Genomic DNA, 56,322 nt, shown 5'->3' with positions numbered 1-56,322 from the left:
GGCGACCCGCTCCGGCTCCGGCGGAACGTACGTCGGAACCGGCCGCGCGCAGACGGTCCCCGGCCGCGCCGGGCGGGCCGGTGCGGCCGGCGAGCGAGAGGATTGCCTGACGTGCGACGGTCATGCGGCGATGGTACGCAACCGGTTCATCGTCACGTACAGCCGACCGGCTAGCAGACCGCCGACCAGCTGGGCCACGAGGTACACCGGCAGCTGGGACCAGTCCACCGGCCCCCCGGCCGGGCCGGACACCAGCAGGGGACCCAGGGTCCGTGCGGGGTTGAGCGCCGCTCCGGTGACCGGGCCTACGGCGACCGCGATGGCGAAGACCGCGAAGCCGATGGGCAGGCCGGCGAAGCCGCCCGGGGCCCGCTGGTCGACGACGCCGAAGACGACGAAGACCAGGATGAACGTGCCCAGCGCCTCCGCGAGGAACGCCTGGGACGCGGACGTCGGAGGGGCGTAGGACGCCACCCCCAGACCCAGGTGCACCGCGCGGGTGCCGAGCACGGCGACGACGGCACCGGCACCGGCAACCGCCCCGGCGCACTGGGCCAGGACGTATCCCGGCACCTCACGCCCGGGAATCCGGCCCGTGGCCGCCAGGGCCAGCGTGACGACCGGATTGATATGGCAGCCCGATATATGACCTATCGCGAACACCGCTGCCACCACCGCCATAGCGAAGGTGAACGCGATGACACCGAGGTCGGCCATGGTGAAACTGGTCTTCCCGGTTTCCTGCAGCATGAGGGTGGCGGGAATCGACCCCACCCCGAGAAAGACAAGGAATGCGGTGCCCAGGAACTCGGCGAGCAACCGCTGGATATATGTGTTCTCCGTGTTGTCTGTCATGGCTTTTCGCCGGAGGCCGCGGCCCCCAACTCCTTTTCGGTGTCCGACGGTGGGAGTTTCCCCGCCCGGCAGGCGGAATTCCCGGCCTGCGGGCGGGTGCGGGGCGTCCGCGAGGCCGCGCCGGAGCGGTGCCCGCCACGCGGCGCCTTGCGGGTGAGCGGTGCGGATGTCACCGCGTTCCGGGCACGAGGATGGCGCGGCCCTGCAGCCGGCCCCGCTCGAGATCGTCCATGGCGTCGTTCACCGCATCGAGCGGATACGTCGTGGTGTGCAGGCGCACCTTTCCCCGGGCGGCGAGCGTCATCAGCTCGTCGAGGTCGTTGTAGCTGCCGACGAGGTTGCCGATGACGTTGATCTCGTTCGAGATGATGTCGATGGTCGGAACGTGGACGTGCCCTCCGTATCCGACGACGAAGTAGGAGCCGGCCCTGCGCAGCATGGCGACGCCCTGGGCCTCGGTGCCGCGCTCGCCCACGAAGTCGATGACGACATGGGCGCCCTGACCTGCCGTGATCTCCCGCACCGCGGCCACCGGGTCACCGTCGGCGCGCACGGTGTGGTGGGCGCCCAGGCTCCTGGCGAGCTCCAGGGCCGCTTCGGAGGTGTCCACCACGACGATCTCGGCGGCGGTCAGGGCCACCAGGGCCTGAATGCCGATGTGGCCGAGGCCGCCGGCGCCGATGGCGACGACATGGGCGCCGGGGTACAGCAGCGGCACCGCCTTGCGTACGGCGTGGTAGGCGGTCAGGCCGGCGTCGGCCAGTGCCGCCACGTCGGCGGGGAGGAGACCGGGGGCGAGCTTCACGCACGAGCGTGCGCTGGTGAGCATCAGCTCGGCCATGCCGCCGTCGCAGTCGATGCCCGGGAAGGCACTGTTCACGCAGTGCACGTCGTCGCCCGACCGGCATGCGCGGCACAGGCCGCACGTCATCAGCGGATGGATGATCACCGGGTCGCCGACCGCCACATGGGTCACGCCGGAACCGATCTCCCGCACCCATCCGGCATTCTCATGGCCCAATGTGTACGGCAGCGACACCTGTGACTTTTCCTGCCACTGACCCTCGATGACATGGAGGTCGGTTCGGCACAGCCCGGCACCGCCGATTTCCACGATGACGTCCTGCGGCGAGGTGATCCTGGGCTCCGGAACTTCTTCCACAACGGGCCGCTGGTGATACCGGTGCACACGCACTGCCTTCATTTTGAACACTCCTTGTGACGGAATCCCGAATTCGGGGTGGGGAGATCGTCATGTGCCCGTAACCGCACGGTCAACGGGACGGCACGGTGCAAGATTCCACCTGGCGAGAAAACAGACAGCTGTAATGAGCAACGAGGTTTCACCCCAAAGCGGGCGCCACCGGGGCCCGGATGGACTGCCGGGCACCGGCTGACGCCATACGATCTGGTCGCTGCCGGTTCCTGGTCGCCGCGCACGAGCCGGCCGGGAGCCGACCACTGCACCGGGCCACCGGCCCGGGCGGCTCGGCCGCCACGGCCGGCCCGCTGCCGCTCGGCGCGGCGCGGGCAGGACACCGGAAAACGACAAGCGTCCATCATCCATGGAGAGGAAGACCGATGATCTTCATCACCGCCAAGTTCCGAGTCCGCCCCGAACACGCCGACCAGTGGCCGGAGATCACCGCCGACTTCACCGAGGCCACGCGGCGGGAGCCCGGCTGCCTCTGGTTCGACTGGTCACGCAGCGTGACGGACCCGACGGAGTACGTCCTTGTCGAGGCCTTCCGCGATGACGAGGCAGGGGCCGTCCACGTGCAGTCGGCGCACTTCAAGGCAGCGCAGCAGAAGCTGCCGCCGCATCTCGTCGACACGCCCCGCATCGTGAACGCGAGCATCCCGCAGGACGATTGGTCGCTCCTGGGCGAGATGGCGGTTCCCGAGCAGCCGTAACGGGTCATCTTCAGCCCGCCGAGGTCACGGGGGCCACCGTGCCCGGGACCTGCTCGGTGCGAGAAGGGCAGCGGTGCCGGTGAGGACCCGCCGGCTGCGTGCCGAGGGTTGATCATCCGTGGTGTGCCGGAATCGGCGAGGTGCGGGCCGCCGCCCGGCACGAGTTCGGCGGTTCGACGTCGCGGTGCGCGATGCCGACAGCGCGCGCCTGGACGAGAGCGTGTGCAGGGGGCGAGCCGAGCCTGATCACGTGCGGCGGTCGCAGGACCGGGCAGCCGCAGTCCTGCCGCCCCGTCCACGCGGCCGCGAGGCTCGGATGCCGAAGTCCCGCCGGCATGACGGCCTCGTCGGCGAAGTGCTTTCCCGTCGCCGGGTCACCGCCGGGCCGGGAGACCTCTGACAGCGCTCCGCGGGGCGTGCCCGGCGCGGCCCTGCCCCTTCGCCCAGGTCCGGCCCGCGCGGGCGGGATGTGTCAAACGCTGAGCGGCTTGGGGAATGGCGGAGGGGGAGCGCTCCCTCAGTGCGCGGAGGTGGGGGCGTCCGGCCTGTCGAGGACCGTCTGGACGACGTCGTGGTGGAAGCCGCGCACATGCGCCTCGACGAGGGCCCCGGCCGCCTCGGCGTCCCCTGCCTTGATCGCGTCGTAGATCCTGTGGTGCTCCGCGCGGAGTCTCGCGGCGATCTTCTCCCAGTCCTCGATCCTGTTGAACGCCGTCAGGAGGGTGTGCCGCACCGCGTTGCGCACCGCGACCGTCATGTCCGTCATGAGCCGGTTGCCCCCGGCCTCGGCGATCGCGACGTGGAACGCGGTGTCGTAGTCGTTGAAGACCTCGCGCGGCAGGCCCGCCTCGTCCATGCGCGTCAGCGGCTCACGCATCCGCTCCAGATCGACTTCGGCGACCCGCCCGGCGGCAAGGCGGGCACTCGCGCGCTCGAGGGTGGCGCGGGCCTCGATGACGTCGTCCAGGGGCAGGTTCGCCAGGGCGATGTGCAGGCGGAGCAGCTGGGTGAGGCCCTCGTCCGGCATGGCGGCGATCACGCTGCCCGACGACGGTCCGGTGCCCACGCGAGAGCGCAGCACACCCTGGGCCTCCAGGACGCGCAACGCCTCGCGCACCGCGGCCCGGCTCACCCCGAGCATCTCCACCAGCTCCCGCTCCGGCGGCAGCCGGTCACCGACGCGCAGGTTGCCCGCGAGGATCTGTTCCTCGATCCGGGCGAGGACCAGCTCGAAGGTGCGCGAACGGGGCACCGGCTCCCAGCCCGACGACTCAGCCACGGACAGCCCCTTCTGTGTACGACCCGGCGATGTGCGGACATCTGATCATAGCTTGGCAGGTCAGCAGATTGGTCCGACCAAGCAGAAAACTTTTGCTCCGACCGTGGACAGGCGCTGTGTGGGTGCCTAGCGTGGAAAGTCCAACGCATGGTCTGACCATAGCCACATAGCAAGGGTCTCTCATGTACCAGCCCGATCTCTCCCCTCTCGGCGACAGCCTCGCGCTCTCCTCCCTGGTCGCCGCCCTCCCTCTGCTGACGATCTTCGTGCTCCTCGGCGGCCTGCGGATGAAGGCCCACTGGGCCGGCCTCGCCTCGCTCGCCGTCGCGGTCGTCGTCGCCGTGACCGCCTACGGCATGCCCGCGGACCTCGCCCTGCTGTCGGCGAGCGAAGGAGCGGCCTTCGGGCTGTTCCCGATCATGTGGATCGTCCTCACGGCCATCTGGGTCTACCAGCTGACCGTGGTCAGCGGCCGGTTCGAGGACCTGCGCGGTGCCTTCGGACTGATCAGCGCCGACCCGCGCGTGCAAGCCATCATCATCGCGTTCTGCTTCGGCGGCCTGCTGGAGGCGCTGGCCGGATTCGGAGCCCCGGTGGCGATCACCGGCGTCATGCTCATGGGCCTCGGTTTCGCCCCGGTACGGGCGGCCCTGACCGTACTGGTCGCCAACACGGCCCCAGTCGCGTTCGGCGCGATCGCCATCCCGATCATCACCGCGGGCAACCTCACCAAGATCCCGTACACGGAGATCGGCGCCTACGTCGGCCGGCAGACGCCCCTGATCGCCCTCTTCGTGCCCCTGATGCTCGTGGCCCTGGTCGACGGCCGCCGGGGGCTGCGCCAGACCTGGCCGGTCGCCCTGATGTGCGGTGCGGTGTTCGGCCTCGCGCAGTTCGTCAGCGCGAACTACCTGTCGGTGGAGCTCACCGACATCGTCGCCTCCCTGGCCGGACTCGTCTCCGTCGTCCTCTTCCTGCGGGTGTGGCAGCCCCGGGGTGGCGAGCGGGCCCTCGCGGACCTCCGGGAGCCGACGGAAGGCGGGACGGCCGCAGCAGCGGGAGAGGACGGGCCGGCCGACGCCGCCTCGCCGCGGCCGCGCTCGCACGACACCGCCGGCCGGGAGGACCGGCCCGCCGCCACGCGCACCCGTCCGGCGCCGGAGGGCACCCGGCCGAGCCTGGGGGGCTCCCGGATCCTGATGGCCTTCCTGCCCTACCTGGTGGTCATCGCCGTGTTCTCGCTCGCCAAGCTGTGGACGCCCGCCAAGGAGTTCCTCGCCGCAACCGACATGAAGATCAGCTGGCCGGGGCTGGACGGGCAGGTCCTGACCGCGGCCGGGAAGGTCTCGACCACCACCGTCTACACCTTCCCGTGGCTCTCCTCTCCCGGCACCCTGCTGCTCCTCTCGGGCATCGTGGTCGCCGCCGTCTACCGGGTGGCCCCCGCATCGGCGGCACGGGAGTTCGTGGCCACGGTGGTCAAGCTGCGCTGGGCCCTGCTCACCGTGGCCGCCGTCCTCGCCCTCGCCTACGTGATGAACCTGTCCGGACAGACCATCACCATCGGCACGTGGATCGCCGGAGCCGGCGCGGCCTTCGCGTTCCTCTCACCCGTCCTCGGCTGGCTGGGTACCGCCGTCACCGGATCCGACACCTCCGCCAACGCGCTGTTCGCGACCCTGCAGCAGGCCGCCGCGCACGAGGCGGACCTCGACCCCACCCTGCTCGTCGCGGCCAACACCTCCGGCGGTGTCGTCGGAAAGATGATCAGCCCGCAGAACCTCACCATCGCCGCCACCGCCGTCGGCCTGGCCGGCCAGGAATCCGTGCTCTTCCGGGCAGCGATCAAGTGGAGCCTGCTGCTCCTGCTGGCCCTGTGCGTGCTGGTGTTCCTGCAGTCCAACGTCCTCGCCTGGATGCTGCCCTAGCAGCGCCGCACACCGTCCGAGCACCGGAGGAACCCATGCGGATCGCGCTCTTCATCACCTGCCTGACCGACACCCTGTTCCCGGCGACGGGCCGAGCCGTGGTGACGCTGCTGGAACGGCTCGGCTGCGAGGTCGACTTCCCGAGGGAGCAGACCTGCTGCGGGCAGATGCACTTCAACACCGGGTACCAGCGCGAGTGCGTCCCCCTCGTACGGCGCTTCGGCGAGGTGTTCGCCGGCTACGACGCCGTCGTCACCCCGTCCGGCTCCTGTGCCGCCATGGTCCGCGACCACCACGGACGGGTGGCCGAGGCGTCGGGCGAGCCCCGGCTGTCCGCGGCGGTCCGGAAGACCCCGCACGTGTACGAGCTGTCGGAATTCCTCGTCGACGTGCTCGGCGTCACCGACGTCGGGGCGTACTTCCCGCACCGGGTCACCTACCACCCGACGTGCCATTCGCTGCGCATGCTCGGCGTCGGCGACCGGCCGCTGGCCCTGCTGCGTGCGGTACGCGGCATGGAACTGGTCGAACTGCCCGCGGCCGACCAGTGCTGCGGCTTCGGCGGCACCTTCGCGCTGAAGAACGCCGACACCTCGGTGGCCATGGCCACGGACAAGGTGAGGCATGTGCTGGACACCGGCGCGCAGGTGCTGTGCGCCGGCGACAACTCCTGCCTGATGCACATCGGCGGCATGCTGTCCCGGCTGCGCGCCGGGGTCCGCACCCTGCACCTCGCCGAGATCCTCGCGTCCACCGAGGCCCCTCCCGGCCTCTCGGCGACCGAGGGCTGCCCGACACCGGAGGGCGTCCGCCCGCCCGCCGCCGCGCCCGCTCCCGTCCCCCGGCACCGCACCGCCGACCGGCTCCGCATCGAAAGGACGAGGACCCCGTGAAGGACACGACGTTCCTGGGCATGCCGGCGTTCCCGAACGCCGCGCGAAGCGCCCTGGCCGACACCCAGCTGCGCCGCAACCTCGCACACGCCACCGGCACCATCCGCGCCCGGCGGGCCACCGCCGTGGCCGAAGTGGACGACTGGGAGCGGCTGCGGGAGGCGGGCCGCGCCGTCAAGGAGCGCACCCTGCGCCATCTCGACGGCTACCTGGTGCAGTTGGAGGAGAAGGTGACCGCGGCGGGCGGGCAGGTGCACTGGGCGCGTGACGCCGAGGAGGCGAACCGCATCGTCGTGGACCTCGTACGGGCCACCGGCGAGCGGGAGGTCGTCAAGGTCAAGTCGATGGTCACCCAGGAGATCGGGCTGAACGACGCACTGGCCGACGCCGGTATCGCCGCGTACGAGACGGACCTGGCCGAACTGATCGTGCAGCTCGGCGAGGACCGCCCCTCCCACATCCTGGTGCCCGCCATCCACCGCAACCGGGCGGAAATCAGGGAGATCTTCCTGCGGTCGATGGGTGCGTACGGCGCTCCCGCGCCCGCCGACCTCGACGACGACCCCCGACGGCTGGCGGAGGCCGCGCGGCGGCACCTGCGGGAGAAGTTCCTGCGCGCGAAGGTGGCCGTCTCGGGCGTCAACTTCCTGGTGGCCGAGACGGGAACGGCGGTCGTGGTCGAGTCGGAGGGCAACGGGCGGATGTGTCTGACGCTGCCCGAGACGCTCATCTCGGTCGCCGGGATCGAGAAGGTCGTACCGTCATGGCAGGACCTGGAGATCTTCCTCCAGCTGCTGCCCCGCTCCTCCACCGGGGAGCGGATGAACCCCTACACCTCCACCTGGACCGGCACCCAGGCCGCCGACGGCCCCCGCGCCTTCCATCTGGTCCTCCTCGACGGCGGGCGGACCGAGACACTCGCCGACCCGGTCGGCCGGCAGGCGCTGCACTGCATCCGCTGCTCGGCCTGTCTGAACGTCTGCCCCGTCTACGAGCGGGTCGGCGGACACGCCTACGGCTCGGTCTACCCCGGCCCGATCGGCGCCGTCCTCAGCCCCCAGCTGCGGGGCACGGCCTCGAAGGTGGACCGCTCCCTGCCGTATGCCTCCTCGCTGTGCGGAGCGTGCTACGAGGCCTGCCCCGTCAAGATCGACATTCCGGGCCTGCTGGTCCATCTGCGCGCCCGGGTCGTCGACGCCGAGCGCGGACGGCTCGTCCCCGGTCCGGAACGCCTGGGGATGGCGGCCGCGAAGTGGGTGCTTGCCGCCCCGTCGCGGCTCGCCGCCGCCCAGCGCGCCGGGGCCGTGCTCGCACGTCTCCTGACGCGCCGGGAACGCCTGGGCCGGCTTCCCGGCCCGCTGTCCCGCTGGACCGACGCCCGCGACGCCCCGGTCCCGGCCACCGAGAGTTTCCGCGCCTGGTGGAGGAGGTCTCACCGATGACCGTACGTCGTGGACAGGCGCGGCCGGACGCGCGGACGGAGGTACTGCACCGGATCAGGCACGCTCTGCGGGACGTGCCCGGGAGCGAGCGCGCCGAGGACGTCCCGGTCCCCCGGGACTACTCGCACGGCGGGACCCCGCCGCCGGGGTCGCCCACGACCGTGGACCTTTTGGCCGAACGGCTGGCGCACTACGGGGCGTCGGTGCGGCTGGTCTCCGAGGAGGAGGTGGCCGCCCTGATCGCGCGGTCCGCCGGCGGCCGGGGCTCCGTGGTGGTGCCCGAGGGCTTCCCGCCCGCCTGGCGGTCGGCGCTGCGCTCCGAGCGGGTCCTGACGGACGTCCCCCGCCTGCCCGTCGCCGACCTCGACCGGGTCGGCGCGGTGGTGACGACCGTGGCCGTGGCCATCGCCGCCACCGGAACGCTCGTGCTGGACGGAGGACCGGGACAGGGCCGCCGTGCGCTGACCCTCGTACCCGACGTCCACGTGTGCGTCGTACGGGCCGACCAGGTGGTGGCCTCGGTTCCGGAGGCCCTGGCCCGCCTGGATCCGGCACGGCCGCTGACGTTCGTGTCCGGGCCGTCGGCCACCAGCGACATCGAACTCGACCGAGTGGAAGGGGTGCACGGGCCCCGGAGGCTGGACGCGCTCATCGTGTCCGACGCCTCCTCGAGTCCCGTCCCTCAAACTCCGAACCGACAAGCAGGGAGTTGACACATCATGCCGGCCCTCCGGCGAGGATCGAACCAGCGCGGGGACCCGACGACACGGGACGCCGTGTCCCAACCCCGGGACGCCACGGCGTACGCCTGCTGCACGCTGCCCACCGAGATGCGGGCGGCCGCACGCGCCAGGGCGTTCACCCGGGCCCGGCTGGCCGAATGGGAGATGAGCGGCGAGGTGGAGGAGACGGCGGGCGTGGTGGTCTCCGAGCTCGTCACCAACGCCGTCCGGCACAGCGGCTCACCCCAGGCGACCTTGCGGCTCGCCCGCTGCCCGTCACACCTGTGGATCGAGGTCCGCGACACCGGCATGTGGCGAGCACCGGCCGACCCCGCGTACGACGACGCCGCCGAGGGCGGCCGTGGCCTGTGGCTGGTGGAGGCGCTGACCGAGCGCTACGGGGTCCGCCGCGCGCCTGACGGTACGTGCGTCTGGGCCCTGATAGGCCGGGCCTCGTCGCCCGGTATGTGAACCGGGCCTGATGTCTTACCCGCGATCCGAGGTCGCCGTGGCAGTGCCGGGTGTCGGCGCGCCGAGGATGCGGATGCCCTGTTGCGCGGTCTCGGGCGAGCTGGGCGCCGGGGCGGGCGCCGGCGATCACCGACTGGTACGAGACGTCGTCGACGACGTGGCCCTCGCGGCGGCGTTCGCCGCGTTCCCGGCTCATGAGGCCCTGGCCTTCGAGAAACCTGACCGCTCCGGGCCCGCTCCGCCGGCACCGTCGGCTGGAACTCCCGTAGCGCCCCCAGCCGTTCGGCCGGCCCGAGCAGCCGCACAGCACAGTGGACGGGCACCGTCAGGTCGCTCCGGCGAGCATGCCGTGCGAACTCACAGGGTGGCATCACCGAACTGTTCGAGGAGAGCGTCGACCGGTGCGTGGGCCATGGCGGCGGACGGGCCGTCGCTCAGGGTCTGCTCCGCCCAGATGACCTTGCCGCGGGTGGTGTAGCGCGTGCCCCATCGCTGCGCGAACTGCGCCACGAGGAACAGGCCCCGTCCGCCTTCGTCCGTGGTCGTCGCCCGCCGCAGACGAGGCGATGTACTGCTGGCGTCCGACACCTCGCAGATCAGACAGCGCCCGTACAGCAGCCGCACGTTCACCGGCGGCAACCCGTAGCGGATCGCGTTCGTGGCCAACTCGCTGAGGATCAGTTCCGTGGTGAATCCGATCTCCTCCAGCCCCCAGCTCCGCAACGTCTCCCTGCACCGCGCCCGCACCGAGGGCACCTCCGCGGGGTCGGACGGCACGCTCCACTCGGCCACGCGCGAGGGCGGGAACCTCCGGGTCCGCGCCACCAGCAGCGCGATGTCGTCGGTGGGGTGCGCCGGCTTCAGCGCTTCGATCACCGCCTGGCACGCCTCCTCCGGAGTGCGCGTCCCGGCCTCGCTCAGTGTCCGGCGCAGCCGGTCCAGGCCGACGTCGATGTCATGGGCTCGCTGCTCCACCAGGCCGTCGGTGTAGAGCACCAGTCGAGAGCCCTCGCTCAGGTGCAGCTCGGCGGTTTCGAAGGGGTAGCAGCCGAGGCCCAGCGGGGCCGATACCGGCACACCGGGACAGGTGACGGTTCCGTCCGGGCGCACCAGCACCGGCTCGGGGTGCCCCGCGCGGGCCATCGTGCAGATCCCCGTCACCGGGTCGTAGATCGCGTACAGACATGTCGCTCCCGTCACCCCCTCTCCTTCGTGGCCTTCGCCATCCCCCCCGGTCCTCTCCTCGTTGTCCATGCGTACGACGAGGTCGTCCAGGTTGGCGAGCACCTCGTCCACGGGGAGGTCGAGCGTGGAGAAGTTGTGCACCGCGGTGCGCAGCCGGCCCATGGTCGCCGCGGCGTGCAGCCCATGGCCGACGACGTCACCCATCGCCAGCGCCACGCGCGCGCCCGGCAGTGGGATGACGTCGAACCAGTCACCGCCCACCCCCGCCTCCGCGGGCAGATACCGCCAGGCCACCTCCAGTGCGTCCTGCTGCGGCTGCCCGCGCGGCAGCAGACTGCGCTGCAGTGTGACCGCCATCGCGTGTTCCCGGGCGAACCTCCGGGCGTTGTCGATGGCCACCGCGGCACGTGCGGCCAGTTCCTCGGCGAAGGACAGATCCTCTGGTTCGAACGCCGGGGAGGGGGCCGACCGGTAGAAGTTCGCCACGCCCAGCACCACGTTCCGTGCCCGCAGCGGCATGGTCACCAGCGAATGCAGCCCCATCTCCATGGCCCTGCGGGCTCGGTCCGGGTCCTGCTCCCGCCAGCCGTGCGCCTGCCACAGGTCCGCCTCCAGAACGCCCCTGCCCTGCTGCAGCGCTTTCATCTGCGGCGTCCCCGGCGAGAACGTGATCACTTCGCCCATCGGATACATCGGCATCGCCTGCTGATGCCCGCTGACAGCCGCACGCCGCAGATGCCGCCATCCCTCCGCCGTGGGCTCTCGTCCCAGCAGCACCGCGTCCAGCAGATCGACCGTGACGATGTCGGCGAACCGCGGTACCGCCACGTCGGCCAGCTCCTGGGCCGTATGCCTCACGTCGAGCGTCGTTCCCATCCGCGCCCCGGCCTCGTACAGCAGCGTCAGCCGCTCCCGCGCCACCTCCGCCCGCCCCGAGACGGCGGCCAGCTCCGTGGAGTCCCGCAACGTCACGACGCTGCCGCCCCGGTCCCCGCGCGGGAACGTCGCGCGCTTGTTCACGGCCAGCAACCGGTCCTCGGCGAGATACACCTCGTCGGTGGCCGCCTCCGGGGAGACGAGCAGGTGAGTCATCTGCTCCGGCAGTCCCAGCTCCCGCACGTGGCGCCCCGGTGCGTCCGCCGGCAGGCCGAGCAACCGCTTCGCCTCGTCGTTGGCCAGCAGCAGCCGCCCGTCGGCGGCGGTGATCAGCACCCCTTCCCGCACCGCGTGCAGGACCGCGTCGTGGTGCTCGTACAGCCGCGCGAGCTCCAGCGGAGCCAGGCCGTGCGTATGCCGCAGCAGCCGCCGGGACACGAGGGTGGTCCCCGTGGCCGCCAGGGCCAGACCGGCCGCCCCGGCTCCGAGGATGATCGGCAGCTGCGGCACCCACAGCCTTCCCACGTTCTCGACCGTGATCCCGGCCGAGACCAGACCGACGACGGTGCCGCGCGCGTCGGTCACCGGGACCACCGCCTGCACGGCCGTCCCCCCACCCGCGGGCACGGGCGGCCCGCCTGCCTGCTCGATGACGGTTCGGCCTTCCAGCGCCGGTTGGATGGTGCCAACGAACTTCTTCCCGATCTCATGCGGGAAGGGGTACGTAAGGCGAATCCCCTTGGTGTCCGTGACCACCACGAAATCCACGCCCGTCTTCCTGCGCGCCTCTTCGGCTCGCGGCTGCAGCACCGCAGTCGGGTCGCGGCTGCGCAGCGCCTCGACCATGCCAGGAGAACTCGCGAACGACTGGGCGGCGACGAGCGAGTCCCGACGCCCTTGCTGGACAGCGTCATGCGCCGCTTGGAGCATGACGCTCACCATCCCGGCCACGACCAGCAGGACCACGATCACGATCTGGACGAGGAATACCTGCCCGGCCGCGCTGTGCGGGTCCAGCAGAGAGCCGCGCCGACCACGTGCGCGCCGGGTGGGCGGGGCGCGAGACACCGTCCGGGGCCGGGTCCGGAATTGTCCGGAAAATACCCTCATGTACCCTTCATAGCACCGATGGGCGAACCATGACCGACTCAGCCGGAGCCGCCTGCGGGCCACGCCCAGCCCCCGGCCGGATGAGCGAGGGCTCGCGGGCTCCCGCGCACGGTCGCACCATCTGCCGGAAGCGGCGAACCCTGCGCTCTTCGAGGCCGTCGGATGCGACCGGGCGCAACTCGGCGAACCCATCGCAGAGCTGCTTCCGGAACGGGCCGCGCAGGGTGTCCTCGACCGGCTCGACGCGGTCCACGCACCGGCGTCGCCCACTGGGCCCGAGGCGGACGGCTGCTGCCGGCGCACCGGACAGCCGGCGCGAGGGGTTCTTCGACTCACCTACGGACCCCGACACGACGAGATCGGCCGGATCGACGGGACCGTGGTGACAGCGGTGGAGACCACCGCCCACCACGTCGCCGTCGGGACCACGCAGACCGCCGCCGCGCCCCTCGGCGAGGCCGTGACCGCCGCGGTCACCGCGTCCGCGGGCAATGCCACCCCCCGACGACCGGCCGCGATCCTGGCCGCCACCTGAGGGACAGGGCACTGGGACCGCACCACCAAGGCGGCACGCTCGGCGAGGCGAACCCCTACCCCGGCACCGACCGGTACGTGACGAACAAGTACTTCGTCCTCGCCCAGTACACCGGCCACATCCGCCCCGGCATGCACATCATCGACAGGGGAAGCAAGTCGACCGTGGCCGCCTACGAAACGCTCCGCCGCCTGGTCCTGGTCACCGTCCGCGGCAACACCCGCAGAAGGTCACCCACGACCTTTCCCGGTTCCGCACCGTGGGGGGTGTCATCCGCCGCCGGGTATCGAGAACGCCCCGCAGCGTCCTCAGGTCCTGTGATCAGACGGTGAGGACTGCGGACTCTCATACGGCGTGCCGGTTCAGGGCGCGGTCCCGGAGGGGCGAGAAGAGCTGGTCCGAGACCGCTTCCCTGCGGATGCATTCCTCTGCCGGCGGCACAGCGTGAACCGCCGCGCCGTGCTCGTCGACTGGTTGGACCAGATTCCTCACGCAGTTGTCGAGGCGGTCCGGGGGCGGCACCGGTCAGAGGCCCAGGGGGCTCGCCTCGGTGATGCTCGCCCAGTCGTTCTCCGGGTTCGCCCAGAAGGAGATCTTGAGATAGCGGACGTCCACGGGTCCATTGGTGAAGAGGACGGTCTCGGGCGCGGTGGTCGTCCCCGAGCTGCGGCCTTCCCACACCTTGGTGTAGGAGACACCGTCCTGCGAGGCGTGGATGGTGTAGTCGTTCCACCGCAGGTCGCCGCGGTGCCAGGCCACCGCCGCGCCGCACAGGTGGCGTGGCGCGCCGGTGTCGAGAATCAGCGCGGCGCCGAAGCCCTGGCCGGACCAGCGGGTCGTCAGATCGCCGTCGACGGCGTTGGCGGGCGGATTCGCCGGTTCGTGGGTGGTGGCGGTCGCGGAGGTCACCGGTGCGGCCCGCGCGCAGGTCCGCTGCGGTGCGACGTCCTTGTGGACGGCGCGCTCATCGCCCAGGCGCAGGGCGTCGTAGTACATCACGCGCTGGGTCGTGCTGGAGGGGGCGCCGGTGTTCCAGTCCCACTTGTAGATGCCGAACTTGAAGTAGGGTGAGCGCGGGCCGCCGTCGTGGGTGGCGCCGGTGCGGTTCACGACGCGTTCGCCGTTCTTCCAGACCTGCAGCACGCCGCTGCTGTCGGTGCGCCAGGTTACGTGGAAGACCCAGTCCACCCAGACACCGGTGGTGTACGCGCCCAGATCGAGGAACTGACCGCGGAAGTCGATCTTCCAGCGCCCTTCGTCGGTCATGAGCGCCAGGGGCGGTGAGCCGCCCGGGCAGCCGACGTCGCACTGGTGCCACTGGCTCACGATCTCGGCCGAGGTGTCATAGGCCCAGCCCGACGCCAGATTGATGCTGAAGCCGTACCACCGCTCGGCGTTCGCCGGCTGCTCGTCGCGCTGCGATATCTCCGCCCGTTTGCTGCTGGAGACGACCGGATCGGTCTTGCGCAGCTCGAAACGGGCCGCGTGGGAGCCGTCGCGCGTGGGGCCGGTGACGTTGGTGGCACCGTAGGAAGTGCCCCACTGCTTGAGGAAGTTGGCGGGCGCGGTGGCCGGGAGCGTGCGGTCGGCCGCCTGTTCCCAGTCGAGGGTGCGCAGGACACCGGCTGGGTCGGCCGCCGCCGGCTGTGCGGGCGACAACGCCAGTGCTGCGGTCAGCACGGACATGACGACCGCCAGGAGCCAGGCTCTGGGGCGCGATCGTTTCATGGTGCGACTCCTCCCGGGAACGCTGAGCGGACGGTCGCCGATGCGCGACGTCCGATTGCGGGCCCCGACTCTTCCCCCGGGAGGAGGTGCGGGCAAGGGCCGGCAGCACGGCGCGCGGGAGCATCCGGGCCCCGGCCTGCACCACCGACCGATGGCCTACGCCGCCGCCGACGATGGTCGTACGCGTTGCGCCACGCCGTGTAGACGACGGGGGCGCACCGCTGGTCGCGGCGCCGCTACCTGCTGGTCACCCGAGCGGTTCACGCCGGTGGCGCGGATGGCGGCGCCGAGCCGGTCGGACACCAGCCAGGCGCAGCGGGTACCGCTGCGGATCTGCCGGGCAAGGCTCGCCACCTTTATCCCTGTGCGGTTCGCACAGCATGAAAGTGGCGCACGGCGCGACGCACCTCGTCGCGCAGCGATCTTCTCGCCTTCAAGCCTGGCGATCGTTGCGCCCTCGAACGTGGCGGCCTTTCCTTGTCAGGTGCAGGAGAAGATCCACTCGCCAGGCGCTTGGAGTGTAGGACAAGCTGAAGAGCGCACCACCCTGGTGCGGGTCTTCTCCGTCACGCCTCCTCGGCAGTCAGCCGGGCTCGCCATTTCGCCGCGATCTCGGTTTCGCTGGTGCCGTCCTCGTACGCAGGAGAGACCAGCCGCTCGGTTTCCAGCACACGGACCACCACTGCCGATTTGACCCGAGCCGGGTCCGTGCCGCGGCTGCGCTGGAAGCGACGTACGATCCGGTCGTACAGCTCGCCCTCAGTGTGCACCTCGCCGACTCCGCGGAAGCGGTACCCCTTCCGGCGGACCGGGTCGACAACGTTAATCTCCACTGCCGGGTTCGCGACGAGGTTGGCGACCGTGCCGGGCGAGTGCAGGTCGAGGAAGACGAGGTGATCGTCATCCCATACCTCGGTCGTGCCCTTGGGGGACAAGCTCGGAGTACCGTCTGGCCGTACCGTGGCAACGAATCCCAGTCCCTGGGCAGTCACCAGGCTACGCGCATCATCATCGAGCCTCACTATCACGTACCTCCGAGCAGAGACAATTGTGGATGTCAATCGTGCCAGGTGCCCATGCAGTTGTAGAGCGGCACCGAGGTTGCGTACTTCCGAAGGTGGGCGATCTTCCCCTGGCGATCGTTGTGACGCCGCCCCTGCATTCGCGGGGGTCGTGCGCTCGATGACCCCCGAGTTGCCCGACAACCCGGAGGCAGAGCAGGTCCAAGCGTAGGTGGAATTGGCCGAAATGTCTCTGGACCCGGGTTTCCGCAGCATGGTGCGGAGGGTGGCCGAGGACCAGGCAGCCGAGCAGACCCGAAGCGACATGATGGGCCCGCGCCGCGACATTGCCGCAGTCGTCCGTGACCAGGTCGGCCCGGCCCTGGCCGCCGGCATCGACCCGGCCTCGCCCCAGGCCGATCCGATCGTCGCGGCGTTCACGGCGCACTGCGCGCACCTTCTCGGCCGCCCCGACGACGTTGAGCTTCGCCGCCGGCTGGCGACTCTGCTGGAGAGCGTGAGTGACCCCCGCAGGGAGGGGTACCTCCAGCTGCTCGCAGTGGTCAACGGCTGGCCGGCCCCGGAGAGTCTGGCTCCAGTGTTCGATTGGTCCGTCCAGGCTCTGCGCGTCCGGACACAGCAATGACGGGGCGGTCGCAAGGCAGCATGGGGCGGACGCGGCTGGCGTCGGGTGAAAACGCCGCCACGTATGATCGGTTGATGAGTGCCCCGGTCGTACTTCAGGTGGCCGCGTCGCCGGTCTCTCCCGCTCTCGTTCTTCGCCCCTGGCGCATGGAGGATGTTGCCGCATTGGTCGAGGTGAGCCGGGATCCCGCACTGCGCCAGTGGACGAGCTCTGTCGTGGACAACGATGCCGACGGGGCACGCTGGGTGCAGGCTCAGCAGCAGGGCTGGGCAGCGGGGGACCGGTTCGGCTTCGCCGTCCTTGAGACACCACCCGGTTCAGTTCGCGAACAGTTGGTGGGCAACGTGGTCCTCAAGGAAGTCACCTCCGGCAAACCGGCAGCCGAAGTGGGCTACTGGACCGCCGCGCACGCTCGCGGGCGGGGAGTGGCCTCCCGCGCTCTGGAGGCACTCACCAACTGGGCCTTCGACACCTTCGAACCCGACGGGCTGAAGCGTCTCGAACTCCTGCACCAGGTGGACAACCTGGCATCGTGCCGGGTTGCACAGAAGAGCCGCTACGACTTCGACACCATCCTGCCCGCGGCACCGCCCTCCTTCCCCCGCGATGGCCACCTGCACATACGGCGCCCGAGTCGCCCGAGTGCCTGAGATCCTCCCGGCTTCTGCGGATTCGGCTGAGGCTGCTCACGCCGAGAGGATCTCGGAGCGTTCGACGAGGTGGCCGCGTTCGAAGCGGGCCCCGGCACGGACCAGAGCGACGAGGTGGGGAGCATTCACAGCCCGCCAGCGGGCCTGGGCTGACTCGACCAGCTTGAAAACCATCGCCAGCCCGGCGGCCCGGCTGCCGGCACCTTCGTCACCTTGGTCCGCAGCCGCACGGTGGCGGACGTCGACTCGATGGGATTCGTGGTCCGCAGATGGATCCAGTGCTCGGCGGGGAAGTCGTAGAACGCCAGCAGCTCGTCCTCATCGTCCACGATCTTCTCGACCGCCTTGGGGTACTTCGCGTTGTACTGCTTGGTGAATAAGGCGACGGCTTTGCGGGCCTGCTCCTTGTTCTCGGCGTTGTAGATGTCCTGGATGGCGCGCTTGGCCGCAGGCTGGGCCGACTTCGGAATCGAGAACATTTGCGGTTTTGTGAACCCAGCATCTTTGTTCGCGGGTGTCGGGGAACACCTCGGCCAGGGCCTTCCAGAATCCGAGCGCGCCGTCCCCGACGGCCGGCACCGGGGCGCGCATGCCCCGGCGGCACAGTCGCGTAGCAGGCTCGCCCACGCCTCCGTCGACTCGCGATAACCGTCGGCCAGCGCGATCAGCTCCTTGGTGCCATCCGCCCGCACGCCCATCACCACCAGCACGGCAGCCTTGGCCTCCTCCAGGCGTATGCGCAGGCGAATGCCGTCGGCCCACACGTACACGTAGTCCGTGGCCGACAGATCGCGGTCCATGAAGGCAGCGTGGTCGGCCTGCCACTGGGCCGTCAGCCGCGTGACCGTGGCCGGCGACAGCCCGGCCGAACTGCCGAGGAACTGCCCCAGCGCGGGCACGAAGTCCCCAGACGACAACCCATGCAGGTAGAGCAGCGGGAGCACCTCGCTGATCTTCGGGGACTTCCGGGCCCAAGGCGCCAGGATCGCCGAGGAGAACCGCCTGCGTTCGCCCGTATCGAGGTCGGCGCGCTTGTCGTTCACCCGCGGGGCCTTCACCTCCACGGTCCCGGCCGCGGTGGTGACCTTCCTTGGCTGGTGATAGCCGTTGCGCACTACCAGCCGCCGCCCGTTCTCGTCCCGCTGGTCGGCCAACTCGGCGATGTATGCGTTGACCTCGGCTTCCAGCGCGGCGGCCAGCATCCTGCGGGCGCCCTCCCGGACGATCTCGTCCAGCAGCGACGACCCATCTCGCGTGGCGCCGTCTTCGTTGACTTCGGTGAGCATGAAGGTGCCTTACCGACCGACGCCGCGAACGTCGGTCTTGCTCGGTGACCTATCGATCAATCACCCGGGAAGGTACGTCCTCCCGGGGCCGATCCACAGGATCTGAGCATTGCTCGGGCACCCGCCCCGTCTACGAAGGTACGCCGCCTGAGACACCCTGAGGCTGGGACACCCGTACAGGTCACATAACTCCGTCGAGGCCGGTGTCCGCCGGCAGCTGCGCGAGCGCCGCCGCCCGGATCTCGGGAACACCGGCGTCACGCCGTACCGCGCCGGGAGCGCAGCAGCACCCGCCGGTTACCGTACACGGCGAGCTGGGCCCGGTAGCCGTCCTTCTCCAGACTGCGCGGTGTCTCCTGAGACACCTGCTGCTGTCCTGGTCACTCGATGCCGTGACGCTCCTGAGCGGTATGAGCGCGGTGTGTGCTTTTACTCCAGCAGCTTTTCTTCGGTGCAGTAGCTTGCCGACGTCCCTGTGACCAGTCGTCACGTATGAGCGATACGGAAGGAACGTCAATGCCTCGACAGGCGCCATACCTCGCCCTGGCCGGTGTTCTGCGCGCCCGGGTGCTGGCGGGGGAGTGGCAGGTCGGGGAGCGCCTGCCGTCTCGGATGCGGCTCGCCGAGGAGTACGGGGTGGGCCGCAACGTCGTGCAGAGGGCCATGGACCGTTTGATTGTCGATGGTCTCCTTGAGGGACGTGTCGGCTCGGGTACCTACGTCCGGGAACCGCGGGAGCGCTTGCGCCTGGTGCGCTCCCGGCACCGCGAGCGCAGAGACGGCTCTCCCCTCGATACCGGAATGAGGGAGCGGGGTCGGGCCAGCGCGTGGGACGCCCACAGCCAGCCACGGGTTCCTGCCCCGGACGCGATCGCCGAGCGGCTTGCCCTCACCCCGGGGGAACTGTGCGTCACCACGCACTACGAGTTCCTTGCCGATGGACAGCCCGTCCAGCTCTCTGCGTCCTGGGAGCCGATGGCCATCACGGAGGGGACGCCCGTCATGCTGCCCGAGAACGGCCCCCTGGCAGGGAGAGGGGTGGTGGAGCGGATGCGCTCCATCGGCATCACCGTCGACACGGTGGTCGAGGTGCCGCGCCCTGCCCGTGCCACTCAGGTGCAGGCCCATCTCCTTGGCATCGGCGTGGGGGACCTGGTGCTGCTCATCGAGCGGACCATCTACGACACCGACGGCCGGCCGGTGGAGACAGCCGACATCGTCATCCCGGACATGCGCCGGGAAGTGGTCTACGAGTTCGGGGTCGACCGGCCCTAGCCGTTTGAAAGCCATGGGAGCGACCCTCTGCCGCATCGACCGCAGGAGACTCGATGTCTGCATCGGCACGGCCCGGACTCTTACGGGACCGGGACTTCGGCCGCCTGTTCGCCGCCACCGCACTCGGCCAGTTCGGCGATCGCGTTGTGTTTCTAGTGCTCCCCGTCGTCGCCATCGCAGCACTGGACACTGACGAGTTCCAGGTCGGTCTCCTGGCTGCAATGACCTCGGCAGGCTCGCTCTTGGTAGGGCTGCCGGCAGGCGCGTGGGTGGACCGGATGCGCAAGAGATGGGTGATGATCGTTACGGACCTTGCTCGCGCGCTGGTCCTCGCGACCGTTCCCGTGGCCTGGTGGGCGGACGGGCTCACCTTCTGGTGGCTTTGCACGGTCGCTCTCCTGCACGGGACGCTGACCGTCCTCTTTGACGTCGCGTACCTGAGCTATCTCCCGCACCTGGTGGGACGCGACAACGTGGTGGAGGGAAACGCGAAACTGTCGGCCGTGCGCTCGGTGACCAGCATCAGCGGTCCCGCAGCAGCGGGACCTCTGATCGGCATTGTCGGAGCTCCTGCAACTCTCCTGACAAGCTCCGTCGGCATGGCCCTGTCAGGGATCCTCGCGACCACGATCCGCAAAGACGAACCCAAGCCACCACCCAGCCGAAAGCCCGATCTGCAGCAAGAGATGAGGGAAGGATTGAAGTTCGTACTCCGGCACCCCATCCTGCGTGCTATCGCGCTCGGGGACACGGTGTTCAACCTCTTCTTGGCGATGTACCAGGCCATGCTGCTTGTCTTCCTGGAGCGGGAGACCGGTCTCCAGCCCTTTGGCGTCGGCCTGATTTTCTCGGGGATGGGCTGCGGTGCCTTGCTGGGCGCGCTGCTGGCCACCACCGTTGTGAAGCGGTTCGGACAGGGGCAGGTCATCTGGCTGGCATCCCTGGTCACCTGCCCGCTGACTGCCCTGATGCCGCTGGCCCGGCCAGGGTGGAGCGTGTGGGCGGCTGCGACCGGGCTTGTGGCTCTCTCAATGGGTGGAGTCATCCGCGTCGTAGCTCAAGCCGGCTGCCAACAAGCGCTCACACCGGACGGTTTCCTCGGCCGCATGAACGCCACAACCCGCTTCATCTCCTGGATCGGCATTCCTCTCGGTGGACTCCTCGGTGGAACCCTGGGCTCCGCACTCGGGGCAACAGCCACTCTGTGGGCCGCCGCAGCCGGAATGACGTTGAGTGCCCTCCCCACCCTCCTGTCACCCCTGCGCACAGCAGACAGACGGCGCCTTGCCGCACTTGACCCGCCCGACCTGGAAGCCCACGTCCCAGACGCCAAGCCGTAGGGCCCCGAAACCCGGATTGCCCCGCGGTGGAGAGCGCTTCAGGTGAGACACGTTGCGGGTGTCTGGAGAACCGTCCCACTTCGGCTCGGCCGCCGACCCGGTGGGAGGTCGGGGCTGTTCACGGCGGTGGTGAGCATCGGCTCGGGCAGCGTTCCAGGCGCCCCCATACCTTCCACGCCGCCGGGCCACCGTTCGGGTGCGTGCGTGATGTGCCCGGCGCGCGAGCGCGGGGGAGCGGTACGAGCGTGGAGGCAAGCGAGAGCACAGCACCGTGTGTAGGGTCTCGCCGCTCGTGGCAGCGGCGCTGATGCACCGGCAGGTTGGTGACCGGCCACTGCATCGGGTGGTGTCAGGAGTTGGTGTCGTCGTGGCCGAGGTTGCCGCCCAGTTCGCGGGAGGCTTCGGCCTGGGCGAGGAGTTCCCTGGCCTTGGCCGTGACGCCTTCGATGGCGTCGGCGCCGGCGACGAAGCGCAGGGGCGGCTGGTCCTGGTCGGCGAGGGTCAGCAGGGCGTGGGCGAGCTTGGCGGGGTCGCCGGGCTGCTGTCCGTTGATGCTCTTCCAGGCTTCGATTGTGGCGGTGGTGCGCTCGGCGTAGTCGTCGATGGTCGGCTGGGGCCAGGTGGTGGAGGCGTCCACGAGCAGCTCGGTGCGGAAGTAGCCGGGCTCAACGATCGTGGTGCGGATGTTGTACGGCTTGATGTCGTGGTGCAGGGCTTCCATCCAGCCCTCGACGCCGAACTTGGAGGCGGCGTAGGCGGAGGTGAACTCCGTGCCGACCTGACCGGCGAGCGAGGAGATCGTGATGACGTGACCGTCGCGCTGAGCGCGCATGACGGGCAGGACGGCGCGGGTGACGTTCATCGGGCCGAAGAGGTTGGTCTCGATCTGCTGGCGCATGTGCTCCGGGGAGATTTCCTCGAAGTAGCCGGCGAAGAAGTTGCCAGCGTTGTTGATCAGGACGTCGATGCGGCCGAACCGGTCGACGGCGGCCTGTGCGGCCGCGTGCGCGTCGTCCAGGCTGGTGACGTCCAGCTTGGCGACGAGCAGGTTGTCCTGCGGGCCGCCCAGGGTCTTCTCGACCTCCTCGGGGCGGCGGCCGGTGGCGACGACCTGGTGGCCGGCGGCGAGGGCCTGGCGGGCGATGTCCGTGCCGAGACCGCGTCCGGCACCGGTGACGAAAATGACCTTGCTCATGAGGGGTTCCTTTTTCAGGTGCCGTGTACGGCACCCGGTGGGCTGGGGAGAGTTGACGAGTTACGTGGGCAGGGAGAGGTCAGACGGTGGCGGCCGGGTGGCGGAGTGCTCACGCCTGTTCGGTGGGCATGATCCACAGCTCGCCGATGGCGGCGTGGCGGGGACGGGTGACCATGTAGGCGACGCCGTCGGCGATGTCCTCGGCGGCCAGGACCTCGGTCCCCTCGAAGTACGGGTCGATCAGTTCATCGCGGACCTCGGGCTTGTTGTGCGTGCCCAGTTCGCTCTCCACGGCGCCCGGCTCCAGGACACCGACGCGCACATGGCGCTGGGTGACTTCCTGGCGCAGGGACTCGGTGAAGGCGTGCACGCCGAACTTGGTGGCGTTGTAGACGCCGAAGCCCTTGCTCGCCACGCGGCCGGCGTAGGAGCCGATGTTGACGATGTCGGCGACCTGGCGCGGGCCCTGTTCAGCGGCCGTGAGCAGGTGCGGCAGGGCGGCGCGGGTGGTGTAGAGCAGGCCCTGGACGTTGATGGCGATCATGCGGTCCCACTCCTCGGGGTCCGCGCCGACGACGGGGCCCAGGAGCATCAGACCGGCGTTGTTGACCAGGGTGTCCAGCCGTCCGTACCGCTCGATGACCTGCTGTACGGCGTCCTCAGCCTGGAGGCGGTCGGTGATGTCCGCGGCCACCACCATCGCGGTGCCACCGGCCTGCTCGATCTCGGCGGCAAGAGCTTCCAGGCGGTCCTTGCGGCGAGCGGCGAGCGCCACCGAGGCGCCCTGCTCGGCAAGCCGGCGGGCGGTGGCGGCGCCGATACCGCTGCTCGCTCCCGTGACGAGCGCGACGGTGCCGGTCAGGTTCGAAGCCATTGGGGGTGTCCCTTTCTTCAGGCAGGTACGGCGTACGGGCGGACGGCGGACAGCGACGAGACGATCTCCTACGTACTTCTAGTGCTGCGCAGTAGGCCCGCTATCCAGGCAACCACCCGCCGACCCGGCCTGGGCCCCCGTACGGGGTACGGCTCTTCCGGGGGTCTGCCAGTACCCCTTCCAAGGCCCGGCGAGCAGGGGCCGGTGGGCCCGACCCGCCGCCCTGCTGGAGCACTGGCCGAGGTTCTCCTTGAAGAACGGGGTGGCCTCGGCGAGGGTGCGGTCGACGTACTGGGCACGTCGTAGAAGTCCATGTGCGTGCCGCCGTCGACGATCACGCGCTTCTTGGGGCTGCGGGCCCGGCTGTACAGCTCGGTGGAGTGTCACAGCGATCCCGCCTCGCTGCCCGCCACGATGAGAACCGGCTGGGTGAGCAGGAGCCGGCGCAGAAGGCGAGGTGGGTGATTGCCTCAGACAGCTCCTCGACGCTCAGGCCGTTGTCCAGAGCGACACCGTCGAGCAGGTTGCGGACGGTGGAGCGCGGTGGGGTGCCGCCGTCACGGAGGTCGTCCAGGCACAGGCCAGGGTCATCACCTCCCGCACAGCGGGGCAGCCTCAGACCTACATGCTTGCTGCGGCACAACCATGGTCAAGAAGTCCGAGTGGTCGACCGGCACGCGGGCATTGTTGCCCTTCGCTGAGTGGAGCCGTCCCGGTGGTGTTCTCCCGCGCCACCGGGACGGCTTTCGTGCAGTTCACGGAACACATCGACGGAACACCATGACCACGACCGGAATCGTGTCGCCATGGTGTTCCGTTGGCTAGGTTACTTTGCAGAGGGGTGGAGCTGCTTGCCGAAGAACTCAAGCAGCTTGGGCATCGCCTTGTTCACGTCCTTGTCGTACATGCTCATGTGCGTACCGCCCGGGACGACGAAGAGTTCCTTTTCGCTCTTCGCCTCCTTGTACGCCCGATCGCTGTGCCACTTTGAGCCAGCCTCGCTGCCAGCGATCAAGAGAAGCGGCTGAGTCAGCAAGGTATCGATACCGTCGAAGGCGTCGAAGGCGTAGATCTTGTCCATGCTGCTCTTCAGGAAACGGTTCGGCGAGTTTTCATGCTGCCACCGGTCCGCCTGCCGGTAGTACTCGCTGGCTTCCACCATATCGGGCTCGGTGACACCCTCAACCGAGTCGGGTACGTACGGAAGCATCGTAGGCTGAGCGCCGTTGGCCACCGCTGTGCGCTCCTGAGCGATATCCTCAAGAGCGACACGCTGTTCCTCTGCAGTTCCCGTTGCCCTCCAGCCCTGACGGACACCGTCGCCGTAATTGAATGTGGCCACGCCGGCGACGGCCTTGATGCGATGGTCAGTCATTGTGGCGTTGATCGCGTATCCGCCGCCGGCGCAAATACCGAGAGCCGCAATCCGCTCACGGTCAACAGCGGGAAGTGTGGTGAGGTAGTCGACCGCGCTGCGTACGTCTTCCACCCGGTTCGCGGGGTCTTCGAGCAGGCGTGGCTGCCCCTTGCTCTGCCCCTGATGGGACGCATCGTAGGCCAGTGCAATGTAACCCTGCTGCGCGAGTCGATAAGCGTAAAGACTGGCGGTCTGTTCCTTGACCCCGCCGGCAGGATGCACGATGACGACCGCCGGGTACTTCTTGCCAGGCTTCATCTTGGCGGTGCGAACCGCACGCCAGCCATGTCGAGCTCCCCGTTCTTGAACGTGACTTCCTTGCGCGTGACGGTGCGGTCCTCGCGGACCTCCCTTTCGAAGTCCGCCAAGCTGGTGATCGTCGCCTGGTTTGCGGCAGTGGCTGCATTGGCATTCGCGTTAGCGCCCACGTTGGCAACCGTAACGCCCGAATTGGTACCCTCGCTGCCGGCGAACGCCAAGGGGGTTGCAAGGCTCGTCAGGGCGACACTAAGGACCAATACCCTCCTGGCCGACAATGTCCGTGTGCTGCGGTTCATCCTGTTTGCCATCGGTGTAACTCCTGAATCGCTGGTTTGGTTGCCTTGGCCACTTCCAAGCCGCAGGCAGACGATGGGTGACCTGGTAAAGGGACTGCCTTCACGGGGCTCTGCATTTCTCCTCGGATGCCGTCCCGACACCCTGATCGTTTTCTAGCCAAGCATCCGCAGACCCGGCGTGGGCCGCTCGAAGGGGTTCCCTTCGTCCGGGGGTCTGCCAGTACCCCTTTCAAGGACCCCGGCGGCGGGAGGCCGCCGTACGGTGGATCCATGGACCGCAGCAGTGAGATCCGTGAGTTCCTGCGCACCCGCCGGGCCCGGATCACCCCCGAACAGGCCGGCCTCGCCCCACAAGGCGGCCCCCGCCGCGTACCGGGGCTGCGCCGGGAGGAAGTCGCCCAGCTCGCCGGGGTCAGCGTCGACTACTACATCCGTCTGGAGCGCGGCCGTACCCAGGGCGTGTCCGAGACCGTCCTGGAGGCCGTCGCACGCGCCCTGCAGCTGGACGACGCCGAACGCGCCCACCTCTTCGACCTCACCCAGCCCACCACCGCCCGGACCCGCCGCAAGCGCCCCCTCGCCCCGCAGAGGGTCCATCCGGTCCTGTACCGGGCCCTGGACTCTCTCAGCGTTCCCGCGGTGGTCCAGGGGCGACGTACAGACGTGCTGGCCGCCAACCGGCTCGCCTACGCCCTCTACACCGACTTCGAAGCCCGGCCACGCCGGGAGCGCAACTTCGCCCGCTTCGTCTTCCTCGACGAGGCAGCCCGCACGCTGTACGCCGACTGGGACCAGGTCGCCGGCGACTGCTTGGCCGCACTGCGCCTGTACGCGGGACGCCACCCCGACGACCCGCAGCTCACTGAGCTGATCGGCGAGCTGTCCCTGCACAGTGACACCTTCCGCCGTCTGTGGGCCGACCACGATGTCCGGGCCCACGCCTCGGGCGTCAAACGCCTTCACCACCCGCTCGTCGGCGACCTCACTCTCGACGCGGAGCGAACCGAGAGAGTCAATCGCGATCTACCCAGAGCTGACCAGCAACCTCGAAGGCATTGCTCGGGTACGGAGTCCCAGCGACCGGTACAGACGCCGGTAGAGGGCGTCGGCCGCGCTCTTCTCGTCAGAGTCCGGCTGGTGATTCTTTGCCCACCAGACGACCAGTTGCCGCCAGATCAGCCCGTGCGGCGGCAGGGGATCGGTGAACACCAGACAGCTGTCGGCATTGCGGACGATCTCCACGTCGTTGTTCACCGCATCCCGCAGCACGATCTCCGGCTTGGCCCCGTCGGCTGCGAAGATCAAATTCTTGAAGCTGCCCGACGGCCCGTTGGCGAACTGCCACTCCTACTCCAGCTCCTGCAGCTCCTCCAGCGCGTCCCTCGTGGGGCCGAGGACCTGCTCGATGCACTCCCGCCGGGCCTGCCAGCTGCCCCTCATGCCATTGGCACACCAGTAGGTGCCGAACCCGCGCGGCCCCTCGAACGTCCGAAACGGCCAAACGGGCGGCTCCAGGGCGAGACGCTCCAGGACAGCGCGGTGCGCCTTGATGACGATCGGCACGTTCTCGTCGTCCAGGTGCCGGCCCTTGCCGTCGGTCCCGTGCGAGACGAAGTCGCCGTGCAGCAGCCGGGTCAGCGCGGACCGCCACCTCCAGGTCGGTGCGACCGACCGGAGGGCCGAACCGAAGCGACTCGACCAGCTCGACATCGACGGCGAAGCACCCGCTGTCATGGATGAGCTTGTCGGCCTCCATCAGCCAATACGCCGGTCCCGGAATTCAGTTGGCGTCCGAGGACGTCAACCGTCGACGCCAGCTCACGCAGGCCCTGAAGACGCTGGAGTCGATGGCGCTCGTTCGGGCCAGCACCGGACCGGGCCGTTTCAGCACCGGTTTGCAGCTCCTTTGCGAGAACGGGACCAGCACCGTCAGCTCGGCGATCCCGTACACCGCCGCCGACGACACTGAGCCATACGTGGAGATCCCGGTCGAGTTCTTCACCCGCGGTTGGGTGCACGTGTTCACCAACAGCGAGATCGCCGCCCTGCTCATGTGGTTCGACCGCCTGAGGTACACCGGCGTCGAGGTCGGTGCCGAGGAGGGCGACACGCTCACCATCACCTACGTCACCGGCGATGTTAGGCAGGGCCTGTACGGGTTGGGACGGAAGGCCTACGAGACACACCAAGCCCTCGATGCCTACCAGTTCCTCGACGTCATCAGGCCTGAGTAGCGCTACGACTCCGGCAAGTGGGAGGGATATTCGCAGGGCGAGTCGGACCTGCTGTGCCACCGCGTCTCTCTCGCCCCCGCCGGCTTCGACCGCGATGCCGGAGAGGTTGTGGAGGACGTACTGAAGCGCCGAGACACCGGCGGCTACTGGGGACGCCCCATGTTCAGTGCGCCGAAGCGCTTCGACCGCTTCCGCATGGTCTCCACCGACGAGTAGAGCGGGTGCCGAACCGCGTTCGACCCCCCAGACCGGCGCCAGCTAAGACCGTGTCCTACGTGGTGAGGCGGACGTATCGCTGGTAGCAGCACATGGCTGCGGCGAGTCCGAGAAAGGCGAGGACCGGATCCCGGTCGTGGCCTGCAGCGCATCGGCCGTCTCCTCGTCCGTGCCACCGAGCCTCGGGTCACAGGCTGGTTGTCTCCTCTTGCGCGGTGTTCCCGTCTTCGGCGGCATCGGGGGCGTCCTCGGTGCTTTCCGCGGTGCGGCGGTAGTAGGGGTGGGTGGTGTCCATTCTGCGGGCGAGGTGGAGGGGGGTGGGGGTGCTTTGGCGGACGTCGGAGGTGATGCCCTGGTTGGTCAGGACGGCGGCGACGGCTCCGATGAGGTCGCAGTCGGCGTCGGGGCTCTGGGCGATGACGGTGAACCGGGTGGCGGTGTGGGCGTAACCGTTCTTGCTCTGGCTGGCGCTGTCGAAGCGTGTCTCGTCCTTGCCGAAGCGGCCGGCGGGGCCGGCGGCCCAGGTGCGGGGGACGTTGACGAGCAGGAGGTCGGGGTAGGTGACGGCGCCGTCGTCGGTGGCGAGTTGGAAAAGGCTGTTGGTGGTGTCGGTGGCGCGCCAGGTGCCGTCGCTGGTGCGCATGTGAGCCCCGGTGGGGCGGCCGATGCGTTCCAGGTCGCCGATGACGCGGACGGTGGCCAGGGGGCGTTGGACGCGGGGGAGGCTGTGGCCGGGCAGCCAGGACGCCGGCCGGGGCATGCCGGGCGGCGGGTCCTGGCCCAGAGCTTCGTCGGTGAGGCCCACCCAGATGTACTCGACAGCGTCGCCGTCGACGTAGAGCACCGCGGGGGCTGGTGCGGGGAGTTGGGTGCGGGTGGCGATGAGGGCCTGCTCGACGATGTCCGCGGCGGCGCGGGCCTGGAGTGTCTCGTCCGCAGCAGGGCGGTATCCGCTGACGTCCCAGGCGAGGTCGGTGGCGTGCAGCGCGGTGGTGGCCGGGCTGTGGGGCTGCCACCGCCCGGCCTGCGGGCTGTAGGCCCAGATCTGCCAGGGGTCGTCCTTTCCGCCGGTAGGGCGCATGGCGGTGAGGGTTGCGGTGATCGGTGCCGGTTCGGTGGTGCGGCGTTTGCCGGGTGTGCGGCGCTGGGCGTGGCGGCGGACGTGGATGCCGATGTGCCACCAGTTCTCGAGCGGCAGTTTGCCGAACGCGGCACCGAGGCGGTGGTCGGTGGCGCCGACGCCGCTGAGAATCTCGCGCAGCACGTTCGCGGTCGAGCTGTCGAGGCCGCTCTGGCGGGAGGCGACCTTCTTCGCGCGGTACTTCTCGTTGTAGGGCTTGCCCTCCCGGGTGTGGGTGGGGACCGGCGGCGGGGCCTGCTTGATGTACTGGGAGGTCGCTGCGAGGCGCGCGAGAGCCTGCTTGGAGGGCCACTTGCCGTCCTCGGCCTCTGCCTTCTCGCGGGCTTCGACGCTCGGGTACCAGCGCTCGGGGTCCCAGTCGGTCTCGCAGATCGCCGCGACGAGCGTGTCCTCGCGGATGTAGGGGGCGAGTATCTGCGCCAGATCCCGCTCGCGTTCCGCGCTGGTGCGCGGTCCGTGGCCGAGGGCACCGACCTTGTCGTGGAGGAAAACGACCTCGATACGCCCCCCGACGGCTGATTCGGCGACGCCCTCGACGGCCTTCCAGTCCTCGCCGGGGCCCCACTGGGCGGCGATCGCGGCCTTCACCCGGGCGCGGACCTCGTCGGTGCTCCACAGGACGGGGACGAGGAGTGTGCCCACGCCGGCGGCGTCCAGGGCGGTGGGGATCCGTTCGAGGGGGATCGGTCCGCTGACGCGTGAGCCGCTCTCGGTGGGCGGCACCTTTATGCCGGGGACCTCGATGAACACGGGGCTGCGGTGGCTGTACTTCTCGCACCGGGTGTCGATGGCCTCTTCGAGGCGGCGGAAGAACTCCATGCCGTGTCCGCGGCCCAGGCCCGGGGTGCGGACGCTGGCCGGGGCGACGGCCCAGACCGGCCCCGGAGCGGTGTCGGCCAGGGCGCCGTCGGCGAGATGCTCGGGGAACGGCGGCACGTTCGCGCTCAGGCGGGGCAGGGCGGCCAGGCGGCGGCTGGCGGCGACCGCAGGGACGTTCAGTCGGCGCTTCCATGGCGGGCCGTCGGTGGCCGCGGCGACGACGAGCGGCTGGTCGGGGTTGGCCAGCAGGACGGTGGCGACACCCTTCCAGGAGGTGGCGAGGAGGGTGGTGGTGGCGTTCACGGTCAGCGCGTGGCGCCGGGAGTGCCCGCTGGCGGCGGTGCCGATGGTGATACGGGGCAGCAGGTGGCGCACGGTGCCCTTGCGGTCGGGTTCGGCGGGCAGTTCGTGGCCGATCGCGGCCAGGCGGCCGTCGGTGCACAGGGCGAAACGGACGGGGGCCCCGTCGTTGCGGGGCCACTCGAGGGCGGCGAGTTCCTCGGCCAGGCGCCAGCGGGCGAGTTCGCCCGGCCACCAGCCGCGCGAGCGCTTGCCGGCGCTCGGCGGCGGGGGCCGGACGGCGGAGCGGGGCTCGGCCCGGGCGAGGAGTTCGGCCAGCTGTTCGCCGATGCGTCGGCCGTCGGGGCCGGGGACCACGGCTTCGGCCCAGTAGCGGAACACGTCGCGCCGGTCCTCGGCGCTGATCGGCGCCGCGCACAGGAGTTCGTAGCAGCCGTCGTTCCACTGCCAGCGCGCCCAGGTGCCCGCCGCCGCGCGCAGGACACTCTCCAGCGCCCGGTAGGGCGGCTGCACGTCCAGACCGGTGCCGACGTTGCGCTTGTACTCGCGCGAGAGCTCCATGGCCAGGTCCATGACGGGGGCGTCGGGCCGGTAGGCGATCACCTCGCCCAGGTCGGCGGGAGCGGTGCGGAACTGCAGCAAGCGGGCCTGCTTGCGGGCGACGCTGTCGAGCGGGCGGCTCATGCGTACTCTTTCAGGTAGGCGTCAAAGCCCGCGCGCAGCGCGGGGAGCAGGTGCTGGGCGTGGGCGTACTCGGCGATTTCCTCGATGGTGTGGCCGTAAGAAGCGCCGAGCTGGGCGAGGTCGTCCTGCGGGGACTGCTCGAGCAGCCCGCGGATCAGGGTGGGTAGGTCGGATCCCCAGGTGGGGTCGTGGAAGGCGCCGTCGATGAAGTGGAGCTCGACGTGGGTCTGCCCGCGGCGTCCGCGGCCTGCCAGCTGGACGCTCTGCCCGAGGAGGGTGGCGACGAGTTCGTACTTCAGCTCGTCGGGCAGGGCGGAGAAGCGCTTGGGCGCGTTAAGGTTCAGGCGCAGGTGCGCGTCGGCCGTCGCGCGGGCCTGGGCCAGGACGGCGGCGGGGTCATCGCCGGGCACGGTGTCGCGCCAAGCCCGGGCGGCGACACTGGCCGCCAGCACCGCCGGGTCGTCCGCCGGCATGACCGGCCGGACACCCATGGCGATCAGGGTGATGGCTGACACGGCGACGCCCTCGAACACGGTCAGCACGTTCAAGCCCCGCTCGGTGCGCGGCAGCGGCGAGATGAGCACCTCGCCGTCGAGGTCCGCCAGTTCCGCGAAACGGTCGCGGGTGAGCTGGCCGATCGCGTCGCAGACCGGCGGCAGAGAGGGGTCGGGGGTGTCCGCGACGGCGACGTAGATCCGCAGCCGCCGCCCGAGGGCGAGTGCGGTGTCGTACAGGGTCTGGGCAAACAGGCGGGCCTGCCGGTAGGAGTTGACGGTGATCAGGGCCCGCGCGCGATGCCGGGTGCGCGCATCCGCGGCAAGCCGGTCCAGGTCGCGCACCAGGCCCGGTGCATAGCTGGCGGCCAGTGAGATGACCCGCTGGTCGCGTTCGCGGTAGGGGGTGCTGCCGACGGCCAAGAGCTTCCCGTCGGCGACGGGACTGCTGTTGAAGATGGTCAGGCCGCCCGAAAGGGTGTCGGGCATCGCCCAGTCTGGGCGGGCGAGCAGGTGGGTGCGTGCCGCGCCCGGCATGAAGCCGGTGGCGGACATGCCCAGGACAGTACGCTGGCGGCCGCTCAGGGCGAGGGAGACGATGCTGCCGAGGAACTGCGTCTCGGTGTGGGGGTCGGCGCGCAGCACCTCCATCTTCAAGCTCGCATGGGCATCTGGATCGTCCAGCCCCTCGAAGCGGAACCCGCCCAGCTGGCGTCCCAGCGGCCCGAACGGGACGACGGTGCCGGCGCCCTGGTGGCCGATCGCGTCGGCGAGCTCGGAGGCCGCGTCGATGCCGTGCCCGGCGAGTTCGCCGGCCCTGTCCGTCAGGTTGAACATCGTGTGGACGATGGCCGTCAGCCACGTCTTCATCATCAGAGCGTGCAAGACGCCCGCGGTGACCTCGGTGCGCGTGGGCGCCCGCACCGGCTCTGGCCGGTCGAGCCCGCGCTGCGCCGGCACCGTGGACTCGGCAGGTGCCCCGTCGTCTCCGCACTCGGTGGCGCAGAAGGCGGGCAGCGCGGCACAGATGATCTCCCGCAGTTCGTCCTTGAGGGGGCCAAGCTGCCACTCCCCGCCCTCGTCGATCGTGAGCATCCGCTCTAGCACGCCCGGGACGGGCAGCAGCCGATCCGGCAGGGCGGCGCAGGAAGGGCGGTCGCCCGGCCGGGTGGCCACGCGCGGGAGCAAAGCCTGCAGACAGTCGGCCTGCTCAGCGGTGGCCGCAGCATCAGGGTCCACCCCGATCAGGTTCTCCAGCAGATGCCGGTCCCACTGATGGGGCTGATACCAGCGCTTGCGGTCCTGCAGGACCTGCCGCGTCCGACGCGGGTCCTGCCCGCGGGCCAGGGCCCGCGCTTGGGCGACCTCGGTGCAGACCTCCTCCCCGGCCACCAGGTCGAGCAGCTGCTCGGCCAGGAACACCGCCCGGGTCAGGGGCCGGCGCACGGCCATCGCCAGCCGCGGCGGCGCCTGGTTCAGGCTGTCGCGAATGCGCCGCAGCACCGTGGTCGGGTGGGAGCGGGACGCGAGCTCCAGCACGCCGCACTCGTCGAACCCCCGCGACTGGTAGGCGTCGACCTCGTCGACGACCACATAGGACGCCAGGCGCAGAAGGAACTCCCGCACGCTGATGCTGTTGCGGACCTCCCCGTCGACCTCCACCGGAACCTTGATCATCCCGGACTGGAAGCAGGCATGGGTGGTCACGATGATCCTGGCCGTCGTCGCGGCCTCGACGTGGGAGAACTTCCCGCAGGACGACACATACGGGCACAGCGCCCGCTCCGGCTGGCCGAAAGCATCCGACGCCATGACCGTGCACGGCTCCCTGCCGGCCTCGAAGGCGTCGCGCCCCTCGAGCTGCGCCTGCGCGGCGCACCCGTAAGCGGAGTTGTTGATGAGGAAGGCGATGCTCGCCGAGGCCTGCGCCAGCGGCACGCCGGTGCCCTCCAGCTTCGCGGCGGAGCGCAGCGCGAAGTTGTACCGGCTGTTGGGGGCGATGAACGGCGTGGCCGTCGCCTCGACGCCCGCCGCCCGCAGCTCCTGCTGCAAGGTGGCGGCCTCGCCGTAGACGTCGCCGTTGTCGCTGACCACCAGCACGGTGGTGCGGCCCAGGCCTGCCTGCTGGATCGCCAGCCCCCGGCCGAAGACGTTCTTGCCTACGCCCGGGGGCGCACTCAGCAGGTGCATCCGGCCCGGCGGCAGGACGACGGGTTCCAGAGGGCGGCGTCCGCCACCGATGGTGCCGCGCAGCAGCAGCGCGATCTGCTTCTCGCGGAAGGCCGGGCCCTTCATGTCCTGGTCGGTGTCCCGGCTCTGCCAGCCGAGCTCATCGGCGTCCATCACCAACTCCACCGACGGCGCGGTCACGACCTGAGGCGGCCTGTACACCCCCTGCTCGTCGGGGAAAGCGAGCTGGACCCGCCCACGCGATGTCGGCGCCGACCAGCCCGATCCGCTCGCGACCCGCAGCAGCCGTCGGCGCCTGGCCGGCGCGAGCAGGCGTTCGGCGACGTCCGAAGGGTCCTGCCCGTGAGCAGGCAGCACTTCAAGCGCCCGTCCCCGCTCGCTGTACCCGAGCGCGAAGAGAGCGGGCAGCGGGTCATCCGCGCCCGGGGTATGGAAGACGTCGTAGACGGTCCGCTCGACGTGGTGCAGCAGCGCCTCCCCCCGATGGCGGGTACCCAACAGCGCGCCGAGGCGCTGCTTGTCCGCCTCCGACCACTGTTTCCAACCCGCCACGGCACGCGGCGCGTGCCCGCTCAGCAGGACATGGGCGTCCGCGACACGTACCACCTGCCGCCCATCGCGGAACCGGGCGGGAAGAAGATACTCGGCCAAGGCCAGAGCCCCGGCAAGCGTCCTGCTCACGCCCCCTCCACCTCCGCCACCAGGTCGGCATCGGTCAGCACGCGCGCCCCGCTGCCGCGCACCACCCGGCGCAGCAACGGCAGATATCCCCGCAGGTGCTCAGGCACCACGAAACACAGCTCGCCAGGCCCCTCCGGATCCTCGCGCAGCTTCTGGGCCAGTCCGTACGGGTCGGCCCAAGTCTTGACGTCGACGCGCCACGCCCTGGACCGGCCGGGACGAGTGACATGCAGGTCATAGGCGTCGCCGAACGGCCACAGCCGCACCTCCGCGCCCAAGGCGACCAGCCGGTCGCGTAGCTCGACCTCCAGCAAGCCCGGGAGCGTCACCCACAGCCACAGGGCGTAAGGCAACGCCACGTAGCCCTCCATGGGCAGCAACTCCGGCACGGTGCGCAATTCGCCGCACGGGGCCAGGCGCCAGCCCTCCACCGCAGCCGGCTCGGCCCGATACCGGGAGCCCAGCAGGCTGTGGCGCTCGTCCTCACACTCGACGTCCACCACGCCGTTGGGGCGGTAGGTGGCCCGCATCGTCCATCTGCACATCGGACACGCTGCCCACAGGCCGCCGAACTGCCGCGTCGGGGAGATACCGGTGTACGCGCCCAGCTCGACCAACGCGGTGTTCCGGGACAAAGCGCGCCGTGTCAGGACGGGCGTACGGACCATTGCCTCCCGGCCCCGGGTGTACGCCTCGAAACCTGCGCCCCTCAGCGCGCGGAAGACGGCGTGTTGGACGGTCTCGCCGGAGATCCGCGACAGCCCGCTACTCACCGGCAGCATCCCTACCGCCCGCAGCAGGCTGTGCAGATGCCGGATGTCGGCACCAATCCCCGGGGCCTGGTGGCCGTGCTCAGAGGCCTCCACCGCGAGCCGGTGCAGCGCCAAGCTGGGCATGCCGTCGTCATCGAGCAGCCACAGCTTGCCGAGCACTGACCCCTGAGGCCGTCCCGGCAGAAGATCGGCCACCCGGCTTCCACGGAGCCGACGGGTGAACACCTCGTACGACGGTGCCTGCTCAACGACCCCGAACGAGCGCACGTAGCGACCATGGCACTCCATCAGCAGCCGCATCTGCCCCTGTGCCTCGCCCTCACTGCTACTCAAGGCGAGCGCCGCGACCACGCAGGCGTCGAGTGCCGCGCGTTGGTCCTCGTCGAGTTCTTGAACGGCCGCTGCCGTCCCGGCCACCGCCGACACCCCGGTCCTCCCCGCACCGCATCGAGCCCATGCCACGACCTCAACCCCTCTGCCCTGTGGGAGGGCACGGGAGTTCGGGGACCTTCCCCCGATCCGGTGATCCCGATCCGATGTTCGCGATGCGGGGTCTTCCGGACGGACTCGTGTCCGGCAGTCGACGAATCGGGACGAGCAGCGTCGCGCCCCCAACGGCGCTCCGCAGACGACGCGGGCATACGGTCGCGGCGCGCGGGATGTGCTGTGTGTACGGGGACACGGGCCTGGGGGAGGTGGTCGCCGCCGTCTACCTGTACATCGACCGCGACGTCCTCGCCCGGCAGGTTGCCCGTGAGGATGCCTAGTGTTGCTCCCTGGCCACGTGCCTCCACGGCTGGGACGCGACGGCGCAGGCCGCCACGCCGTGGTCTCACTCATGGCGTGCCCTTGGCCTCCAACGCACGGCAGCTGTACGGCTTCCACAGCCCAGTGCGGGTTACTCACCGGCGGTGGCAGCCGTGCCCTTCACGGCGAGAATCTCCGAGACCGGGCAGCCCCACGCCGCGCCCGGTCCGGCGGGGCCGTAGAGCGTGAACCCGCACGCCTGGAAGAACGCCTGCCGGTCAGCCGCATCGCCGCCGTCTTGCGGCACCAGTGCCAGGAACGTGTGGCCGGCTTCCTGGGCCCGGCGGGCGATCTCGGCGAGAAGCGCCCGACCTACCCCGCCGCGACGAGCGGCATGAGCGACGGCCATCGTCAAGACGAACGTCTGCTCGCCGGGATGCGCCTCCCGGCCTTCGTCGTGCCCGAAGTCGCAGTGGAGCTGGAACTCAGCGACCCCGACGACAGACCCGCGGAGTTCGGCCACGACGACGTCCAGGCCCTCGAGGTCGTAGAACCTGCCGTCTCCCAGATGGTTTGAGTACAGCAGCTCCTCCACCACCGAGTAATCGGCTTGGACGAGGTCACGGATGAGTGGCATGACCCAAGTGTTCCAGGACCGCGGGGCGGAGGCACCGTCTACGGGCTCCGCGGTCTACGAGCGCTTTGCCTGCTGGCCCATGGTGTCGACTCTGGCAGAGGTGCAGAGCACTACGCTCCTTCCATGTGGAGTGAGTCGAACAACTATGGCTTCGAGAACGAGCTGGACTACCTGCGGTCGATCAAGAAGGACGACAGCTATACGTTCACGTACCCGTTCGAGTACATCGCTAAGAACTACGGGAACGACAATTACGACATCGGCACAGCGGACATGGTGGTCCGGGTCCAGTGGAACGACGCGGAGGCCGGTTACACGGTGGCCTACGACGTCCCCGAGATGGACAAGATCGACCCCGCTGAGGGGAACGGCGATGCAGCGAGCTTCTACGAGAGCGACGTTTACTGGAGGCTCGTGAGCGACCTTGACGGCATGGGGATCAGCTCCGAGCTTCGTGCAATCTAGGCACGGTTGGCTTGCCGTTCCCCGGCCTTCAAAGGTCCGGGGAACGGTCACGGTGCGGGAGCAGGGTCAGTAGTCGTCGCGTTCGGTGTTCGGTCCGTACCGCTCGATGAGGTCGCAGGTACAGGTCCCGCCCTCGTACAGCTCCGTGTCGCACTCTTCGTGGTGCTTCCGCACCGGCCGCTTCGCCGGGGCCGCCGACCGCAGGGCTGCCGACCGCGGGGCTGCCGACCGCGGGGCGGGCGGCTGCAGGACGGCCTCGGCGGCCGACACCGCGCCCGCCCAGTCGATGCCGAGTTTTCGTAGTGCCGCCTGCTGTTCGGGGGTGAGCCGTTCGCGCCTCTGCTTTGTGTTGGTGATCCATACGCCCAGCCGGATGGTGACGGGCTCGTTCTGGCCGTCGATGGTGATGTGTTCGGTGTGGTTGCGTGGTACCGGCCGGTCCGGACCTTCGCGTTCGATCCACTGCGTGAGGGCTGTCAGTCCGCGCTGGAACGCCGCCTCGGCCTTGCTCGCGCCCTTTGTCGTACGCCTGGCCGCCGGGACGGGAGACGGAGCGTCAGCGCCCTTGATGCCCAGCGCGGCCAGCCGTTCCTGCTGCTCGGGAAGAAGCTGCGCCCAGGTGCCCGGGTTCTTCTGCCGCTGAAGCCATCGTCCGATGTCGTCGCCGTCGAAGGTGACGCCGGGGGCGATGTCGGGCAGGACGCCGTCGGGTTCGTCGGCGGCGAGGTCGGCGAGGTGGCGGTAGTGGCGTTGCCAGTTGAGTGGCCAGGGGCAGTTCCAGTCGGGGTCGATCGCGGTGAGCTGTGCCGCGCGTACGGCGGCCCGTTCCGGGTCCTTGCCCAGGCCGTTCTTCGCGCCCTTGCGTCGGAGGTTGGCGATGTGTTGTCCGATCGGCACTCCGCCCCGTCGGCGGGGTCGTCCCAGACGGCGTCCTGCCGGGGGGCGAGGTGTCCGGTGGCGCGTCGGTAGGCCCGGAGTGCGGCGAGCTTGGTCTCCCAGGCTTCTTCGCCGGGTTCCCAGACCATCCCGGCTTCGTCGAGCGGCTCCTTGCGGTGCGGATCGAGTTCCCCGGCCCGCAGCGCCTTGCGCTGCTGGTGCACCCACCGGCCAAGCGGGAACCCTTCGTCGCCCCGACTTCGACCTGGACGTCATACGGGACGGCGTAGGCCCGGTGATGTCGTTCTCCTTCCGCCACCGCAGGAGGACCTGGTAGCCCTCCAGCCAGACCAGCGACTCCGGCCGGTAGACCCGGGTCCGCAGGAACGCCGCGATGGTGGCCGCGTCGCGCGGGCTGGAGAAGTGCAGCAGCGCGGACTCGGCCGCGGCGTCGGCACCGTCCTGCTCCTGGCCCTCGCCGTCGCTCTCGCCGCCGGCCCCGACGATCCGCCCTTCCTCGTCACGCCGGACGTGGACCTTGCGCTTGCCGTGGGTGAGGGCGCGGGAGGCGAGTTGCTCGACCAGGCGCTCATCATGGCTGCGCAGGCCCTGGAGGACGGCCACGAGCGGCTTGAAGCTGGCGGAGGCGACCATGTCGGTCGGGTCCTCGTTCGGCTCCAGGAACACCGGCACGATGATCCTGGCCACCTTGGTGGTGCCGTCGCGGTTGGGTCGGAGTGCGCGGCCGATGTTCTGGACGATCTCGACTTGGGAGCCGCGGGTGTCGGCGAAGCAGATGGCTTCGACTCCGCGTTCGCCGGTGATGTCGACGCCTTCGCCGAGGACGCGGCAGCTGGCGAGGAAGGCGCGGTGGACCCGGCGCCCGGCTGCGTCGATGCCGTTGGCGAACTGCCGTAGCGTCTCGCGGCGTTCGGTGACGAGGTGGTCGCCGCACAGCCATGCCGCCCAGACGCGGTCGGGGGGTACGTGGCGGCCGGCCTCGAGTTCGTAGAACTTCGCGTCGATGGAGGACTTCGGCAGCTTGTCCGCGGCGGCTAGGTCCTCGTCGGTGACGTCGTTGGCGTACAGCTCGGCGGCGGTCTCGGGCAGCTTCTCGGCGAACGCTGCGGCTTCCTCGACGCGCTGGTGGAAGGTCATGACGGTACGCAGGTTCCACTTCGCGGCGTGTTCCAGGAGCGCGGTCTGCAGGAGCGCCATGCGCCGGCCGCGCTGCGCCTCCTCTGATTCGCCGTGGACGGGGGAGGGGTCGTGGATCTCCAGGACGTCGATCTCGAATCCGGCGAGGATGCCGCGCTCGATCGCCTCTGAGAGCCCGAGCTCGGCGATCCACGGCCCGTAGGTGGCGGAGTCCTGGCCCATCGACGCGAGCACCAGCTCCCGGCCGTCTCGGCCGTGCTGCGGGCTGGGCGCGGCCAGGATGCGCGGGGTCGCGGTGAGGTAGAGCCGGTAGTCGGCGGGGATCCGCTGGTTGTCGTGGATCGCGGCCCACGGGCGACCAAGATCACCGGCGGTGCCCTGCGCCTCGTCCACGATCGCGAGGTCGAAACCGCTCATCTGCTGCCCGTACAGCCGCTGGCCGCCCGCCAGCGCTGCCTCCAGCGGCCCGCGCACCTTCGCTCCCCATCCTCCTTCCGGGTCGTCCCGGTCGACGAGAGAGGCGTACGTGGCGAACACGACCACTGGGCCGGACCCTGCCCACAGGGCGAGCTGGATGGGGTTGGTGGTGGTGCGCACCCCCAGCGAGTTGAGCACGGGGTCGTTCTCCAGCGAGCACACCGCGACCATGGGGGAGCGGTGGCCCACCCGGCTGATGGGCGTCGTGTGATGTGCATTGGGTGTGCGTCATAGGTTTTCACTGGTGTTGGGCTGGGGTGATGCCGGTGCCATGGTGTCGTTTTGCCGGTGAAGGCTGGTGTCGTTCGGTGGGTGGGGGGCTTGTCGCTCCTGTGGGTGGGTGTGGCGAAACGCCGGGTGGGGCCGTGTCGTGTCTGGCTACGCTCGGTGGATGCCGTCGTTTGTGGGTGATCCGCGTCATGAGCGTCTTGTTGCTGTCCTGGTGCCGTTGCTGCGTCGGTCGTGTCCACCGGGCGCTGGCGGGTACGGAGGGTCGTACGAGCTCCGGCTCGGTGTTGATGAGGCGGAGGAGCTTGGCGGGGTCGCTCTGATCCGCTCGGCGATGCGTAAGGCCGGCCGGTCCCTGGGATGGACCAGGCTGCAGACGTTTGGGGGTTCCTTCCCGCAGGTTGCTGTGGCGGGTGTGGTGGACCGGCGGGAGGTTCCTGCAGAGTTCGCCGCCGCGGTTGAGGAGTATGAGCTGCAGCGGGGGAGGGCCGCGGCGGAGGTGATCGGGCGGACGTGGCAGGACGGTAAGCCGCGTGCGGTCCCGGGTTCCGTTTTCGTGGTGGCACAGGAGTTCCGTGCCGCGTATGCCGAGGGCGTGGCCGGATGAAGCGTGAGCGGGCGACGCGGCTGCTGGCGGATATGATCACGCGGCTCGAGAACGGTGGTTGGCCGCTGGGCCTGGTTGAGGAGGTGTATGTCTTCGGGTCGTACGCGCGTTGGGCGCTGGAGCCGAACGATGTCGACGTCGTCATTGAGCACGGCACGGACAGGCGTTGGCTGGGCGAGTCGCTGGATGCATCGATCAACGGGCGTGACTCGTACGTGGGGATGAGGCAGGCCCTGCGGGGCCGGACCCGGGGTATCTCCTTCCAGTTCCGTGGCCGCAGCAGCCTGCTGGACGAGGGCTTCGAGCTGTTCTTGCTCTGGCGGAAGGGTGAGCCGTTCTCCCTGGCCCGTGAGCGCCTCGCCTCCTTGACCGCGGACCCGGAAGCCGGGCCGGCGCCCAGGGACCACATGCTGACAGAGTTCGAGGAGCTGGAGAGCCTGGTGCCGCGCCCGGCGCGGATCGAGCTGTTCGGCCGGCACGTGAAGGGCAAGATCAGCACCACGCCGCTGAGGCTGTTGGACGGAGACATCGAGGACCCTGAAGCCATCCGGCATGTACGGCGGCGCTGGGTGGAGACGAGCCCGTTGCGCCGGGCGGCGACCTGCGCTCTGGTCGCGTTGGAGCAGCGGGGCGTTGACCTCGGAGAAGTCACATTGCACGGTCAGCGGCTGTTCGGCCGGGACCAGCTGGCTGAACGCTGCTTCGTCGATCTGGGATGGAACGGTTTCGGATCTATGGGGCGTCTCCTGGACAGCGGAGTGACCTGGCTGGAAGTGCTGCGCCCCCATCGGACCAAGCCCATGGACGCACTGCTCATCGAGCCGACGCCTCGCACGTAACCGGAAACGCCCATAACCGCGCCCCGGCGCCCCATGGGGGATCGGGGGCCTGCTTCATCCGTTCGTGTGTGCCTGATCGGCATGTTGGGATGGATGAGGCCACGGCGGACAGCCACCCACCTGCACGAGGTGCAGCCGGGGGTGAGGAGTGTCCGCTCGGGTTCCTGGTGGCGAGGACATGCTGCGGCGGTGGCCGGCTGGCGGGCGTGGTCCACCGCGAGCTGCTTGCGGAAGCGGCCGCGGCTGGTGACCCGGGCTCGGTGCCTTCTCTCGGACCCTGCAACGCGCGGTACACCGGGACTTGTCGGCGGGGGAGCGGGCCGGGTGAAGGGCGGTGAAGCAGCACGTCGTCGTTACGACGTCTACGGCAAACGGCCGCCCACGCACCGCAACGCCTGCTGGGAGGGTGATCACAAACGTATCCCGGTCCGTGTCGCCCTGGACGGGGCCGCGGTGTGTCCGTGGGTGACGTGGTTCATCGATGTGGCGTCGAAGGTGATCGTGGGGGTAGCGGTCACACCGCACCAGCCGGCTCGGGACGCCGTCCTGGCAGCGCTGCGTTCGGGGATCAGCGGGGCCGCCCCGTACGGGCCGTTCGGTGGCCTGCCGAGCCGGGTTCGGGTGGACCGAGGCAAGGACTTCCTCTCGGGTGTGGTTGCGAGGGCGCTGGGCGGCTTCGCGGTCCCCGTTCACGACCTGCCTGCCTACAAGCCCTACCGGAAGGGCACCGTGGAGGCCTTGAACAGCGCGGTGGAACAGATGCTGCTGGTCTCCCTGCCGGGCTACACGCGCCGTGCCCGCCCCGCGCAGGCACAGCGGCCGGGTCCAGTGGAGGAACTGCTGTCCTACCCGGACTTCGTCAGGGTCCTGCTGGACTGGGTGGCCTGGTGGAACACCGAGCACCGCCCGGCTGGCGTCCCGGACGGGATGACCCCGAGCGAGGCGTGGGAGGCGGATCCGACACCGATCGAGGACGTGCCTGAGAAGCAGCTGGCGTTCTTCGCGATGGAGGACGACGGCCGTATCCGGAAGATCACTACGAACGGGGTCGCGTGGCGGCGCCGCGCCTACATCGCGGACTGGATGGCCGGTCATGCCGGCACCAGGGTACGGCTGCGCTATCTGCCGCATTTCGACGGAACGATCGAGGTCTTCACCGCCGACGGGCCTGTCCGGCACCTGGGCAGCGCTTACCTTGCTGAGGCCGCGACACCGGCGCAGCGCCGCGCGCTGTCCAAGGTCCGTGAGAGCAAGGCTCGCGCTCTCAAAGCGGACCTCAAAGCAGCGGAGAAGCTGAGCCGGACCCGCTACACCGCAACGACCACCCCTGCCGCGCCCCATCCGCGGCGGTCGGTCACCGAGCAGCAGGCCCAGGAGGAGATCAGCCGTGCCCGGGCGGTGGACCTTGCGGCCCGCGCACTGCCGGACCTGATCCCACCCCGCGATCCTCCGCCGGGCTGGGCCCGGCCCCGTCCCCGTCCCCGCCCTGACATCACCGCGCCGGCGGTGACAGACCCAGCCGTCACCGCCCCGCCGGAAAAACCCACCAACACCAGGCCCGCACCAGGCAGCAAGGAGTGACCAGCATGCCCACCTCGCCCCGCAGAGGCCGCCTGCCCGCGGAACGGTAAGACCACTACATGCGCCTGCCAGGTGCCCAGGTCGTCTCCACCCGCGCCCTGCTCACCGCCCGGGAGAACATCCGGGCCGCGATCGACGCCAAGGCGATGATCTGCATCTACGGCCAGGCCGGCAACGGCAAGTCCTTCGCGGTCAACGCCTGCCTGCGCGAGCTCGCACCGAAGCTCACACGCCGGATCCAGTTCCGGGCCCGGCCCTCCACCCGCGACCTCCGTCACGAACTGTTCCATGCCCTCGGCCTGCAGGGCCGACCACCAGCGCAGCCGATCGAGTTCGACCGGACGCTGCGCGGCGCCCATCAAGAACCGCATGTCCTGGTCTACGACGAAGCCCAGTGGCTGTCCAAACTCTGCTTCGAGTACCTGCGCTATCTCTGGGACGACTCCGACTCTGACCTCACCATCATCTTCACCGGCGGGAACGGCTGCTTCGAGATGCTGCAGAGCGAGCCGATGCTGGAGTCCCGCGTCTACGCGTGGCAGGAGATCGACCGCATGCCGCTGGACGAGGTTCTGGCCGTCGTCCCGGCTTTCCACCCGCCTGGACGGACGCGGACCCCGAACTGATCGCCTTGTGCGACCGGGAAGCGGCCCACGGGAACTTCCGGGCCTGGGCGAAGATCACCCACCACCTCACCGTGGGGATGAAGGAGACCGGAAGGGCCTGCGTGGATGAGGAACTGCTGCGCTGGGCCTACAGCAAGCTGAGCCACCGCCGGGCGGCCTGATGCTGGAGTGCCCGAACCGGCCACCGGTCACAGTGATCGTCGACCCACACGACGACGTGGTCCACACCCGGGCGGCCCTTGCCTCCCACGCTCCACACAGCGGACGCCTCACCGTCCACCCCACTCCCGGCGTGGACGCCGCCCTCGCACTCGCCTACGACATCCTCGCCGCCCTGGGCAAGCCCGTCCCCCTGACGGGCTACCGACCGGGCGATCCGGCCCCGGCCTGGTCGCTCGCCGCCGCCTGGATCCTCGCCACCCCCATCACCCACCTGACCCTGCTGCGCGCCCACCTCCTCACTCCGCACCGCTTCAAGGACCTTCTCGCCCTGCGCCGGCGTACCGGCATCCGCCCGACCCTTGTCTGCCACCGCCAAAAGATGAGGCCCTTCCTGGAACGCGAACTGCGGCAGGTGGAACACCGCATCGCCGAGGCATCAGCCCTGCTCCCCGAGACCGAACCGGCCCCCCTGCCCTCGCTCTCCACAGCACGGCCGCTGGCGAACCGATGGATCAGCCTGCCCGCCCTGACCACGCTCAAAGCCTTTGACGAGGCCACCGGCCCGTGCCGCTGCGCAGCACCGACGGCAACGGACCGGGACTTCTTCCCACCGGTGATGCCGCCGGTCACCGAAGCGGAAGTCGCCTGGCGCCTTCACCGCGCCTCAGCCCACCCCCATCTGGCAGCCCAGCTCGCCACGGCAACGTTCACCGCGGCTTCCACCACCCAGCTCAACACCGCACATGCCCGCGACCTGGGGCCGGACACCTCGACCATCACGCTCCACGACCACGGCCTCCGCCAGGGCTGCATGACCCACCCGGTCCCCCACTGGGCCCGCCCCCTGCTGAGGGCCGCCGCACTCGCCTGGAGCATCGAGACCGGCACCGATGGTCCCCTGTTCAGCGATCCGTTGGGCAGTACAGGACTGCCATCCCTGACCGACTTCGCCGAGAGCTGCAAACTGCGCCCACCCCAACCGCCCCGCCCCAAGCGGCGCCGAACCAAACGTGGCCCGGCCCCGCGCCTGAAGGAACCCGCAAACACCATCTGGCCCGTGTGCGCCGCGCACTACCGGCTCTCCTGGGCCAGCGAGATGCTGGACCTGATGCAAGGCTGCCCCCACCCTCCACCGCACACCCAAAAGACCATCGACCGCAGAAAGCGGGGATGGCTGCCGCCCGACTACGGGCTGCGCGAACTGCGGGGCCTGCGCTGAGAAGCGGTGAAACCGCCCGAACCCTCTGTGACCTGCCGCGGGCTCCCCGCGTATAACGGGCCCTGTGTGTTGCTGACCGCGCACAGCGTTCGAGTCAGGCTGGATTGCGTATGGGTACGGCCGCAGAAACCCCCTTTCCTGCCGTGCCCTGTACGACCCGCGCCCCGGGGACCCGGACCGCTGGGACTGGACCGGCGACACTCACCGACCGTCCCGGGCCGACTCGCCCACCAGCCCGGCGCGGGCCGCGCCGGCGCCTTGCACCCGATGACGGTCAACGAAGCCGTGCTCGCCCTGCTGCGCCCGAAGCCGGACCAGCTCGCCAACGAGCCGGCCGACGTCCTCGCCGCCGCGCAGGCCGCCGTCGACGCGCCCGCCGGGCTGGGCACCATCGCCTCCTACGCAACCGAGGTGGCGCTGCCCGCGACCGGCACCTGGTCCAACCCCGGCAAGGGCGGCGCCCAGGCGGACATCGTCATCACCGCGCCCGAGGACGGGGTGCCGCTGCTGTTCGTGGAGATCGACAACTGCTTCGAGCCCGCGCAGGAACTCGCCGCGAAGATCGACAAGCGGTTCTGCCAGCGCAAGGTGAAAGACGTCGACGGCAAGGAGCGACCGATGTGGCGCACCCGCTGGTGGGCGCCCGACGGCCGCCACGGCGATCAACCGCACCCGCCGCTGCTACTCGTCTTCAACCACATCGGCCCCCGCAACCCCAACACCGTCATCGCGCAGCTGGCCAAGCTCACCCGCCGGCACTGGCAGGGCACCGCGTACGAGGACGGCTTCCACATGTACGACGGCAAGCTGCCCATCGTGGTCACCAGCATGAACAAACTGAAGGAGCACGGCCCGGCCGGGGCGATCTTCCAGCGCTTCGGCCGGCCGCACAACCAGACGCTCCTCGAAGCGATCGGCAACCCGCGCCGCGAAGCCCACGACGCCCGCCAGCGAGCCGAGTACGCAGCCCGCGAGTGCGCGGTCAAGGAGCAGCTGCGCCGCGCGGCCGAGCAGCAGCGGGCCGAGTGCGAGGCCCGCCGTCCCTTGAGCTTGGTGATCTCTGCCTTCAGCCGGGCGATCTGGGGCCTCGTGGGGGCCGGGGTTTTCGTCGGTATTTTGCGCATCCTGCAGGCGTCATTGGAACTCGTTGCGGAGTGGGGGTTTGTGGCCAGCGGACCGAGGCACATGCCCACCAGCGGCCGGTCCGCGGTCGGGGTGCCCGAGCGAACATCTCCTTGCGGGGCGCCGCAAGGACTGGGCGTTCGTCGCGCCCCGGCCGCGGAGACCGCGGACGAAGGCCGCGAGCTGCCCGGCACGGACGCGTGGTTACCTCACCCGTTGCCGTTCTCTCGGGACACGCGTACTACGAGTGCTGCGATGCGGCCCGGGGTGGCTGACGCCGCGCAAATCCAGTGCAGAGAGCGGAGGTATCGGGATGGCGACGGCCTATGCAAGCCGTGTGCCTCTGCATGTGAGAGCTTCAGCTCCCACGCTTGAGTCGGCCGCGAATTGCCAGCGCGCCGAGGCCGAGCAGCACAGGTTCGGAGAACCGAGAGCCCATCTCGATATACGTGCCGGCGGTAGTGAGGCCCTGGCCGCTAGAGCGGAAAACAACCGAGTTGAGCGTCACGCTGAGTGCCTTTTCAAACCGCTTGCTGGTGAAGCGATCACCGGTCGGGTTCGTCGGATCCAATGTGCTGACGATGGTCTTCCACTCACCGTCGATCCTCTCCCGGGCGATCTCCTGCTTCGAAGGCTCGGCGGGTAATCCGTAACCCATCATCAACAGGATCGTGGTAAGCATGGCGAGGGCGAGCCAGCAAAGTGCCCGGGACGCGCGCAGGCCGTAGCCGGACAGCAGCCAGTACGCCTGGAGAAGCCAGCGCTCGGCACTTCGCCATGGGCGGCTGTGACGGCGCATCTCCATCTCGCCGTAGTAGAAGTCGGCTGCGCCGGGCTCGTCACTGGCATCCTCACGGGCTTTACGCAATTGCCGGTACGTATCAGCCAGGGCAGCCGGATATGGAGCTGGCCCTGAGGTCTGCCACCCCCGCCACCACGCCTCCTCGACGATCACACGGCGTCGGGTCCATCGCGGGCCTCGGGGTGGTTCGCCGAAGACGCAGGAACCTTCGATCTGCAGCTGGTCGAGGTTGTGGGTTCCCGCGAATGTGCAGCGTGACAGGTCGGCGTCGAAAAGGAGCAGCATGGATGCGTCCACGCCCGAGAGTGAGGTCACTGAGGGACGCAGGTGGGGCCCGATCGGGTGGGCGGGCAGACCGGACTGGGCCACATGGTGATCCATCGAGGTCAAGGTGCAGCGCTCGGCAAGGTAGGCGTGCGTGAGGTCGATCGATGCTCCGCTTGCCTTCAGCGTGACCGGCGCCTCGAACCGGGCGCCGGAGAGGTCGATGCGCTCAGCGACCACTTGAGCGACGGTGAGCTGCGCCACTTGAATTCCCTTGAGGTCAAGCAGCCTGATGCCGCGGGCTCCCATGAACCAAGGCCCCGTCGCGAACGACGCGCCGGAGAAGATGAGATGCCCGGCGAGTGTCGTATCGTTGGCCTCACACCGCACCTCATCGAAGTTCGCGCGCCTGCGGAATTCCGCTCGATCGAATCGTGCAACAGAATTGAATACCGCACCGGAGAACACGGCGTCGTCGCTGAACGTTACCTGTGTGAACCAGGCTCCCTTGCCGAACCATACCGTGTTGAAATTTGCAGCCCCCGTGAAGATCGCTTCGTCGAACCGGGCCCGTCCGATGCGCGGTTGTTCTTCTCCGTGACTGCACAGCGCGTCCAAAAGCGCATCCAGCAGCTCTCTGCTGATCTCGGTGCCCCTTGCATCGATGTCAGCGCCGGGTGTCAGCGTCGCGAGGTACGCGTCGCGTTCCCCTTGGTCGATGTGTCTGAGGCACCTGTCTGCTCCACCGATCTTGATACCTCGGCATCCAATTGGGTTGTCCTCTGAGGCCCCCGCACCGCAGTGGTCCCACCCCGGTCGAATGATGTCCATGCCTGCGATCTCACCAGCGTGCCGGAGCCGTTCGCAGCCTAATCGCCTGAATCACAGATAGCGAGTGTGCCGAACTCTGTTGCCCTACAACTTGTCGGCCGCCAGTGGTACAGCCTGTCACTCCAGCCGCGCGGGTGGCTACCCGCCTGCCACGCGAGCGCCCCCAGAAGCAGGCGCAGGTCATCACCGCTGCCCCGGCTAGTCCGGGCCAGGGCAGCGCGTGCCAGAGGGCTTGAGTCAGTCGGGCGGGACCGAGTGGCGCCCTCGACGGAGCCCTCCCCTGGGGGCGGGTGAGCCTGACCCTCCAATACGCCCCAGGTGCTGTCACCGGCCGTCGGTAGCGTGACCGCCGTGATGGTGGGAATCGAAGAAACCCGGCTGGTCGTCCTACGCGGCAACAGCGCCTCGGGGAAGTCGTCCGTCGCAGCCGGCCTGCGCGAGAGGTTCGGCCGCGGCCTGACGGGCACGCCAGGGCGCCACGACGAAGCCGTCCTGAAGACGGGCAAGAGCATCCTCCGACATAGCGGCCTGCGCTGACCAGGTCACGAGTGGCTGGGGTCATGCTGCTGCCTATTCGAGTCCGAGGTTGGCGAGCGCCTGGAGCTTGTCGGCACTCAGCTTGGCGCGGCGGCTATTGCTGTTGCTGAGGAACACCTCGAGCTTGACCTCCGTGCCATCCTCCAGCCGTTCGACGTGGGCCCTGGATACTTTCACTGAGCCGGTGCGGGTCTTTGTGTACTGCGCCAGGGCCGCAACGTCTCGCTGGAAGGCGCTCACGGCCATTTCGGGGGGCCTTGGCGGGCGTCTCCTGCTCGAGGGGCAGGGGCGTGACGCCGATCGCCTCGAGGAGTTCGGGCTGTTGGACCGTCAGCTTTACCCAGACCGTGTGCTGGCGCTGCCTGGCCAGCCACTTGCCGAGGTCCGTCCCGTGGACGGTGACGCCGGGCAGGACGTCGGCTTGGTCCTCGTAGGCCAACAGCTCGCGGACGGCGACGTTGTGCCGCTGCCAGCGCGCCGGCCACTGCCGGCTGGCGTCGTTCCGTGGCTGGGTTGCCGTGTCTCCGCCGTGGGCCGGGCGTCTCCCTGTCGTCCGGCCGTCCGGCTGCTGTCCCGCCGTGCTGGCCGTGTCGCGTGCCCCGCCGGGCCGTTGCCGTGTTGGCGCTTCGCAGCAGTGCTGCCGCTGGCGCCGTTCTGCTGCTGTGCGGTCGGGTCCCGGCCGCCTGGTGAGCGACGCTGTGTCCTTGAACTCCTTTTGACCCCCGCCGCTGCGTCAAGCGGTCAGCTTCGCCAACCCAGCTATTTTCCCAGCAACGGCCAAAGGGCCGCTCCGGTGCCTACCAGCGTGGCGAGTCCCACGACGGCTGCACCGAGACGCCTGCCATGGGTCCAGAACGGGCTATCGTCCGTAGCCTGCTGGCCGACACTGCTGCTACCGCTGCCCGACGTCTGCGCGGCTGTGACGTTCGCTCGGGCCATCGCCACCATCGACCGGCTCAGCAACGGCCGCTTCGTCGTCGGCGTCGGTGTCGGCTGGGCCCCCCGCACCTCCCACGTCCTGGGCGTGGACTTCCACAGACGCGGCGCCCACCGACCACACCCTGGACGTCCTGGTCCAGGCATGGACCTCCGACACCGTCACCCACCGCGGCCACCGGGTGCACACCGCACCCCGGCCCGTACAGGACCCGCATCCGCCGCTGTGGATCGGCGGCAACGGACCGCGCGCCCTGGAACGCGTCAACCCGATCGGTACCACCTGGCACCCTCTCCACCCCGGCCGGCAGCTGTGCGCCCGCGCCGCCGGGGCCCTCGCGGACGGCAAGCAGTTCGCCCGAGGATCTTCTCCTGCCCACCCGCACCCCCGCCGACCCCGGCTCCCGGCCCCTCGGCTACGGCGCCCCCGACCAGATCCGCGCCGACATCGCTTTCCTCCGTGACGTCGGCGCCGACCACGTGGTCCTCGACACCGACCCCGGACACCGAACACTGAGACCAGCCCCGCCGACCGTCACCACCCCGGAAGGACGCCATGCCGGCCACGGCCACCCACCGCGCGGTCGTCCGCCACGGCACCACCTGCCGCATCGAAGAGATCCCCACTCCGCACCCCGCCGAGGGCGAACTCCTCCTCGCACCCGAGCACCCGAGCACCTGAGCCCCTGCGGCACCGACATCCAGATCCTGCACCGCGACCGCGACGACCCCTCACCCATCGTCGGACACGAGGGCGCCGCCCGCGTCGTCGCCGCCGGACCCGGCACCCACGGCTTCGCCCCCCGGCGACCGCGTACTCGTCAACCCCACCCACCCCGGCGACCCGTCCTTCCTCCTCGACCGCAACGTCCCGGGTCTCTTCCAGCAACGCGTCCTCATCAGCGCATCAGCCATGCGCGACGGCCTGGTCTCACACCTCCCCGAAGACCTCCCCGCCGCCCTCGTCGAACCGTACGCGGTCGTCCGCTACGCCCTCTCCTGCCTGGCCACCTCGGCTCCCGACACCCTGGTCGTCCACGGCGACGGCCTGACCGGCAATCTCGCCGCTCTCCTCGCGCCGCGTCACCGGCACCGCCACACGCCTCGTCACCACCCACCGCCCACGGAACCGTCCCCGCCGTCGAGACCGCCCCTCACCACCCTCGGCAAGCGCCTGGTCGCCATCCACCCTCTCGGCGGCGTCCACCCCGCGCCACCACCCCCCTGCTGCCCGGCCTCGACGGCGTCCGCCGCGCCAACACCGGCGGCCCCTGCCCCCCGGCCACCACCACCTTCACCCGCCCGGGCCTGAGCGTCACACTCACCGGCAACCGCGGCGTCACCAACCCACAACTCCTCGCCGCCGCCGAAACCCTGCGCACCGACAGCACCGTCGACCCGCTCCTCACCCACGTCATGCCCCTCGAGCCCGGCGTCCGCCACCACAACCGGATCATCGGCGACCGCACCCGCACGGTCGACGGCGAACTCGTCATGCGCCTGGTCATCGACCTGGAGAACCACCCGGCACACCATGGCAGCCGACAACCGTAGAGCGGGCGGCCCCCCAAGGATGCTCACCGACGTCCTGACCGCCCACCCGGCAGTGCGCGTCACCAAGGTCAGGTCCTTCACCGCGGCGACCGGCACCGCCGCGATCGACACGGGACGTCCTCACCGCCGCCAGGCCCGACCCGGCCACAGCCCCGCCCCCGCATACGTGCACTGGCAGGTGGACCGCAACCGCGCCCAACGCTGTGGCAGCAGACCTCATTCCATGACGGTGGTGCACCGAGTGACGGTGCGGGCGCGGTGCTCACGTTGCCGGCACGCCGTGACGTTCCTCGCAGCCAGGTCGGACAGGATGCGGGCGATCAGGGCGTCCTGCCCGGCACGGCCACCCCACGCCGCCAACCAGCCCCGAACAGGGCCAAGACGAGGCGACGCAGACTGCCGACACCGGCAGAAGCAGGAGAGGAAAGATCCCCATGGACCAAGGACTCATGGCCTCTCACCGCCAAGGCACCCGATCATCTCCCTACTTGATCAGGGCATTCGCAACAATGATCGCCAGACCGATCAGCATGTCCATACCCCCCGCCCGACACGAGGACGGCCATCCATGCCCCGCGGCGCGGGCAGCCCATGTACCCCAGCCGAACAAGGCGACAGTGTTGAACAGCAGAGCCGCGTCCACCGCCGTGGCCTCTGACCACCACCCGGCTACCGCAGCAAGCAGTATCCCCACCGTGGGCAGCACGGCCGCCACCAGAGGCCACTCGGCGAGCACAAACCGCCGCCTGCTCGCGATGGCTGCCCCGTCGACGGACGCACGCTGGGAAATGACGTGCGCGTACCCATGGGCAGCGCCCGAAGCCAGCGCAGTAAGCAGCACCCACAAGGCATCCCCACCAGGATCGGCCTTCTCACCCGTCGCGTCCAGCGCAGCCACCAGGGCACTGGCCAGCACCAGTCCGTAGACACCGCTGAACAACGACTGCTCCGGCGGCCGGTGCCGCAAGCCCCACCCGGGTGTGACCCTCTCGGGGCGGACACGGTCAGCGCGGTCGGGCATCACATCGCCTCGGTACGGGAAGAGGACTGGGCCCGCACATGCTCACCCGCATGCCGCCAGGGATCACGACGCCACGCCCTGCTCACGTGCCGTTGTGCCCCAAGGGAGGCAGGACGCCGGTGTCTGGCGCCGACCGGATGACGGGCGCGGCGTCGGCGGTGCGCTCACCCCAGATGTCACTGCTGTACGCCATGGATGGCCCCCTTCGTTCACCGATGTCACGGCCGTGCATAAAGACCGGCAAGCGGCTGCGGCCGGCGACCGGCCACCCGTCGATCGCCGCCGGATGGCTCAGCTACGACTCCGGTCGCCCCGCCGACGAGAACGGGGACCAGAACGACGGCCTGACGGACCGCGCACAGCATCCCTCTCAGGCGAAGGCCGGGGACATCTGACCCGGACCTTCGCACCTTGTAGAAGGTTGGGGGATCGCCGCGGATGTCAACCCGCACTGGCTTCCTACGACCACCGCATGCCGATCGCGGACAGCTGCTCGATCCGTTCCGGTGTCAGTGTCGCGGCCCGGCTGCGCTGGTTCCCGATCCATGCTCCGAGCCGAACCTCCCGAACCTCCTGGTCCTCGCCGTTGCTGCCGCTCCCATCGCTGCCGACGACGATCGTCTCGATGTGTTTCCTGGGTACGCGAAGGTGCCCCTCGCGCGCGTAGAACTGTTTGGCGGCGGTGTAGTTCATCAACCACTTGTCGGCCTGCGTACGGCGCGGCTCGGGCTTTTCGTCCTCGCTGGCGGGCTCGATCCCGAGGACGTGCTCGCACATCCACTGCTGGACGGTGGTGAGGTTGTCCCAGCCGAGCCGGACCGAGCGCACCCAGCGCCCCAGATCCTCGCCCTGGTGCACGACGTCGCCCGGCGAGGTGGGCAGTTCGCCGCCGTCCTCCACGTGGAGCCGGACGAGGTGGAAGGCGCGTTGCCATGCCATGGGCCAGGCCGGGCACCAGGAGGGGTCGATGTCCTCCAGCTGCTCGCGCCGTTCGTCCGACAGCGCCCCGGCCGACGACTCCACCGGCAGGTCCTCGGCGCGCCGCTGTTCGATCTCCTGCGCTCGCCGGGCGGCGGCCCGCTGGTTCTTCAGCCAGATGCCCACCTTGTAGCCCTGGTAGGTGGCGTCCAGCGGCGCGAGCAGGTGCCCGTGCTCCTTGGCCCACCCGCGTGCCGCCGCGAGCCCTTCCTCCCAGGCGACGTCGTAGTGGCTCCAGATCATGCCGAGCTTCTCCAGCTGCTCGACGCGGGCGGCGTCCATGTCGCCGCGGGCGTAGAAGCGCCGGTTGTCGGCGATCCACTGCCCCAGCGGGAAATCGGCGAGCGTTGCCGGCCACCCCTCGCCTTCGGCCTCTTGGTCGTCACGGCCGGGCACGCGGAACGTGAAGGGCACCTTCAGGTCGCCGTGGAGCCGGTTGTAGATGACGGCGGCCTCGATGCCGCGCCGCCAGTGTTCGTGCTCGGGGTTGAGGACGCGCAGGTCGATGAACGCGGCCAGCTGCGCGGGGTCGCGAGGCGTGGAGAATTTCAGCAGCTGCCGGGCGGGTACCGAGAGTCGGTCGCTTCGGTCGCTCCCGGTCTCCTCCTCACCCTGCCCGCTGCGGGTCCGTACGCCCCTGACACGGCTCGGGGCCTGTTGCTCGGCGAGCTGCTCCACCACTCGGGTGTCGTGCGCCCTGAGCGCTTCCAGTAGCTTCGCCAGCCCGCCGAACGCCCGGGAGGTGAGCATGTTGTCCGCCGTCTCGCCCGGCCCGAGCAGGACCGGCACGACGAGCGAGGCGACTTTGCCCTCGCCGGGCTGCATGCGCAGAGCGCGGCCGACGGCCTGGACGAGGTCGGGCATGGAGCCGCGCACGTCGGCCCAGTACACGCTGTCGCAGTTCTTGGTGTCGACGCCCTCCCCGAGGACCTTCACCGAGCCCAGGAAGCCCTTCTCGACGACCGTGCCGTCCGTGGCGATCCCGGACGCGAACTCGGTGAGGACCCGGCGCCGGTGGCCCGGCTTGTGGTCGCCGCACAGCCAGTTGGCCCAGATCGTCTTCGGATACAGCTCGGGGTCGGCTGCGTGGAGCCGCTTGGCGACGTCGGGGAGGCCGGCGGCGAACGCCTCGGCCTCCTTCACGACGTGGTGGAAGACGAGCGTCCTGCGGAAGTTCTCCTCCGACGACGCCTTGAGCAGCGCCGTCTGGAGCGCTGCGAGCCGGGCCCCGCGGACCTGGTCCGAGCGGCCCTCAGCGCCGAGGAGCTGGGCGGCCTGGAGCTGGGTGTCGGTGATGTCCACGCACACCACCTGGTAGGGGGCGCAGATCCCGCGGTCGATGGCCTCGGACAGGGTGAGGGCGTAGCAGCGGGCACCGAACGGGCCGTCCGCATCGTCCTCCATCGACGCGACCAGCTCACCCGGCACGCCCGCACCGGCGTCCACGTCGAGCTGCCACAGGCGCGGCGTGGCGGTCATGTACAGGCGCCGCAGGGCAGGGATACGGGTGTTGTCGTGGACGACCGCCCACGGCTTACCGATCCGCCCCGAGGTCCGGTGCGCCTCGTCGACGACGATCAGGTCCCAGCCCGGAAGCCCGGCGGCGTGGGCGCGCTCCAGGGTGCCGAGTCCGAGGGAGGCGTAGGTGGCGTACACGGTGACCTTATCGAAGGGCCGTACCCAGTTGACCAGCTCGTCCACGTCCGTGGTGTTGGGGAAGGACACGTCCTCGCCCCGCAGGGAGGAGACCCCGATCATCGGGCCCGTACGGCCTCCCTCGCGCCACGCGGCCTCGGTCTGCGCCAGCAGGTCCAGCGACGGAACGAGCACCAGCACACGGCCGGCCCTGAGCTCTTCCGCGGCGCGGGTGGCAACGAGGGTCTTGCCGGTCCCAGTCGCCATGATCACCTGAGTGCGGAGTCCCCGCTCGGGCACAGTGGATCTTGCAGGGAATTCCAGTGCCTGGAGTACGGCATCCACCGCTTCCCGCTGGTGAGGACGAAGCTTCCTCATCACCATTCCGTCTTCCTTCCCCCGCAGATTCCTGCGAAGAGTTACCCTAGGACCACGCCGCGAACTCCCATGTAACAGGGCCCGTTGGGAACGGCCTCTGCTCTCCGGGCACCGGGATCACTTCCCGGGCCAGCACGCCAGATCCACGCCGAAGCTAGCTTCTAGGATAGAAGAGATGGAGTCTACTGATTCCAGACTCTATCGAGACTAGAAAACGAAGCAGACCGGACGGAGCGAATCTCCACCGACCCGATGGGTACCCCGGCTCTGTCAATCGCCCGACTGCACTGGAGCGCCATGACAGACAAGACCGAAGACCAGACAGGCAACCGGTTCTGCAAAGCGTGTGGCACGCCAGCCGAGAACGGGAGTTTGTGCAGGCACTGCGGCACCGTTCTGGACCTTCCCGACGACGCGGGTCTGATCGAAGACCAGGGTGGGGGAGTGCGGCGCGATTTCGAGGGACGAGGCAGGCCGCAGAGGCACGGGTGACCAACCAGCAGACTCACGTGCCGTTTCCGCCCCCTCCGGCCTGCCCGCCGGCCTCCGACCCTGCCCCAGCTACGCCCCCACGCACCCAGGGCAGGCCCGCAGCCCGAGCAGCTTTCGTCCCATGTCTGCAGCGGCGGTGGCGGGGCATACGGGGGTTCACCCGTTTGAGAGGAGCTTGTTCATGCTCGGCATAGTCGCGGCGGTGCTGTTCTTCTTCGCGTTTTTGATCAACGCGGCAGAGATCGGTACCAACGATGTGTTCTCCTCGACGAATGTGATGCTGCTGGGGTTGACGGCTCTGGCTCTGCATGTGGCCGGCGTCGGATCCGGCTGGGCCCGCAGACGCTGACCCTTCATCTCGGCGGGCCTGGTGGCAGCGCACTACCAGGCCCGCTCCAGATTTTTCGACTGCATCCGGCGGCGCACCGCAACCACGACGCCTTCCCTTCGTCTCATGCGCTTTGGAGAGCCAGGAAATGTGGACGAGGAAGGGGGTAGACGGGAAGTCATGGACAGCACACGATTACGGCAAGACGAGCAAAACCCGCAGGAAGCCCGTACCCGGGGGACCATGCGGATCTGGCGGTGGGCCAGGTGGGCGGCACTCGTACTTGCGGTCAGCTGGGCGGTGAACTGGATCGGCAGTCTCCTCCAGGGTGAACAGGGGTGGGATCTGTGGTGGCCACTGGTCAGTACCGTCATCTGGACAGGGCTGACCGTGCACGGCTTCGTGACCTACCGCCGAATCAGGACAACGACCCTGTCGGCGATCACCGGCCGACCGCCTGCTTGACCAACCGGTCCACCTATATCGCTGTCACTTTTTGGCACCTGGGCCGAAGTTCCCGGACAAGCGGACGGGGCCCGAGAAGGGAGACCCGATGCAGCGGCGTTCAAGTCCGCGGCCCCCGCCATCATGGACCGTGCCAGGCGCGCCAGGGAGAGTCTGGATCTATTGGCCGATGCTCTGCATAGCCATCGGACTCCTGGCTTGGCAGGTGATAGCGGGCTCCAGCGGAGCGAGTATCGCCTTGTCTTTGTGCCACGTTCTGGTGTGGGCGTGTCTTCTGCTCGCCAACCGGTCTGCTCGGCGCAAACACGCACGGGCATGACCGGACCGTCCCGGCTGCAAGAGGCCCTCGGACCCTTGCCCAACAACACTCAGGCCACGTAAGCCGGCAGCCACAGACGGCGCCCAACACCCTCACGCAGCCAGCAGGGGCTCGCGTCAGCGAGCCCCTGAAGTCCTGGAGGCGCAGCCGGAAGGACCGTCAGGCGGGGGAGCGCAGCGGACCCGCCCCAGGCCGGAGCGAAGCGGAGGCCTGTCAGCGGGACGAAGTCCCCGCCGGCCCGGGAGCGCAGCGGACGGGCCGTCACCTTGCCTGCGCAGCAGGCAAGGTGTGCGGGTGGCGCAGCCACCCGCTTGCGCTCACGCGGAG

The 56,322-nt window shown here is 69.7% G+C and carries 46 protein-coding genes and 7 pseudogenes; 28 read left to right on the top strand and 25 right to left on the bottom strand.

The genetic code is table 11. The annotated features are described in order from the left end of the window. Positions 1-120: 120 nt before the first annotated feature. Both ACIG0D_RS31470 and ACIG0D_RS31465 read right to left on the bottom strand, forming a co-directional pair. Positions 121-855, bottom strand: a complete 735-nt coding sequence (locus tag ACIG0D_RS31470) for an MIP/aquaporin family protein (RefSeq protein ID WP_399807686.1) — start codon at positions 853-855, stop codon at positions 121-123. A gap of 169 nt (positions 856-1,024) precedes the next feature. Next, entirely contained in the window at positions 1,025-2,059 is a 1,035-nt protein-coding gene (locus ACIG0D_RS31465; protein WP_399807683.1) for an NAD(P)-dependent alcohol dehydrogenase, read from the bottom strand. Between the two features lie 377 nt (positions 2,060-2,436). Here ACIG0D_RS31465 and ACIG0D_RS31460 point away from each other — a divergent pair, with 377 nt between their 5' ends. Continuing rightward, a complete protein-coding gene (locus ACIG0D_RS31460; protein WP_399807680.1) occupies positions 2,437-2,769 on the top strand; it encodes a putative quinol monooxygenase in 333 nt (110 codons plus the stop codon). A 517-nt stretch (positions 2,770-3,286) separates the two neighbouring features. Here the strand turns inward: ACIG0D_RS31460 and ACIG0D_RS31455 are convergent. Beyond that, entirely contained in the window at positions 3,287-4,048 is a 762-nt protein-coding gene (locus ACIG0D_RS31455; RefSeq protein ID WP_399807678.1) for a FadR/GntR family transcriptional regulator, read from the bottom strand. 182 nt (positions 4,049-4,230) lie between these two features. Between ACIG0D_RS31455 and ACIG0D_RS31450 the strand changes: the two genes are divergently transcribed. The 5 genes from ACIG0D_RS31450 (at position 4,231) to ACIG0D_RS31430 (ending at position 9,504) form a co-directional block, all read left to right on the top strand. Beyond that, on the top strand, positions 4,231-5,976 hold the full coding sequence (locus tag ACIG0D_RS31450; RefSeq protein WP_399807675.1) for an L-lactate permease: 1,746 nt from the start codon (positions 4,231-4,233) through the stop codon (positions 5,974-5,976). 35 nt (positions 5,977-6,011) lie between these two features. Beyond that, a complete protein-coding gene (locus tag ACIG0D_RS31445; protein WP_399807673.1) occupies positions 6,012-6,869 on the top strand; it encodes a (Fe-S)-binding protein in 858 nt (285 codons plus the stop codon). 20 nt (positions 6,870-6,889) lie between these two features. Then, entirely contained in the window at positions 6,890-8,311 is a 1,422-nt protein-coding gene (locus tag ACIG0D_RS31440) for a LutB/LldF family L-lactate oxidation iron-sulfur protein (protein WP_399807940.1), read from the top strand. Continuing rightward, on the top strand, positions 8,308-9,024 hold the full coding sequence (locus ACIG0D_RS31435) for a lactate utilization protein C (protein WP_399807670.1): 717 nt from the start codon (positions 8,308-8,310) through the stop codon (positions 9,022-9,024). The genes ACIG0D_RS31440 and ACIG0D_RS31435 overlap by 4 nt, the downstream gene beginning before the upstream one ends. A 63-nt stretch (positions 9,025-9,087) precedes the next feature. Continuing rightward, positions 9,088-9,504, top strand: a complete 417-nt coding sequence (locus ACIG0D_RS31430) for an ATP-binding protein (RefSeq protein WP_399807668.1) — start codon at positions 9,088-9,090, stop codon at positions 9,502-9,504. A 357-nt stretch (positions 9,505-9,861) separates the two neighbouring features. Here the strand turns inward: ACIG0D_RS31430 and ACIG0D_RS31425 are convergent, their stop codons facing one another. Further along, a complete protein-coding gene (locus ACIG0D_RS31425) occupies positions 9,862-12,507 on the bottom strand; it encodes a SpoIIE family protein phosphatase (RefSeq protein WP_399807937.1) in 2,646 nt (881 codons plus the stop codon). 547 nt (positions 12,508-13,054) lie between these two features. Between ACIG0D_RS31425 and ACIG0D_RS31420 the strand changes: the two genes are divergently transcribed. Continuing rightward, positions 13,055-13,210 carry a hypothetical protein gene (locus tag ACIG0D_RS31420; RefSeq protein ID WP_399807666.1) on the top strand — a complete coding sequence of 52 codons (156 nt, stop codon included), beginning with the start codon at positions 13,055-13,057 and terminating at the stop codon, positions 13,208-13,210. Between the two features lie 525 nt (positions 13,211-13,735). On the opposite strand, the gene ACIG0D_RS31415 is transcribed toward ACIG0D_RS31420, so the two are convergent. Further along, a complete protein-coding gene (locus ACIG0D_RS31415) occupies positions 13,736-14,938 on the bottom strand; it encodes a heparin lyase I family protein (protein WP_399807664.1) in 1,203 nt (400 codons plus the stop codon). Between the two features lie 566 nt (positions 14,939-15,504). Then, positions 15,505-15,960 carry a pyridoxamine 5'-phosphate oxidase family protein gene (locus ACIG0D_RS31410; RefSeq protein WP_399807662.1) on the bottom strand — a complete coding sequence of 152 codons (456 nt, stop codon included), beginning with the start codon at positions 15,958-15,960 and terminating at the stop codon, positions 15,505-15,507. Positions 15,961-16,084: 124 nt separating this feature from the next. Here ACIG0D_RS31410 and ACIG0D_RS31405 point away from each other — a divergent pair. Both ACIG0D_RS31405 and ACIG0D_RS31400 read left to right on the top strand, forming a co-directional pair. Beyond that, positions 16,085-16,585, top strand: a pseudogene (locus ACIG0D_RS31405) (MerR family transcriptional regulator); the annotation flags it as partial. A 74-nt stretch (positions 16,586-16,659) separates the two neighbouring features. After that, positions 16,660-17,235, top strand: coding sequence for a GNAT family N-acetyltransferase (locus ACIG0D_RS31400; protein WP_399807660.1), 576 nt, complete (start codon positions 16,660-16,662; stop codon positions 17,233-17,235). Between the two features lie 125 nt (positions 17,236-17,360). Here ACIG0D_RS31400 and ACIG0D_RS31395 read toward each other — a convergent pair whose 3' ends face one another. Beyond that, the gene (locus tag ACIG0D_RS31395) at positions 17,361-18,521 is read right to left on the bottom strand and encodes a transposase (RefSeq protein ID WP_399807657.1); all 1,161 of its coding nucleotides are present in this window, start codon (positions 18,519-18,521) and stop codon (positions 17,361-17,363) included. 516 nt (positions 18,522-19,037) lie between these two features. Here ACIG0D_RS31395 and ACIG0D_RS31390 point away from each other — a divergent pair. Together ACIG0D_RS31390 and ACIG0D_RS31385 are read left to right on the top strand one after the other, a co-directional pair. After that, complete coding sequence (locus ACIG0D_RS31390; RefSeq protein ID WP_399807655.1) at positions 19,038-19,796, top strand: GntR family transcriptional regulator; 759 nt, start codon at positions 19,038-19,040, stop codon at positions 19,794-19,796. Between the two features lie 53 nt (positions 19,797-19,849). Continuing rightward, positions 19,850-21,136: an MFS transporter gene (locus ACIG0D_RS31385; RefSeq protein ID WP_399807653.1), complete on the top strand. Its 1,287-nt coding sequence runs from the start codon at positions 19,850-19,852 to the stop codon at positions 21,134-21,136. Between the two features lie 349 nt (positions 21,137-21,485). On the opposite strand, the gene ACIG0D_RS31380 is transcribed toward ACIG0D_RS31385, so the two are convergent. From ACIG0D_RS31380 to ACIG0D_RS31360, 5 genes and pseudogenes are all read right to left on the bottom strand, one after another. Beyond that, positions 21,486-22,331: an SDR family oxidoreductase gene (locus ACIG0D_RS31380; RefSeq protein ID WP_399807651.1), complete on the bottom strand. Its 846-nt coding sequence runs from the start codon at positions 22,329-22,331 to the stop codon at positions 21,486-21,488. Positions 22,332-22,440: 109 nt separating this feature from the next. After that, on the bottom strand, positions 22,441-23,205 hold the full coding sequence (locus ACIG0D_RS31375; RefSeq protein WP_399807648.1) for an SDR family NAD(P)-dependent oxidoreductase: 765 nt from the start codon (positions 23,203-23,205) through the stop codon (positions 22,441-22,443). 334 nt (positions 23,206-23,539) lie between these two features. Then, positions 23,540-23,719 (bottom strand): annotated as a pseudogene (locus ACIG0D_RS31370) (hypothetical protein); the annotation flags it as partial. Positions 23,720-24,031: 312 nt separating this feature from the next. Further along, on the bottom strand, positions 24,032-24,880 hold the full coding sequence (locus ACIG0D_RS31365) for an alpha/beta hydrolase (RefSeq protein ID WP_399807645.1): 849 nt from the start codon (positions 24,878-24,880) through the stop codon (positions 24,032-24,034). Next, positions 24,877-25,191, bottom strand: coding sequence for a hypothetical protein (locus tag ACIG0D_RS31360; RefSeq protein WP_399807642.1), 315 nt, complete (start codon positions 25,189-25,191; stop codon positions 24,877-24,879). The genes ACIG0D_RS31365 and ACIG0D_RS31360 overlap by 4 nt, the downstream gene beginning before the upstream one ends. A gap of 114 nt (positions 25,192-25,305) precedes the next feature. On the opposite strand from ACIG0D_RS31360, the pseudogene ACIG0D_RS31355 reads away from it, so the two are divergent. Next, positions 25,306-26,121: pseudogene (locus ACIG0D_RS31355) on the top strand (helix-turn-helix transcriptional regulator); the annotation flags it as partial. An 81-nt stretch (positions 26,122-26,202) separates the two neighbouring features. On the opposite strand, the gene ACIG0D_RS31350 reads toward ACIG0D_RS31355, so the two are convergent. Next, entirely contained in the window at positions 26,203-26,484 is a 282-nt protein-coding gene (locus ACIG0D_RS31350; RefSeq protein WP_399807955.1) for a hypothetical protein, read from the bottom strand. Between the two features lie 42 nt (positions 26,485-26,526). Continuing rightward, positions 26,527-26,913 carry a hypothetical protein gene (locus ACIG0D_RS31345; RefSeq protein WP_399807951.1) on the bottom strand — a complete coding sequence of 129 codons (387 nt, stop codon included), beginning with the start codon at positions 26,911-26,913 and terminating at the stop codon, positions 26,527-26,529. 2 nt (positions 26,914-26,915) lie between these two features. Here ACIG0D_RS31345 and ACIG0D_RS31340 point away from each other — a divergent pair, with 2 nt between their 5' ends. Continuing rightward, positions 26,916-27,413 carry a hypothetical protein gene (locus ACIG0D_RS31340; protein WP_399807640.1) on the top strand — a complete coding sequence of 166 codons (498 nt, stop codon included), beginning with the start codon at positions 26,916-26,918 and terminating at the stop codon, positions 27,411-27,413. 403 nt (positions 27,414-27,816) lie between these two features. On the opposite strand, the gene ACIG0D_RS31335 is transcribed toward ACIG0D_RS31340, so the two are convergent. The 4 genes from ACIG0D_RS31335 to ACIG0D_RS31320 form a co-directional block, all read right to left on the bottom strand. Beyond that, entirely contained in the window at positions 27,817-30,573 is a 2,757-nt protein-coding gene (locus tag ACIG0D_RS31335) for an RNAseH domain-containing protein (protein ID WP_399807638.1), read from the bottom strand. Continuing rightward, complete coding sequence (locus ACIG0D_RS31330; protein WP_399807636.1) at positions 30,570-33,938, bottom strand: hypothetical protein; 3,369 nt, start codon at positions 33,936-33,938, stop codon at positions 30,570-30,572. The genes ACIG0D_RS31335 and ACIG0D_RS31330 overlap by 4 nt, the downstream gene beginning before the upstream one ends. Beyond that, entirely contained in the window at positions 33,935-35,137 is a 1,203-nt protein-coding gene (locus ACIG0D_RS31325) for a hypothetical protein (RefSeq protein ID WP_399807633.1), read from the bottom strand. The genes ACIG0D_RS31330 and ACIG0D_RS31325 overlap by 4 nt, the downstream gene beginning before the upstream one ends. Before the next feature lie 472 nt (positions 35,138-35,609). After that, positions 35,610-36,095 (bottom strand): GNAT family N-acetyltransferase, encoded by a 486-nt coding sequence (locus ACIG0D_RS31320; RefSeq protein ID WP_399807631.1) that lies wholly within the window; start codon positions 36,093-36,095, stop codon positions 35,610-35,612. A 123-nt stretch (positions 36,096-36,218) separates the two neighbouring features. On the opposite strand from ACIG0D_RS31320, the gene ACIG0D_RS31315 reads away from it, so the two are divergent. Beyond that, the gene (locus ACIG0D_RS31315) at positions 36,219-36,560 is read left to right on the top strand and encodes a hypothetical protein (RefSeq protein WP_384280595.1); all 342 of its coding nucleotides are present in this window, start codon (positions 36,219-36,221) and stop codon (positions 36,558-36,560) included. Positions 36,561-36,626: 66 nt separating this feature from the next. Here the strand turns inward: ACIG0D_RS31315 and ACIG0D_RS31310 are convergent. Beyond that, positions 36,627-39,260 (bottom strand): annotated as a pseudogene (locus tag ACIG0D_RS31310) (Helicase associated domain protein); the annotation flags it as partial. Positions 39,261-39,462: 202 nt separating this feature from the next. Between ACIG0D_RS31310 and ACIG0D_RS31305 the strand changes: the two are divergent. From ACIG0D_RS31305 to ACIG0D_RS31275, 7 genes are all read left to right on the top strand, one after another. After that, positions 39,463-39,906, top strand: coding sequence for a hypothetical protein (locus ACIG0D_RS31305; protein ID WP_030793440.1), 444 nt, complete (start codon positions 39,463-39,465; stop codon positions 39,904-39,906). Next, positions 39,903-40,745 (top strand): hypothetical protein, encoded by an 843-nt coding sequence (locus ACIG0D_RS31300; RefSeq protein ID WP_399807627.1) that lies wholly within the window; start codon positions 39,903-39,905, stop codon positions 40,743-40,745. Before ACIG0D_RS31305 ends, ACIG0D_RS31300 begins: the two co-directional genes overlap by 4 nt. 324 nt (positions 40,746-41,069) lie before the next feature. After that, positions 41,070-42,326 (top strand): Mu transposase C-terminal domain-containing protein, encoded by a 1,257-nt coding sequence (locus ACIG0D_RS31295; protein WP_399807624.1) that lies wholly within the window; start codon positions 41,070-41,072, stop codon positions 42,324-42,326. Positions 42,327-42,385: 59 nt separating this feature from the next. Further along, the gene (locus tag ACIG0D_RS31290) at positions 42,386-42,952 is read left to right on the top strand and encodes an AAA family ATPase (RefSeq protein ID WP_399807621.1); all 567 of its coding nucleotides are present in this window, start codon (positions 42,386-42,388) and stop codon (positions 42,950-42,952) included. A gap of 5 nt (positions 42,953-42,957) precedes the next feature. After that, positions 42,958-43,113, top strand: a complete 156-nt coding sequence (locus ACIG0D_RS31285; RefSeq protein ID WP_399807618.1) for a hypothetical protein — start codon at positions 42,958-42,960, stop codon at positions 43,111-43,113. Between the two features lie 131 nt (positions 43,114-43,244). Continuing rightward, a complete protein-coding gene (locus ACIG0D_RS31280; RefSeq protein ID WP_399807616.1) occupies positions 43,245-44,333 on the top strand; it encodes a hypothetical protein in 1,089 nt (362 codons plus the stop codon). Between the two features lie 267 nt (positions 44,334-44,600). Then, the gene (locus tag ACIG0D_RS31275) at positions 44,601-45,830 is read left to right on the top strand and encodes a hypothetical protein (RefSeq protein ID WP_399807613.1); all 1,230 of its coding nucleotides are present in this window, start codon (positions 44,601-44,603) and stop codon (positions 45,828-45,830) included. Here ACIG0D_RS31275 and ACIG0D_RS31270 read toward each other — a convergent pair. After that, the gene (locus tag ACIG0D_RS31270) at positions 45,814-47,352 is read right to left on the bottom strand and encodes a pentapeptide repeat-containing protein (RefSeq protein WP_399807610.1); all 1,539 of its coding nucleotides are present in this window, start codon (positions 47,350-47,352) and stop codon (positions 45,814-45,816) included. The genes ACIG0D_RS31275 and ACIG0D_RS31270 overlap by 17 nt on opposite strands. Before the next feature lie 354 nt (positions 47,353-47,706). On the opposite strand from ACIG0D_RS31270, the pseudogene ACIG0D_RS31265 reads away from it, so the two are divergent. Beyond that, positions 47,707-47,811 (top strand): annotated as a pseudogene (locus ACIG0D_RS31265) (kinase); the annotation flags it as partial. A gap of 111 nt (positions 47,812-47,922) precedes the next feature. Here the strand turns inward: ACIG0D_RS31265 and ACIG0D_RS31260 are convergent. Both ACIG0D_RS31260 and ACIG0D_RS31255 read right to left on the bottom strand, forming a co-directional pair. Beyond that, positions 47,923-48,066: a hypothetical protein gene (locus ACIG0D_RS31260; RefSeq protein WP_399807949.1), complete on the bottom strand. Its 144-nt coding sequence runs from the start codon at positions 48,064-48,066 to the stop codon at positions 47,923-47,925. Between the two features lie 175 nt (positions 48,067-48,241). Further along, positions 48,242-48,328, bottom strand: a pseudogene (locus ACIG0D_RS31255) (hypothetical protein); the annotation flags it as partial. Between the two features lie 21 nt (positions 48,329-48,349). Between ACIG0D_RS31255 and ACIG0D_RS31250 the strand changes: the two are divergent. The 3 genes and pseudogenes from ACIG0D_RS31250 to ACIG0D_RS31240 form a co-directional block, all read left to right on the top strand. Further along, positions 48,350-48,925 (top strand): annotated as a pseudogene (locus ACIG0D_RS31250) (LLM class flavin-dependent oxidoreductase); the annotation flags it as partial. Further along, positions 48,876-49,289 (top strand): LLM class flavin-dependent oxidoreductase, encoded by a 414-nt coding sequence (locus ACIG0D_RS31245; protein ID WP_399807607.1) that lies wholly within the window; start codon positions 48,876-48,878, stop codon positions 49,287-49,289. The pseudogene ACIG0D_RS31250 and the gene ACIG0D_RS31245, both read left to right, overlap by 50 nt. Before the next feature lie 92 nt (positions 49,290-49,381). Then, positions 49,382-49,507 carry a hypothetical protein gene (locus ACIG0D_RS31240; RefSeq protein ID WP_399807605.1) on the top strand — a complete coding sequence of 42 codons (126 nt, stop codon included), beginning with the start codon at positions 49,382-49,384 and terminating at the stop codon, positions 49,505-49,507. A 249-nt stretch (positions 49,508-49,756) separates the two neighbouring features. On the opposite strand, the gene ACIG0D_RS31235 is transcribed toward ACIG0D_RS31240, so the two are convergent. Beyond that, positions 49,757-49,936 (bottom strand): hypothetical protein, encoded by a 180-nt coding sequence (locus tag ACIG0D_RS31235; RefSeq protein ID WP_399807602.1) that lies wholly within the window; start codon positions 49,934-49,936, stop codon positions 49,757-49,759. 305 nt (positions 49,937-50,241) lie between these two features. Between ACIG0D_RS31235 and ACIG0D_RS31230 the strand changes: the two genes are divergently transcribed. After that, positions 50,242-50,379 carry a hypothetical protein gene (locus tag ACIG0D_RS31230; protein ID WP_399807599.1) on the top strand — a complete coding sequence of 46 codons (138 nt, stop codon included), beginning with the start codon at positions 50,242-50,244 and terminating at the stop codon, positions 50,377-50,379. A gap of 484 nt (positions 50,380-50,863) precedes the next feature. Here the strand turns inward: ACIG0D_RS31230 and ACIG0D_RS31225 are convergent, their stop codons facing one another. Then, positions 50,864-51,400 (bottom strand): hypothetical protein, encoded by a 537-nt coding sequence (locus ACIG0D_RS31225; RefSeq protein ID WP_399807597.1) that lies wholly within the window; start codon positions 51,398-51,400, stop codon positions 50,864-50,866. Positions 51,401-51,615: 215 nt separating this feature from the next. Between ACIG0D_RS31225 and ACIG0D_RS31220 the strand changes: the two genes are divergently transcribed. Beyond that, positions 51,616-51,795, top strand: a complete 180-nt coding sequence (locus tag ACIG0D_RS31220) for a hypothetical protein (protein ID WP_399807594.1) — start codon at positions 51,616-51,618, stop codon at positions 51,793-51,795. A gap of 64 nt (positions 51,796-51,859) precedes the next feature. Here ACIG0D_RS31220 and ACIG0D_RS31215 read toward each other — a convergent pair whose 3' ends face one another. Beyond that, positions 51,860-54,397 (bottom strand): Helicase associated domain protein, encoded by a 2,538-nt coding sequence (locus ACIG0D_RS31215; RefSeq protein WP_399807591.1) that lies wholly within the window; start codon positions 54,395-54,397, stop codon positions 51,860-51,862. Between the two features lie 667 nt (positions 54,398-55,064). On the opposite strand from ACIG0D_RS31215, the gene ACIG0D_RS31210 reads away from it, so the two are divergent. Beyond that, the gene (locus ACIG0D_RS31210) at positions 55,065-55,232 is read left to right on the top strand and encodes a hypothetical protein (RefSeq protein ID WP_099052758.1); all 168 of its coding nucleotides are present in this window, start codon (positions 55,065-55,067) and stop codon (positions 55,230-55,232) included. Positions 55,233-56,322 lie beyond the last annotated feature (1,090 nt).

The sequence above is a fragment of the Streptomyces sp. NPDC052773 genome, from assembly GCF_044547145.1.
GTDB lineage: Bacteria > Actinomycetota > Actinomycetes > Streptomycetales > Streptomycetaceae > Streptomyces.
The sequence above is the reverse complement of the archived record's forward strand: the minus strand, read 5'-3'. Positions and strand labels throughout refer to the sequence as shown.

Bases quoted from the DNA above. Each gene is read 5' to 3' on its own strand.
- ACIG0D_RS31470 (WP_399807686.1), bottom strand. From the start codon at position 855: ATGACAGACAACACGGAGAACACATATATCCAGCGGTTGCTCGCCGAG.
- ACIG0D_RS31465 (WP_399807683.1), bottom strand. From the start codon at position 2,059: ATGAAGGCAGTGCGTGTGCACCGGTATCACCAGCGGCCCGTTGTGGAA.
- ACIG0D_RS31460 (WP_399807680.1), top strand. From the start codon at position 2,437: ATGATCTTCATCACCGCCAAGTTCCGAGTCCGCCCCGAACACGCCGAC.
- ACIG0D_RS31450 (WP_399807675.1), top strand. From the start codon at position 4,231: ATGTACCAGCCCGATCTCTCCCCTCTCGGCGACAGCCTCGCGCTCTCC.
- ACIG0D_RS31445 (WP_399807673.1), top strand. From the start codon at position 6,012: ATGCGGATCGCGCTCTTCATCACCTGCCTGACCGACACCCTGTTCCCG.
- ACIG0D_RS31440 (WP_399807940.1), top strand. From the start codon at position 6,890: ATGCCGGCGTTCCCGAACGCCGCGCGAAGCGCCCTGGCCGACACCCAG.
- ACIG0D_RS31435 (WP_399807670.1), top strand. From the start codon at position 8,308: ATGACCGTACGTCGTGGACAGGCGCGGCCGGACGCGCGGACGGAGGTA.
- ACIG0D_RS31425 (WP_399807937.1), bottom strand. From the start codon at position 12,507: ATGGTGAGCGTCATGCTCCAAGCGGCGCATGACGCTGTCCAGCAAGGG.
- ACIG0D_RS31415 (WP_399807664.1), bottom strand. From the start codon at position 14,938: ATGAAACGATCGCGCCCCAGAGCCTGGCTCCTGGCGGTCGTCATGTCC.
- ACIG0D_RS31400 (WP_399807660.1), top strand. From the start codon at position 16,660: ATGAGTGCCCCGGTCGTACTTCAGGTGGCCGCGTCGCCGGTCTCTCCC.
- ACIG0D_RS31395 (WP_399807657.1), bottom strand. From the start codon at position 18,521: ATGCTCACCGAAGTCAACGAAGACGGCGCCACGCGAGATGGGTCGTCG.
- ACIG0D_RS31390 (WP_399807655.1), top strand. From the start codon at position 19,038: ATGCCTCGACAGGCGCCATACCTCGCCCTGGCCGGTGTTCTGCGCGCC.
- ACIG0D_RS31385 (WP_399807653.1), top strand. From the start codon at position 19,850: ATGTCTGCATCGGCACGGCCCGGACTCTTACGGGACCGGGACTTCGGC.
- ACIG0D_RS31380 (WP_399807651.1), bottom strand. From the start codon at position 22,331: ATGAGCAAGGTCATTTTCGTCACCGGTGCCGGACGCGGTCTCGGCACG.
- ACIG0D_RS31375 (WP_399807648.1), bottom strand. From the start codon at position 23,205: ATGGCTTCGAACCTGACCGGCACCGTCGCGCTCGTCACGGGAGCGAGC.
- ACIG0D_RS31365 (WP_399807645.1), bottom strand. From the start codon at position 24,880: ATGAAGCCTGGCAAGAAGTACCCGGCGGTCGTCATCGTGCATCCTGCC.
- ACIG0D_RS31360 (WP_399807642.1), bottom strand. From the start codon at position 25,191: ATGGCAAACAGGATGAACCGCAGCACACGGACATTGTCGGCCAGGAGG.
- ACIG0D_RS31345 (WP_399807951.1), bottom strand. From the start codon at position 26,913: ATGACAGCGGGTGCTTCGCCGTCGATGTCGAGCTGGTCGAGTCGCTTC.
- ACIG0D_RS31340 (WP_399807640.1), top strand. From the start codon at position 26,916: ATGAGCTTGTCGGCCTCCATCAGCCAATACGCCGGTCCCGGAATTCAG.
- ACIG0D_RS31335 (WP_399807638.1), bottom strand. From the start codon at position 30,573: ATGAGCCGCCCGCTCGACAGCGTCGCCCGCAAGCAGGCCCGCTTGCTG.
- ACIG0D_RS31320 (WP_399807631.1), bottom strand. From the start codon at position 36,095: ATGCCACTCATCCGTGACCTCGTCCAAGCCGATTACTCGGTGGTGGAG.
- ACIG0D_RS31315 (WP_384280595.1), top strand. From the start codon at position 36,219: ATGTGGAGTGAGTCGAACAACTATGGCTTCGAGAACGAGCTGGACTAC.
- ACIG0D_RS31305 (WP_030793440.1), top strand. From the start codon at position 39,463: ATGCCGTCGTTTGTGGGTGATCCGCGTCATGAGCGTCTTGTTGCTGTC.
- ACIG0D_RS31300 (WP_399807627.1), top strand. From the start codon at position 39,903: ATGAAGCGTGAGCGGGCGACGCGGCTGCTGGCGGATATGATCACGCGG.
- ACIG0D_RS31290 (WP_399807621.1), top strand. From the start codon at position 42,386: ATGCGCCTGCCAGGTGCCCAGGTCGTCTCCACCCGCGCCCTGCTCACC.
- ACIG0D_RS31275 (WP_399807613.1), top strand. From the start codon at position 44,601: ATGACGGTCAACGAAGCCGTGCTCGCCCTGCTGCGCCCGAAGCCGGAC.
- ACIG0D_RS31270 (WP_399807610.1), bottom strand. From the start codon at position 47,352: ATGGACATCATTCGACCGGGGTGGGACCACTGCGGTGCGGGGGCCTCA.
- ACIG0D_RS31240 (WP_399807605.1), top strand. From the start codon at position 49,382: ATGCCGGCCACGGCCACCCACCGCGCGGTCGTCCGCCACGGCACCACC.
- ACIG0D_RS31230 (WP_399807599.1), top strand. From the start codon at position 50,242: ATGCCCCTCGAGCCCGGCGTCCGCCACCACAACCGGATCATCGGCGAC.
- ACIG0D_RS31225 (WP_399807597.1), bottom strand. From the start codon at position 51,400: ATGCCCGACCGCGCTGACCGTGTCCGCCCCGAGAGGGTCACACCCGGG.
- ACIG0D_RS31220 (WP_399807594.1), top strand. From the start codon at position 51,616: ATGTCACGGCCGTGCATAAAGACCGGCAAGCGGCTGCGGCCGGCGACC.
- ACIG0D_RS31215 (WP_399807591.1), bottom strand. From the start codon at position 54,397: ATGGTGATGAGGAAGCTTCGTCCTCACCAGCGGGAAGCGGTGGATGCC.
- ACIG0D_RS31210 (WP_099052758.1), top strand. From the start codon at position 55,065: ATGCTCGGCATAGTCGCGGCGGTGCTGTTCTTCTTCGCGTTTTTGATC.